Below are 55,053 nucleotides of genomic sequence, written 5' to 3'. Positions count from 1 at the left end.
AGTCCGAGCATAGCGGATCGGGCAGGCAGGAAAAAGGTTGGAGCATCCTTGTCAGCGGGCGCAACTGTCCTGCTCAAAATCTGAAGGCCAGCCCGACTCCTGTGGGAGCGGGCTTGCCCCGCGATCGGGCGCCAAGCGCCCGCTCCTGCGAAGTCGGGCCCAGCGCCAGATCCCGGGAAGTCGTTACTTGCGCTTGTCCTTGCGCTTCTTCTCGGCCTTCTTGTGGTGCGACATCAAGCGGCGCTTCTTGTTGACCTGGCGATCGGTGAGGGTGTTCTTGTTGCCCTCGAACGGGTTCTCGCCGCCCTTGTACTCGATGCGGATCGGCGTACCGACCAGCTTCAGCACGCGGCGATAGGTGTTTTCCAGGTAACGCGAGTAGGAACGCGGGATCTTGTCGGTCTGGTTGCCGTGGATCACGATCAGCGGCGGGTTGGCACCGCCGAGGTGGGCATAGCGCAGCTTGATCCGGCGACCGTTGACCAGCGGCGGCTGGTGCTCGCTGATGGCGTCTTCGAGAATCTGCGTCAGGCGGCTGGTCGGCCAGCGGGTGACCGCCGACATGAACGCGGCCTGCACCGACTTGTACAGGTGGCCCACGCCAGTGCCATGCAAAGCGGAGATGAAGTGGATGTCGGCGAAGTCGACGAAGAACAGCCGGCGCTCCAGTTCGGTCTTCACGTAGTCGCGCTCGCCCGACTCCATGCCATCCCACTTGTTCAGGGCGATGACGATGGCACGGCCGGCTTCCAGGGCGAAGCCCAGCAGGTTCAGGTCATGGTCGACCACGCCTTCGCGGGCGTCCATGACGAAGATCACCACGTTGGCGTCCTTGATCGCCTGCAGCGTCTTGACCACCGAGAACTTCTCGACTTCCTCGTGGATCTTGCCGCGCTTGCGCACCCCGGCAGTGTCGATGAAGGTGTACTTCTCGCCATCACGCTCGAACGGGATGTAGATACTGTCGCGGGTGGTGCCCGGCTGGTCGTAGACCACCACGCGCTCTTCACCGAGCATGCGGTTGACCAGCGTCGACTTGCCGACGTTGGGGCGACCGATGATGGCGATCTTGATGCCATCCTTCTCGCTCGGGCCCGGAATACGCACCGCTTCCTCGCCTTCGGCGACTTCGGCGTCCAGCGCTTCCTCGACCTGGTCGCGCGGGATATGGCCGAGCACGGCCTCCATCAGCGCGTTGATGCCGCGGCCCTGGGAGCCAGCCACCGGGATGGCGTTGCCCATGCCCAGCGGCGAGAACTCGGCGCGGGCGACGTCGGCATCGATGTTGTCGATCTTGTTGGCGACCAGGATCGCTTCCTTGTTCCGCTTGCGCAGATGCTCGGCGATCATCTGGTCGGCGGCGGTCATGCCGGCGCGGGCATCGACCAGGAACAGCACATAGTCGGCTTCCTCGATGGCCATCAGCGATTGCTCGGCCATCTTCTCGTCCATGCCCACTTCGTCGCCGGTGATACCGCCGGTGTCGATGAGGATGAACGAACGACCCTGCCAGCTGGCATCGCCGTACTGGCGATCACGGGTCAGGCCCGACAGGTCACCGACGATGGCATCGCGGGTCTTGGTCAGGCGGTTGAACATGGTGGATTTGCCGACGTTCGGCCGTCCCACCAGGGCGATTACGGGAACCATGCGGCTCTCCACTCTTGAATTCTTGAAAATGCAAAGGCCGCTGCAAGGCAGCGGCCGGAGTTCGGGCGGCGCTTCCTGCGCCGCAGCCTGAAACCGATGACGGTCTCAAGCATAGCTTCAGCGGATGGTCAGTGCCTCGAGCTTGCCGCTGTTGCCATAGACGTAAATGGTGTCGCCGACCACCAGGGGCCGGGCGCGCAGGCCATCGCTGTCGATACGCTCACGGCCGACGAAGCGACCATCGACCTGGCTGAGCAGGTGCAGGTAACCCTCGAAGTCACCCACCGCGACGTAGCTGGAGAACACTTCCGGCGCCGACAACTGGCGACGCGCCATCGAGTCGTTGGTCCACAGCGCGGACGAGGAGCGCTCGTCGACGCTCTCGACCGTGCCCGACGCTTCGCTGACGTAGACGTTGCCAAAGCCCTGGGCGACACCGACGTAGCTGGAGGCATCACGCTGCCACAGCACCCGGCCGCTTTCCAGGTCAAGGCCTGCGACACGGCCCTGGTAGCTGCTGACGTACAGGGTGCCACCGGACAGCAGCAGGCCGCCGTCGATGTCCACCACGCGGTCCAGTTCGGAACGGCCCTGCGGGATGGCCACGCGAGCCTCCCACACCGGCACGCCGTTCTGGGTGTCGACAGCGACTACCTTGCCGGTAGACAGGCCGGCCACCGCCAGACGGTTGGTGACGATCGGCGCACCCGTACCACGCAGGGTCAGGACCGCCGGCGAGTTCTCGTAGATCCAGCGGCGATCACCGGTGCTGAAATCCAGGCCGACCAGACGGTCGTCCTGGGTCTGCACCACGACCACATCACCGTTGGTGGCAGGCGGGGCCAGCACTTCGCTGGTCACGCGCGAGCGCCAGCGCTCTTCGCCGGTGCTGGAGTCCAGGGCGATGACCTCACCCTTGAGGGTGCCCATCATCACCAGGCCGTAGCCCACGCCGACAGCGCCGGACACCGGCACTTCCAGGTCCTTCTTCCACACCACGTCACCGTTGAGGCGGTTCAGTGCGAAGACCTTGCCGTTGACGTCGGCAGCGTAGATGCGGTCGTTCTCGATGGCCGGAACCAGGGTGTTGTACTTGTCACCCTGGCCGTCACCGATCGAACGGCTCCACTCTTTCTTGAGCACCACCTCTTCGGTGAACTTGGTCAGTTCGGCCGGGGGCAGTTCCTTCTTGCTGTTGCTGCTGCAACCCGCGGCCAGGACGGCCAGGGCGAGCACTGCTGCTTGTTTCCAACCGGTCACTTCACGCGTCCCCTTTGGCCAGGTCATCCAGCTTCAGTTGCAGGCCACCGATCGCGGCGTCGTCGGACAGCGCGGCCTTGGCTTTTTCATACGCACCATGGGCATCGTCGGCGCGGCCCAGCTGGACCAGCAGGTCGCCCTTGAGCTCCTCGCGGCTGGCCAGGAAAGCCTTGTCGGCGTCACCGTCGAGCAGCTTGAGAGCGTCTTCGGCCTTGTCCTGGGCCGCGAGCACGCGGGCCAGGCGCTGACGCGCGATTTCGCCCAGGGTGGCATCGGCCGGCTTGTCCATCACACCCTTGAGTTCGGCGGCGGCGTCATCGAGCTTGCCGCTGTCGACCGCGACCTTGGCCACGAACAGGCTGCCGTACTGGGCATAGGCCGAACCGCCGAACTCGCTCTTGAGCTTGCCGGACAACTCGGCGACCCTGGTCGCATCCGGCTTGCCGTCAGGCGTGAGGGTGGTTTCCACCAGCGCCTGGTACAGCGCCGAGGCGCCCTGCGACTGGTTGCTCTGGTACTTGTGCCAGGCCTGCCAGCCCATCACCACTGCGGCGGCGAGCAGGGCACCGGTCAGCAGCGGCTTGCCGTTGCGGTTCCACCAGTCCTTGGCTGCGGCCAGGCCATCATCATCGGTACTCGACACCCCAATACTCCTTTTCAGCAATTCGGCTGTTTGACCGCTTCACGCCTGCGCGAGAGCAGCTTGCAGGTGCTCGGCCAGAGCATCCCAGGCAATGTTCTGTTGTTCGCCCTGGCCACGCAGGGGCTTGAAACCTACCACTTGTTGCGCCAGCTCGTCGTCCCCCAGGATCAGGGCGAACAGTGCCCCGCTCTTGTCGGCCTTCTTGAACTGGTTCTTGAAATTGCCACCACCGGCGTTCACCGCCAGGCGCAGGCCCGGCAGGCGATCACGCAGTTGTTCGCTGAGCTTCAGGCCAGCGAGCTCGGCCTGCTCGCCGAAGGCGCACAGGTAGACGTCCAGGGTGCGGCTGATCGACTCGGGCACCTTGCCCAGGGTTTCGATCAGCAGCAGCAGGCGCTCGATGCCCATGGCGAAACCCACGCCGGCAGTGGGCTTGCCGCCCATCTGCTCGACCAGGCCGTCGTAGCGACCACCCGCGCACACCGTGCCCTGGGCGCCGAGCTTGTCGGTGACCCACTCGAACACGGTCTTGCTGTAGTAGTCCAGGCCGCGCACCAGCTTGGTGTTGATCACGAACGGAATGCCGGCGGCGTCCAGGCGGGCCTTCACGCCCTCGAAGTGCACGCGGGACTCTTCGTCCAGGTACTCTTCGAGCTTCGGCGCGCCGACCAGCGCGGCCTGGGTACCTTCGTTCTTGCTGTCGAGGATGCGCAGCGGGTTGCTCTTGAGGCGGCGCTGGCTGTCTTCGTCGAGTTGGTCGAGACGCTCGGAGAGGAACTCGACCAGCGCATCGCGGTAGCGCGCACGGGCTTCGCTGGTGCCCAGGCTGTTGAGTTCCAGGGTGACGGCGTCCTGGATGCCCAGCAGCGCCCACAGGCGCCAGGTGAGCATGATCAGCTCGGCGTCGATATCGGGACCGGCCAGGTTGAACACCTCGACACCGATCTGGTGGAACTGGCGATAGCGCCCCAGCTGCGGACGTTCGTGACGGAACATCGGGCCGACGTACCAGAGCTTCTGCACCTGGCCATTGCCGATGATGCCGTGCTCGAGCACGGCGCGCACGCAGGCGGCGGTGCCTTCAGGGCGCAAGGTCAGCGAGTCCTTGTTGTCCTGGAAGGTGTACATCTCTTTTTCGACGATATCGGTGACTTCACCGATCGAGCGCTTGAACAGCTCGGTGAACTCGACGATCGGCGTGCGGATCTGGCTGTAGCCATAGGTGTCCAGCAGGCCGGCCACGGTGCCTTCGAAGTAGCGCCACAGCGGCGATTGCTCCGGCAGGATGTCGTTCATGCCACGGATGGCTTGCAGCGATTTGCTCACGAAAAGTCCTTACGAATCTGTGTATCAGCCGCGGGCGATCAGCGCCGCGTCGGCCTCGACCTTCTCGGCCGCTTTCTGGCGAATGAGCTTTTCCAGCTCGTCGACCAGGTTGTCGTTGGTCAGCTTCTGCGCCGGCTTGCCATCGATGTACACCAGGTTGGGGGTGCCACCGGTCAGGCCGACGTGGGATTCCTTGGCTTCGCCCGGGCCGTTGACCACGCAGCCGATCACGGCGACGTCCAGCGGTACCAGCAGGTCTTCCAGGCGCCCTTCCAGCTCGTTCATGGTCTTGACCACATCGAAGTTCTGCCGCGAGCAGCTCGGGCAGGCGATGAAGTTGATGCCACGCGAACGCAGGTGCAGCGACTTGAGGATGTCGTAGCCGACCTTCACTTCCTCGACCGGGTCGGCCGCGAGGGAAATGCGAATGGTATCGCCAATGCCTTCGGCGAGCAGCATACCGAGGCCGACGGCGGATTTCACCGTTCCCGAACGCAGGCCACCGGCTTCGGTGATGCCCAGGTGCAGGGGCTGGACGATCTGCCTGGCCAGCAGGCGGTAGGCTTCGACGGCCATGAACACGTCGGAGGCCTTGACGCTGACCTTGAAGTCCTGGAAGTCGAGACGGTCGAGGTGCTCGACATGGCGCAGTGCCGACTCCACCAGCGCAGCCGGGGTCGGTTCGCCGTACTTCTTCTGCAGGTCCTTTTCCAGCGAGCCCGCGTTGACGCCGATGCGAATCGGGATGCCACGGTCGCGGGCGGCATCGACCACCGCACGCACACGGTCTTCGCGACCGATGTTGCCCGGGTTGATGCGCAGGCAGTCGACACCCAGTTCGGCAACGCGCAGGGCGATCTTGTAGTCGAAGTGGATGTCGGCAACCAATGGCACGCTGACCAGTTGCTTGATCTTGCCGAAGGCTTCGGCGGCGTCCATGTCCGGCACCGAGACGCGGACGATGTCGACCCCGGCATCCACCAGGCGCTGGATCTGCCCGACGGTGGCGGCGACATCGTTGGTGTCGGTGTTGGTCATGCTCTGCACCGCGATGGGGGCATCACCCCCCACCGGCACATTGCCGACCCAGATTTTGCGGGATTCGCGACGTTTGATCGGAGATTCGCCGTGCATGACTTACTGTCCCAACTTCAGGCGAGCGGTTTCGCCACTGGTGAACGGGGCGACATCGACGGCCTGACCGTTATAGCTGACCTGCGCGCCACGGGCGAAGCCCAGGCGTACCGCGAACGGCGGCTTGCCGGTCAGTTCCAGGCTGTCACCCTTGCGCTTGATCGCGCTGAACAGCACCTTGCCGTTGCCATCGGTGACCTGGGTCCAGCAATCGGCGGTGAATTGAATGGAAACCTTGCCATCGCCGGCGGCGACCACCGCAGGCGGCGCGGCATGCGTGGCCGGTGTTGCAGGAGCGGGCGTGGTGGCCGGCACCTGCGCCTGGACCGGCGCCTGGGCGACCGGTGCGACCGGAGCAGGCGCGGCAGCGGCTGCAGCGTTCGCTGCCGGGGCCTCGGCGGCCGGCTCGGTCGCGGCCTGCTCGGCAGGCGCCTGCTCGAGCGGCAGCGGCGCGCTTTCAGGTTGCTGACCGGCGGTCACCGCCTGGTCTTCCGGCTCGTCGAGCGGATGGATCTGGGTGGTGCCGTCGGCGCTCTCGACCTCGACATGCTCCAGGGCGATCTTGGCCAGGTCCTTGCCGCGCAGGCTGCTCTGGTCCTGCCACCAGAAGAAGCCGCCACCGACCACCGCCACCAGCAGCAGCAGGCTGACGACACGCAGGATGTTGTGCGACAGGCGCACCGGCTCCTCGATTCGCCCCAGGGCATGCACTTCGCTGCCCTTGGCATGGGTGCCGGTGATCTGGTCGAAGGACTCGACCAGCGGGGCCTGGTCCATGTCCATCAGCTTGGCGTAGGCACGGATGTAGCCGCGCGCGAAGGTATGCCCGGGAAGCTTGTCGAAGGCGCCGGTTTCCAGGTTGTTCAGCGAAGTGACCGTGAGGTTCAGCTTACGGGCGACCTCGGCCTGCGACCAGTTCCGGTTCTCGCGGGCCTGGCGCAAGACTTCACCGGGATTCTGCTGAATCGCTGCTGCTGCTTCGGGGTGCGCGGCTTTCATCGTTGCTCCGACAGGTATTGCTGATATTCCGGCGTACCGGGATAAAGTCGTTGTAATTTCTCGCCCAGCTCGGCCGCGGTGCCGTGTTCTTCGAAGACTCGGGCAAGGCGGCTGCCCAGCAACAGGCTGCGGGCGTCATGGTCGCCATGCTGGCTGAAACGGTCGTAGTAGTCACGGGCCGGCACATAATGCCTGTTTTCGTAGGACAACTCAGCCATTTCCAGCAACGCCCTCGGTTGCCGCCGGTCGAGCTGCAGGGCCTTGCCCAGGTAGTCGTGCGCCTGTTCGCGGCGCCCTTGCCTGAGCGCGGTCAGGCCAAGGTTCTCATAGACCCGGGAACGCTCAGGATACAGGGTATCGTCGGCGGCTTGGCGAAACATCTGCTCTGCCTGGCGAAAATGCCCTTGAGCATATAGGAAACTGCCGTAGTTGTTGCGAATCCGCGTGTCATTCTCACGTAGCGACAGGGCCTCGCGGAAATGGCCATCGGCCAGATCAGGCTCGCCCTGGGCCTGGAAAACCAGGGCCAGGGCGGCATGGGCGTCGGCATCGCGGGGGTTCAGCTCGAGTGCCCTGGCCAGCGGCGCCTTGGCTTGCTCGGTCATGTCCTGTTGCAAATAGCCCAGGCCCAACTGCACGTAGGCGCGCCCTGCATCTGCCCTGCCCTGGCGCGTGGACAGCGGATCGCCGGCGCCGCCGGACACGCAGCCGGCCAGCAGCACGAGCGACAGGATCGACAGCGCGGCGCGCAGGGTCATCGGCGGGGTCCGTCAGTGACGCGCGGCGTCTTGCAGCTCGCTGCCATCGGCGTTGAGCTGGCGAACGGCGATGTAACGCTCGCTGCGGCGGGTACGGTCGTTGACCTGGCCGACCAGCTGGCCGCAGGCCGCGTCGATGTCGTCACCGCGGGTGGTGCGGGTGGTGACGTTGAAGCCGCCGTGGTGCAGCAGGTCCTGGAAGCGACGGATGGCATTGTTGCTCGGCCGCTCGTAACCGGAGTGCGGGAACGGGTTGAACGGGATCAGGTTGATCTTGCACGGCACGTCACGCAGCAGCTCGATCATCTGCGCGGCGTGCTCGGGCTGGTCGTTGACGTCCTTGAGCAGGGTGTACTCGATGGTCAGCACGCGCTTGCCGCCGAGGGTGGACATATAGCCCATGCACGACTCGAGCAGCATCTTCAGCGGGTACTTCTTGTTGATCGGTACCAGCTTGTTGCGCAGCTCGTCGTTCGGCGCGTGCAGCGACAGGGCCAGCGAGACGTCGATGTGCTTGGCCAGCTCGTCGATCATCGGCACCACGCCCGAGGTGGACAGGGTGACGCGACGCTTGGAAATGCCATAGCCCAGATCTTCCATCATGATCTTCATGGCGGCGATGACATTGTCGAAATTCAGCAGGGGTTCGCCCATGCCCATCATGACCACGTTGGTGATGGCGCGGTCGATCTTGGCCGGGACGGTCCCGAAGGATTTGTTCGCAAGCCACACCTGGCCGATCACTTCGGCGGCGGTGAGGTTGCTGTTGAAGCCTTGCTTGCCGGTGGAGCAGAAACTGCAGTCCAGGGCGCAGCCGGCTTGCGACGAAACGCAGAGCGTGCCGCGGTCGTCGGTGGGAATGTAGACGGTCTCGACGCAGCTGCCGGAGGCAACGCGGACCACCCATTTACGGGTACCGTCGGCGGAAATGTCTTCGCTGACCACTTCCGGGGGGCGTATCTCGGCAACAGCCTCGAGCTTTTCGCGCAAGACCTTGCCTACGTTGGTCATGTCTGCAAAGTCGGACACGCCAAAATGGTGAATCCATTTCATCACCTGACCGGCACGGAAGCGCTTCTCCCCGATCGAGTCGAAGAACTGTTCCATTTCCGGCAGGGTCAGCCCCAACAGGTTGATTTTGCCAGTAGATGTCGTCATGGATTCACCCTCACTCGTCAGCTTTCGCTTAGCGAGTGGTTACCTCGGTAGCTGCGAAGAAGTAAGCGATTTCGCGAGCGGCAGCGGCTTCGGAGTCCGAACCGTGGACGGCGTTGGCGTCGATCGACTCGGCGAAGTCGGCACGGATGGTGCCGGCAGCGGCTTCTTTAGGGTTGGTGGCGCCCATCAGCTCACGGTTCAGAGCGATGGCGTTCTCGCCTTCCAGCACCTGAACGACGACCGGACCGGAAGTCATGAAGGCAACCAGGTCACCGAAGAAGCCACGAGCGCTGTGCTCGGCGTAGAAGCCTTCGGCTTCGGCCTTGGACAGTTGCTTGATTTTCGAGGCGACGATTTTCAGGCCGGCTTCTTCGAAACGGGTGGTGATCTTGCCGATCACGTTCTTGGCAACGGCGTCAGGCTTGATGATGGAGAAAGTACGTTGAACAGCCATGGAAAACTCCAGAATTTGAGTGTTGCGAAAAATTAAACCCGCGAATTATACGCGGGTTCCAGGGGATTGCCTAACCTGCAGAGACGCTCAGTCGGCTTCTTCGATCCAGGCCGCCTGGATGGCCTCGAGCACTTTCTCACCGCCGCGTGACGGATCGTCGCTGAACTCTGGCAATGCCAGCACCCAGCGGTGCAGATCGACGAAATTCACGTAACGAGGATCGACTTCCGGCTTGCTTTCCGCAAGCTGGATAGCGATCTCAAGTACATCAATCCATTTCAGACTCATGCTGCAAAACCTCAGTGCGGCGCTTCAGCGGCGTGGTTGAGCGAATACTTGGGGATCTCGATGGTCAGGTCCTGATCGCCCACCACCACCTGGCAACCCAGGCGCGACTGGGCCTCCAGGCCCCAGGCCTTGTCCAGCATGTCCTCTTCCAGCTCGTCGGCTTCTTCCAGCGAGTCGAAACCTTTGCGAACAATGCAGTGGCAGGTGGTGCAGGCCTTGACGCCACCGCAGGCACTTTCCATCTCGATGTGATGGTCATGGGCCAGCTCCAGGATGTTGGTCCCGGTCGGCACGTCCACGGTCAGCCCCTCGGGACAGAACTTCTCATGCGGCAGGAATGTCACCAGCGGCATCGGTTACTCCTCGATCTCATTCAGGTTGCGCCCGGCCAGTGCGGCTTTGACCGTCGAATCAAGGCGACGGGCGGCAAAAGCATCGGTCACCTGCGACAGACGCTTGGTCTGTTGCTCGATGGCCGCGCCATCGGTGCCGGTGAGCAAATCACGCAGTTCTTGCATCTGGAAGGCGATCGCCTCGCGCTCGTCGTCGCTCAGCAGACGTTCGCCGTCGGCGTCCAGGGCACCCTGTACCGCTTCGAGCAGGCGCTCGGCATCGACCTGGTGCTCGCGCAGCTGGCGCGCCTGCTTGTCGGAGCCTGCGTGCTCGAAGGAGTCCTTGAGCATGCGGGCGATCTCGCCGTCGGTCAGACCGTAGGACGGCTTGACCTGAATGCTCGACTCCACGCCCGAACCCAGTTCGCGTGCAGCGACGCTGAGCAGGCCGTCGGCATCGACCTGGAAGGTGACGCGGATCTTCGCCGCACCGGCAACCATGGCCGGAATGCCGCGCAGCTCGAAGCGGGCCAGCGAGCGGCAGTCGCTGATCAGCTCGCGCTCGCCCTGCAGGACATGGATCATCATGGCCGACTGGCCATCCTTGTACGTGGTGAACTCCTGGGCGCGGGCCACGGGAATCGTGGTGTTGCGCGGAATCACCTTCTCCATCAGGCCGCCCATGGTCTCAAGACCGAGCGACAGCGGGATGACGTCCAGCAGCAACAGCTCGCCACCCTCGCGGCGGTTGCCGGCCAGGGTATCGGCCTGGATCGCGGCGCCGATGGCGACCACCTGGTCCGGGTCGATCGAAGTCAGCGGGGCACGGCCAAACAGCGTGCCGACCGCTTCGCGCACGCGAGGCACACGGGTCGAGCCGCCGACCATCACCACCTCACGCACCTCTTCCAGCTCCACGCCGCTGTCGCGCACGGCGCGGCGGCAAGCCTTGAGGCTACGGGCGATCAGCGGCTCGATCATGGCTTCGAAGGCCGCGCGGCTGAGCTCGCCCTGCCAGGCGCCGTGGACGACGCTGACGCTGTCGGCGTCGGTCAGGGCTTCCTTGGCGGCGCAGGCGGCCTGCAGCAACTGGCGCTGGGTCGCCGGGTCGAGGTCGGCAGACAGCCCTGCCTGCTCGATGATCCAGCCGGCAATGGCGTGGTCGAAGTCATCGCCACCCAAGGCCGTGTCGCCACCGGTGGCCAGCACTTCGAAGACCCCGGCGGTCAGGCGCAGGATCGAGATGTCGAAGGTGCCACCGCCCAGGTCGAAGATCGCCACCACGCCTTCGGCGTTCTGGTCCAGGCCATAGGCCACGGCCGCGGCAGTCGGCTCGTTGAGCAGGCGCAGCACGTTCAGGCCAGCCAGGCGCGCAGCGTCCTTGGTGGCCTGGCGCTGGGCATCGTCGAAATAGGCCGGCACGGTGATGACCGCGCCCACCAGCTCACCACCGAGGGTGTCTTCGGCGCGCTGGCGCAGGACCTTGAGAATGTCGGCCGACACTTCCACCGGGCTCTTGGGCCCCTGGACGGTGTCGATGAACGGCATGTGCGACTCGCCGCCGATGAAGCGGTACGGCAGCTGCTCACCGAGCTGCTTGACGTCGGCAAGGCCGCGCCCCATCAGGCGCTTGACCGACAGGATGCTGTTGAGCGGGTCGCTGGAGGCGGCGTCGCGCGCGGCCTGGCCGACTTCGCTGCGGCCTTGCAGGTAGCGCACCGCAGACGGCAGGATGACATTGCCCTGGGCATCGGGCAGCGGCTCGCTGCGACCGCTGCGCACGGCAGCGACGAGAGAATTGGTGGTACCCAGGTCGATACCCACCGCCAGGCGACGCTGGTGCGGCTGGGGGCTCTGACCGGGTTCGGCGATCTGCAGTAGGGCCATGCTTATCTGAATACCTTAGGCGTCATCACGGGCAACGCCGGGGTTAATCGTCGAGGCGCTCTTCGAGTTGGCGCACTTCTTGGGCGAGCTTGTCGAGGAACTGCATGCGGCGCATCAGGCGCTCGGCCCTGTCGCGCTCGGCAGCTTGATCCCAGCAGGCGGCGAAATCCTCGTTGAGCGTGTCCTGGGCGGCCTTCAAGCGCTTCTTGAACACGGCAACGCCGTCGAGGTCGGCCTCGTCCTGCAGCTCTTCGAGCTCTTCGCGCCACTGCATCTGCTGCAGCAGGAAGTCAGGGTCGTGGACCGTGACCTCCTGGGGCACTTCATGGCCGCTGACGGCCAGCAGGTAACGCGCCCGACGCGGCGCACTGCGCAGCGTCTGGTAGGCGTCGTTGAGGGCCGCGGATTTTTCCAGGGCAACACGCTGCTCGCGCTCGGAAGCGTCGGCGAAGCGGTCCGGATGGACCTCACGGGCCAGCTCGCGATAGCGGCTGGCCAGCTTGTCGAGGTCCAGGCGGAAGCCCGGCTGCAGGTCGAACAGGGCGAAATGGCAAGGAGTACCCACGTCAAGCCTCAGACATTGAAGCTTTCGCCGCAGCCACACTCACCGCGCACGTTGGGGTTGTTGAACTTGAAGCCTTCGTTCAACCCTTCCTTGACGAAATCCAGCTCGGTGCCGTCGAGGTAGACCAGGCTTTTCGGGTCGATGATGACCTTCACGCCGTGGTTCTCGAACACCTGGTCCTCTGTGGCCAGCTCGTCGACGAACTCCAGCACGTAGGCCAGGCCCGAGCAGCCGGTGGTGCGCACGCCCAGGCGGATGCCCTCACCCTTGCCGCGCCCGTCGAGGGAGCGGCGAATGTGGTTGGCGGCGGCTTCTGTCATGCTGATAGCCATCGGAACTCCTTACCTTGCAACAGGCGACTTAGAGCAAGCCTTTCTTCTGCTTGTAATCGCGAACGGCTGCCTTGATGGCATCCTCGGCGAGTACCGAGCAGTGGATCTTGACCGGCGGCAACGCCAGTTCTTCGGCGAGCTGGGTGTTCTTGATGGTCTCGGCTTCGTCCAGGGTCTTGCCCTTCATCCACTCGGTGGCGAGGGAGCTGGAAGCGATGGCCGAACCGCAGCCGTAGGTCTTGAACTTGGCGTCTTCGATGATGCCCTGCTCGTTGACCTTGATCTGCAGACGCATCACGTCACCGCAGGCCGGGGCGCCGACCATGCCGGTACCGACATCCGGGTCCTCGGCATTCATCTTGCCGACGTTGCGCGGGTTTTCGTAGTGGTCGATGACCTTTTCACTGTATGCCATGGTGCAATTCCTTCCTCATCAGGGAGCCGCTCTTGCTGGCGACTGCTTAGTGGGCGGCCCACTCGATCTTGGAGATGTCGACGCCGTCTTTGTACATGTCCCACAGCGGCGACAGTTCACGCAGTTTGTTCACGGCCTTGCAGACTTCCTGCGCGGCGTAGTCGACTTCTTCTTCGGTGGTGAAGCGGCCGAAGGAGAAGCGGATCGAGCTGTGCGCCAGCTCGTCGTTGCGGCCCAGGGCGCGCAGAACATAGGACGGCTCGAGCGACGCGGAGGTGCAGGCCGAACCGGACGATACGGCGATGTCCTTGAGCGACATCAGCAGCGACTCGCCTTCCACGTAGTTGAAGCTCAGGTTCAGGTTGTGCGGCACGCGCTGGGTCTGGCTGCCGTTGACGTACAGCTCTTCGAGGTCGGAAACCTGCTTGAAGAAGCGGTCGCTCAGGGCCTTGATGCGCTGGTTTTCCGCAGCCATTTCCTGCTTGGCGATGGCGAAGGCTTCGCCCATGCCGACGATCTGGTGGGTCGGCAGGGTGCCCGAACGCATGCCGCGCTCATGGCCACCACCGTGAATGATGGCTTCCAGGCGCACACGCGGCTTGCGGCTGACGTACAGCGCGCCGATGCCCTTGGGACCGTAGACCTTGTGTGCGGAGAACGACATCAGGTCGACCTTGGTCTTCTGCACATCGATCTCGACCTTGCCGGCCGACTGTGCGGCATCGACATGGAACAGCACGCCGCGCGAGCGGGTCAGTTCACCGATGGCGGCGATGTCGTTGATCGAGCCGACTTCGTTGTTCACGTGCATCAGCGAGACGAGGATGGTGTCGTCGCGCAGCACCGCCTCGACCATCGCCGGGGTGACGATGCCGTCTTCACCGGGTTCGAGGTAGGTGACTTCGAAACCTTCGCGCTCGAGCTGGCGAGCGGTATCCAGGACCGCCTTGTGCTCGATCTTGGAGGTGATGATGTGCTTGCCCTTGGTCTGATAGAAGTGCGCGACGCCCTTGAGTGCCAGGTTGTCGGACTCGGTGGCACCGCTGGTCCAGACGATCTCGCGCGGGTCGGCGTTGATCAGCTCGGCGACCTGGCGACGGCCGTTCTCGACCGCTTCCTCGGCGCGCCAGCCGAACACGTGGGAGCGCGACGCCGGGTTACCGAAGTTCCCGTCGACCAGCAGGCAGTCGGCCATTTTCTGGGCGACGCGGGGATCGACCGGGGTGGTCGCGGAGTAATCGAGGTAGATCGGCAACTTCATTGAGTATCTCCTATCAGGCGTTGGCGTCGCTCGTCGCTGCTATCAGTCGACGGCTGACGTCTCAATCTTGTCCAGCTGGGCAACGCGACCGGCGACTCGACGCAGGTCCTGGCGCTGGGCGACTTCCTGCACCTCTCGGCGCATGACGAGGTCAGCCAGGCTGATGCCGCTGAGGAATTCGTGGATCTGCTGGCTGAGGTCGCACCACAGGTGGTGGGTCAGGCAGGTGTCCCCGGCATGGCAGTCCCCGAGCCCCTGGCAGCGAGTGGCATCGACCGACTCGTTGACCGCATCGATCACCTGGGCGACCTGGATGGTTTCCATGCCCCGCGACAGCTGGTAGCCGCCACCCGGACCGCGCACGCTGGATACCAGGCTGCTGCGGCGCAGCTTGGCGAACAGCTGCTCCAGGTAGGAGAGGGAGATGCCCTGGCGCTCGGAAATATCGGCCAAGGATACCGGCCCATGCTGCGCGTGCAGCGCCAGGTCGAGCATGGCGGTGACGGCGTAACGGCCTTTGGTAGTCAATCGCATGGCTATGGGTACCACGGGAGTTACGGGATGGGTGCGAGTATGCGATTCCCGAGCATTTAAGTCAACTATAAGACCTAGTGCTTTAGTCGGATTTGCGTGCGGGAAGCGGGCGCGATAATAGCAGACACGGGGCGCGAGCACACGCCCCGCGTGTCAGGCCGGCGCAATCAATGCGGCGTAGTGTCGCCCTGCGCGGCCTGCTTGACCTCGGCGAAGTCTTCGTCCGGCAAGGCCGGCAGCGCCTTGGCACAGTAGTCACTGCCCAGGTTGGTCAGTGCCCCGCACATCCCCTCCAGGCGCTCGTCGACGGCCTGCAGATGGTCGAGCATCTGGCCGATGGCACGCGCCACCGGGTCGGGCATGTCGCCACTGACGCCATAGGCATCGAAGCCGATCTTCTCGGCCATCGCCTTGCGCTTGGCCTCGACTTCGCTGTCTTCGCTCTTGACGATGATCCGCCCGGGGATGCCCACCGCGGTGGCACCGGCCGGCACCGCCTTGGTGACCACGGCGTTGGAGCCGATCTTGGCGCCGGCGCCGACGGTGAACGGCCCGAGCACCTTGGCGCCCGCCCCCACCACCACGCCGTTTTCCAGGGTCGGGTGGCGCTTGCCCTTGTTCCAGCTGGTGCCACCCAGGGTAACCCCTTGATAGAGGGTGACATCGTCGCCGATCTCGGCGGTTTCACCGATGACGATGCCCATGCCGTGGTCGATGAAGAACCGCCGGCCGATGGTGGCGCCGGGGTGGATCTCGATGCCGGTCATCCAGCGCCCGAAGTTGGACACCAGGCGCGCCAGCCACTTGAAGTCGCGCTTCCACAGCGCATTGCCCAGGCGGTGCAGCCAGATGGCGTGCATGCCGGGGTAGCAGGTCAGCACCTCGAAGGCGTTGCGCGCTGCCGGGTCGCGATGGAATACGCTCTGGATGTCTTCACGCAGACGTTCGAACATGGTTTCAGTCCTTCCGTTTGTGCGCATCACCCCGGACGACCTTCTGGGTCTCGGTCAGGATGCCGCGCAAAATGCTCATTTCCGAACGATTGACCGAACTGCGCCCATACAACCTGCGCAGACGCGGCATCAGGTGCTTGGGCTTTTCCGGGTCAAGGAAGCCGATATCGACCAGGGTCTTCTCCAGGTGGTCGTAGAACAGCTCCATTTCGTCCATGGTCGCCAGGTCGCTGGCGTCAACCTTCTCGACCTTGCCCGGTGCCTCTGCGCCTGCCAGCCAGGCCATGCGCACCTCGTAGGAGAGCACCTGGACGGCCGCCGCGAGATTCAGCGAGCTGAAGTCGGGGTTCGAGGGAATGTGCACGTGGAAGTGACATCGCTGCAGTTCTTCGTTGGTCAGCCCGGCGTGTTCGCGGCCGAACACCAGGGCGATCTCCTCGCCGCCGGCGGCGTGCTCCACCGACTTGGCGCCGCATTCGCGCGGGCCGATCAGCGGCCAGGGGATGCTGCGCTCGCGCGCGCTGGTGCCCATGACCAGGTTGCAGCCGACCAGCGCGTCTTCAAGGCTTTCGACGACCCGGGCATTGGCCAGGATATCGTCGGCCCCCGAGGCGCGAGCGCTGGCATCGGCGGATGGGAACTCCTTCGGTTGCACCAGCACCAGGCGCGACAAGCCCATGTTTTTCATGGCACGAGCAGCGCCGCCGATGTTGCCGGGGTGGCTGGTATTGACCAGAACAACACGAATATTCTGCAGCAAGGTGTCGAGCTCACGGATACGGTTGAAGGGGGAAACGATCTTACCTAAGCGACGGGCGTAACGCCACGAAAGCGAATGTCACCCTTCTGCCGGAACAGTTTTCTGATAGACTATGCGGCTTTCTTCTTTAACATCCCCAGGTGAAACGCCCATGCAGCCTATGCTGAATATCGCCCTGCGCGCCGCTCGCAGCGCCAGTGAACTGATTTTCCGCTCCATCGAACGCCTGGACAGCATCAAGGTCGACGAGAAAGAGGCCAAGGACTACGTCTCCGAGGTCGATCGCGCCGCCGAGAAAGTCATCGTCGACGCCCTGCGCAAGGCCTACCCGAACCACTCGATCCAGGGTGAAGAAACCGGCCTGCACGCCGGCAGCGGTGAAGAAGGCAAGGACTACCTGTGGATCATCGATCCGCTGGACGGCACCACCAACTTCCTGCGTGGCGTTCCGCACTTCGCGGTCAGCATCGCCTGCAAATACCGCGGCCGCCTCGAGCACGCGGTCATCGTCGACCCTGTCCGCCAGGAAGAATTCACCGCCAGCCGTGGCCGTGGCGCCCAGCTCAATGGCCGTCGCCTGCGCGTCAGCTCGCGCACCAGCCTGGAAGGTGCCCTGCTGGGCACCGGCTTCCCGTTCCGCGACAACCAGATGGCCGACCTGGACAACTACCTCGGCATGTTCCGCGCCCTCACCGGCCAGACCGCCGGCATCCGCCGCGCCGGTTCCGCTGCACTGGACCTGGCCTACGTTGCCGCCGGCCGTTTCGACGCCTTCTGGGAGTCGGGCCTGTCCGAGTGGGACATGGCTGCAGGCGTGCTGCTGATCCAGGAAGCGGGTGGCCTGGTCAGCGACTTCAACGGTGGCCATGACTTCCTCGACAAGGGCCACATCGTGGCTGGCAACATCAAGTGCTTCAAGGCGGTGCTGACGGCGATCCAGCCGCACCTGCCGGAAAACCTGAAGCGCTGAGTCAGGGCTTCGGATGCAAAAAAGCACCCCGCGGGGCCCCCGCGAGGTGCTTTTTTTGTGCCTGTTTTCTGTGGCTCTGCTGGCCCGCGACAAGGCCAGCATTCAGATCACTGCCCGGGCTGTGCCTGGCTCAGCACCAGCTTGCCGTTCTTGTCCAGCGGGATGGTCGAGCCCGGCTCGTGGTCCATCTTCACCACGCCAGCCTGGTCACCGATGGTGTACTTCACGTTGTAGCCGACCACCTTGTCGCTGATGTCGTTGACCGTGTTGCAGCGCGTCTGCGTGGTGGTGTAGGTGTCACGCTGCTGCATGCCTTCCTGGACCTTGTTGCCGGCATAGCCACCACCGACCGCACCGGCGACCGTGGCGATCTTCTTGCCGGTGCCGCCGCCGATCTGGTTGCCCAGCAGGCCACCGGCCAGCGCACCGACCACGGTACCGGCGATCTGGTGCTGGTCCTGCACCGGACGCTGACGGGTCACGGTCACGTCCTTGCACACTTCGCGCGGCGTCTTCACCTGTTGCTTGATCGGCTGTACGTCAGTGACCTGGGCATATTCCGGCCCTTTGTTGACCAAGCTGTAGGTCGCCACAGCACCTCCGGCTGTAACACCGACAGCACCCAGAACCGCACCCACCAGCATTGATTTGTTCACGTGGAATCTCCTGATCATACCTGCGGGACACTGCCCGCCTTCTCCCTGCCTTGGAGCAAAAAAAAAGGCGCGAGTTCAACACTCGCGCCTCTCTTTGCGCCAGACGGCGCAGGACAAGCCCTTACGGACGGTCGTCCACACCCTCGGCCTTGACCGGCGGGATCAGGTCTTCGCTGTTCAGGTTCAGCCAGATCAGCACCACGTTGGCGATGTAGATCGACGAGTAGGTACCCGCCATGACGCCGATGAACAGCGCCAGCGAGAAGCCGAACAGGTTGTCGCCACCGAAGAACAGCAGCGCAGCGATCGCCAGCAGGGTCGACACCGAGGTGGCGATGGTGCGCAGCAGGGTCTGGGTGGTCGAGACGTTGATGTTCTCGATCAGCGAGGCCTTGCGCATCACCCGGAAGTTCTCGCGCACCCGGTCGAACACGACGATGGTGTCGTTGAGCGAGTAACCGATGATCGCCAGCACCGCCGCCAGCACCGTCAGGTCGAAGGTGATCTGGAAGAACGAGAGGATGCCCACGGTCACGATCACGTCGTGGATCAGCGAGATGATCGCACCCACCGCAAACTTCCACTGGAAGCGGAACGCCAGGTAGATCAGTACCCCGCCCAGCGCCAGCAGCATGCCCAGGCCGCCCTGGTCACGCAGCTCTTCACCGACCTGCGGGCCGACGAACTCGACACGCTTGACGGTGGCCGGGTTGTCGCCGCCGAGTTTCTGCAGCGCCTGGGCAACCTGGTTGCCCAGCTGCGGGTCATCGCCCGGCATGCGCACCAGCAGGTCGGTGGTGGCACCGAAGCTCTGCACGATGGCCTCGTGGAAGCCCGACTCGACCAGCTCGGCACGCACGGCCTTGAGGTCGGCCGGACGCTCGTAGGTCAGCTCGATGAGCGTACCGCCGGTGAAGTCCAGGCCGAAGTTCAAGCCCTTGTGCCACCAGCTGAACAGCGCCAGGACGGTCAGAAGGACGGTGACGGCGAACGCAACGTTGCGCACGCCCATGAAGTTGATGGTTTTCATCGCGACTCCCTCAAACCCACAGCTTCTTGATGTCACGCCCGCCACAGGCCAGGTTGACCATTGCGCGGGTCACCATGACGGCGGTGAACATCGAGGTGAAAATCCCGAGGGACATGGTGACCGCGAAGCCCTTGACCGGGCCGGTACCCATGGCGAACAGGATGCCGCCGACCAGCAGGCTGGTCAGGTTGGCGTCGATGATCGCGGTGTAGGCGCGGTTGAAGCCTTCGTGGATGGCGCGCTGCACCGACATGCCGTTTTTCAGTTCCTCGCGAATCCGCGAGAAGATCAGCACGTTGGCGTCGACCGCCATACCCATGGTCAACACGATACCGGCGATACCCGGCAGGGTCAGGGTCGCGCCCAGCAGCGACATCAGCGCCAGCAGCAGCACCATGTTGCCGGTCAGGGCGATGGTGGCGATCACGCCAAAACCACGGTAGATGGCGATGATGAACAGCGAGACGAACAGCATGCCCCACAGCGACGCATCGACACCCTTGGTGATGTTGTCGGCACCCAGGCTTGGACCGATGGTACGTTCTTCGGCGAAGTACATCGGCGCGGCCAGACCACCAGCACGCAGCAGCAGGGCCAGTTCGGACGACTCACCCTGGCCGTTCAGGCCGGTGATGCGGAACTGGCTGCCCAGTGGCGACTGGATGGTCGCCAGGCTGATGATCTTCTTCTCTTCCTTGAAGGTCTGGATCGCGACATCTTTCTCGACACCGTCGACCACCTGCTTCTCGTAGCGGGTCATCGGGCGCTGCTCGATGAAGATCACCGCCATGCTGCGACCGACGTTGCTGCGCGTGGCGCGGCTCATCAGCTCGCCGCCGTGGCCATCGAGACGGATGTTCACCTGCGGACGGCCATGCTCGTCGAAGCTCGCCTGGGCATCGGTGACCTGGTCACCGGTGATGATCAGGCCGCGCTCGACCGCAGCCGAACGGTTGCCGTCACGGAACTCGAAGACTTCGGTGGTGGCCTTGGACGCACCCGGCTCGGCGCCGAAGCGGAACTCCAGGTTGGCGGTCTTGCCGAGAATACGCTTGGCTTCGGCAGTGTCCTGCACGCCCGGCAGCTCGACCACGATGCGGTTGGCGCCCTGGCGCTGAACCAGCGGCTCGGCCACGCCCAGCTCGTTGACACGGTTGCGCACGGTGGTCAGGTTCTGCTTGATCGAGTATTCGCGGATTTCGGCGACCTTGGCCTGGGTCAGCGCCAGGCGCAGCACCGAGAGGTCGTTGCGCTCGGTGGTGGTGATGTCGAAATCATTGAAATTCTTGCGGACCAGGGCTCGTGCCTGTTCGCGGGTGGCGTCGTCGGAGAAGCCCAGCATGATGCTGCCGTCCTGCTGAGGCAGGCTGCGGTAGCGCACGCGCTCTTTGCGCAGCAGGGTCTTCACTTCGCCGTCGTAGACCTTCAGGCGGGCGCTCATGGCCTTGTCCATGTCCACTTCCAGCAGGAAGTGCACACCACCGGAGAGGTCCAGGCCCAGCTTCATCGGGCTGGCACCCAGGTTGCGCAGCCACTGCGGCGTGGTCTGGGCCAGGTTCAGCGCAACGACGTAGTCGTCACCCAGGACCTTGCGCACCACATCCTTGGCCGGCAGTTGGTCTTCCTGGTTGGTCAGGCGCACCAGCGCACTGCCCTTCTCGCCCAGGCTGCCACCCTTGACGGTGATCCCGGCATCGCTCAGCGCCTTGGTGGCGCGGTCGAGGTCGGCCTGGCTCACTTGCAGTGCGGAACTTGCGCCGCTGATCTGCACCGCCGGGTCATCCGGGTAGAGGTTGGGAGCGGAATAAATAAAGCCGACCGCCAGTACCACCAGGATCAGCAGGTATTTCCACAGAGGGTATTTGTTCAGCATCACGCCGCCCGTTCAAGACGCGGGGCGCTTTGCGCGCCCCGACTGGAAAAAATGAAACCGGTAACTCAGATAGCCTTGAGCGTACCTTTTGGCAGGGTCGCGGCGATGGCGCCCTTCTGGAACTTCAGCTCGACGTTGTCGGACACTTCCAGCACCACGAAATCGTCGGAAACCTTGACGATCTTGCCGGCGATACCGCCGTTGGTGACCACTTCGTCACCCTTCTGCAGTGCGCCGAGCAGGTTCTTCTGCTCTTTGGCACGCTTGGCCTGTGGGCGCCAGATCATCAGGTAGAAGATGACCAGGAAGCCGACCAGGAAGATCCACTCGAAACCGGTACCGGCCGGGCCGGCGGCAGGGGCTGCAGCGTCCGCGTAAGCGGCGGGAATCAGAAAGCTCATGTAGCACTCCAGTTGCTGAATTTAGTTATGTGTGCGAACAGTCAGTCCAAAGGCGGAACGGGAAGTCCGCGCTTGGCGTAGAAGGCGTCGACAAAGGCGGCCAATTTACCCTGTTGAATAGCCTCGCGTAAACCGGCCATCAAGCGCTGGTAATGGCGCAAGTTGTGGATGGTATTCAGCATGCTGCTCAGCATTTCGCCGCACTTGTCCAGATGATGCAGGTAGGCGCGGGAGAAGTTGGTGCAGGTATAGCAGTCACAGGTCGGATCCAGCGGCGAATCATCGTGGCGATGGAACGCGTTGCGGATCTTGATCACCCCTGTATCGACGAACAGATGGCCGTTGCGCGCGTTGCGTGTGGGCATCACGCAGTCGAACATGTCGACGCCGCGGCGCACACCCTCAACCAGATCTTCGGGTTTGCCTACCCCCATAAGGTAACGAGGTTTGTCAGCAGGCATCTGTGCCGGCAGGTAATCCAGCACCTTGATCATTTCGTGCTTGGGTTCGCCCACCGACAGGCCGCCGATGGCCAGGCCGTCGAAGTCGATGTTGACCAGCGCTTCCAGCGAGCGCATGCGCAGGTCCTGGTACATGCCGCCCTGGACGATGCCGAACAGCGCCGCGGTGTTGTCGCCGTGGGCGTTCTTCGAGCGCTGGGCCCAGCGCAGCGACAGCTCCATGGAAGTGCGCGCCACATCGTGCTCGGCCGGGTACGGCGTGCACTCGTCGAAGATCATCACGATGTCCGACCCCAGGTCGCGCTGCACCTGCATCGACTCTTCCGGGCCCATGAACACCTTGGAGCCGTCGACCGGCGAGGCGAAGGTCACGCCCTCTTCCTTGATCTTGCGCATCGCGCCCAGGCTGAACACCTGGAAGCCGCCGGAGTCGGTGAGGATCGGGCCTTTCCACTGCATGAAGTCGTGCAGGCCGTTGTGCTTCTTGATCACCTCGGTGCCCGGGCGCAGCCACAGGTGGAAGGTGTTGCCCAGGATGATCTCGGCGCCGATGGCCTCGATGTCCCGCGGCAGCATGCCCTTGACCGTGCCATAGGTGCCCACCGGCATGAACGCCGGGGTTTCCACGGTGCCACGGGGGAAGGTCAGCCGACCGCGACGGGCCTTGCCGTCGGTGGCCAGCAGTTCGAAGGACATTCGACAGGTGCGACTCATGCTTGATCCTCGGGGCCGCGTGGCGCCGGATTGCGGGTGATGAACATGGCATCACCGTAACTGAAGAAGCGGTACCCCTGCTCGACCGCCGCCGCGTAGGCGGCCATGGTCTCGGGATACCCCGCAAAGGCCGAGACCAGCATCAGCAGCGTGGACTCAGGCAAATGGAAGTTGGTCACCAGCGCATCGACCACATGGAACGGCCGGCCCGGGTAGATGAAGATGTCGGTGTCGCCACTGAAGGGCTTGAGCACGCCATCGCGCGCCGCGCTCTCCAGCGAACGCACGCTGGTGGTGCCCACCGCGATCACCCGCCCGCCACGGGCACGGCACGCCTCGATGGCATCGACCACGTCCTGGCTCACTTCGAGCCACTCCTTATGCATGTGGTGGTCTTCGATCTTGTCGACCCGCACCGGCTGGAAGGTTCCAGCCCCCACGTGCAGGGTGACGAAGGCGCGCTCGACGCCCTTGGCGGCGATCTGTTCCAGCAGCGCCTCGTCGAAGTGCAGGCCGGCGGTGGGCGCCGCGACAGCCCCGGCACGCTCGGCGTACACGGTCTGATAGCGCTCACGGTCGGCGCCCTCGTCCGGGCGGTCGATGTATGGCGGCAGCGGCATGTGGCCGACGCGCTCGAGCAGCGGCAGCACTTCTTCGGTGAAGCGCAGCTCGAACAGCGTCTCGTGGCGCGCGACCATCTCGGCCTCGCCACCGCCGTCGACCAGCACCGTGGCGCCGACTTTCAACGCCTTGCTGGCGCGCACATGGGCGAGCACGCGGTGGCTGTCGAGCACGCGTTCGATCAGCACTTCCAGCTTGCCGCCGGAAGCTTTCTGGCCGAACAGCCGCGCCGGGATGACCCGAGTGTTGTTGAACACCATCAGGTCGCCCGGGCGCAGGTACTCGAGCAAATCGGTGAAGCGCCGGTGCGCCAGCTCCCCGCTCGGCCCGTCGAGGACCAGCAGACGGCTGCCATGGCGCTCGGCCAGGGGATGACGGGCGATGAGGGAATCGGGAAGTTCGAAGGAAAAATCGGCGACGCGCATGATCGTGTTCGGTTTGGCAGGGCCGGGAAGTTTAGCCCAATGCATGAAAATTGACCATGAAAGCCGATTGACCGGCTCGGGGAGCCTCTCTATACTGCGGCGCCACAAGCCCTGATGGCGGAATTGGTAGACGCGGCGGATTCAAAATCCGTTTTCGAAAGGAGTGGGAGTTCGAGTCTCCCTCGGGGCACCAAGATCCAGAAAAAACCGACCGAATGGTCGGTTTTTTTGTGCCCACGATTTGTGGGCCGTACCGCCCGCCACGTCGCCCCTGTGGGAGCGGCCTCGTGCCGCGAAAGGGCCACAACGCGGCCCCGACAATCTAACTATCACCCAATTCCATCAGCCCCCACTCCGTCGATCAACCGCCCACACTCCTCCGCCACCAACCGCCCGATAATCCGAATGGCCTGATGAATCCCCGCCGCCCCCCGCACACTCAACTGCGGGTTGTGCTCACACTCCAGCAGCTCATCGTGCTGCGCCAGAGCCTCGCCCAGCAGCTCCAGCGTCCAGGCGTAGGACTGAATCGTCGACAGTCGTTCATGGTCAGTCATGGCGCACCTGCCTGTTTTCGCGGGTGGCCTGGGTGTGAATGGGGTAGAAGCGGTGTGGTCGAGGCTTTGGAGAGGCAGACCACAGGTGGAGAGCGGATGCGAGGATCCTGTAGGGGATAGCGGTAAGCATGCATGAAACTCCAAGTTGGGTTGGAGCTGCCACGCATCGTCGCCAAACAAGTGGGTGGCAGCTGTACGCAGGTTGGCGAACCGGGAACTTGGAACCCGGCAGACCCGAAGGTCTCCCACGCACAGCCGCCATGGCACGAGGCTGCGGACGCAAAAAAAGCGCCTGCAATCGTGTGGGGCGCTGTTGCGCCAAGTTTTCCCGGGTCGCCAAACCCGGCCGCGGAGGTTGCCGCGACGGAGGGAATTTATGCTTTACGGGGGATCAGCGCAAGGTTTGGGGCTGGCGGATGGGGAAGTTGACCGACAGTTGGGAATGGTCTGACGGACTTGATGAAGTAACAGGACTACCGTCCGTATACCACTCTGTTAACCCCCAACTAATCCAACTGCCGAACACTGTCTGCAACTCGGCGCCAAAGGTGCCGCGCCCCCCCCCACGACAGACAGGTAATTTCGAGATGAAGGCGATACTGGCATTGGTGCTTGGCGGTCTTTCCAGCGCGGCGATGGCCGATGAAGTCGCACAGGATGTCGTGCAGACTCCGGTCGAGCAGTACACCTACTCGCAGCACCTGGACATTGCCCGGGTGATCTCCGTTAGCGAAGTGCCCAACGTTCGCGAATTGGTGCCCGCGCGGATGGTCTATGAAGACTCCAAGGGCCAACGACATACGCTGGAATACACAGCGATAGGGAAAGACTACTCTGGGGGCTGAAGCGTTCAGGGAGGTGACTGCGGGCAAGGCAGAACTGCATTGTCGAATGGGCCCAGCCCTTAGCGCATGGTCATGGTCACGGCCTATCAAGCGGCTCGGGAATGAACCCCTGTTCCCTCAGCGCCTTGATCACCCCGCGTACCAGGTAATTGCTGGAGAAAGCAAGAGTGTACTGCCTTGCGCCCGGACTAACCGGCAGCAGCGCTATTTATGGCTTTCAGTGGAATCGAATCGGGACTTGCGAAGGATCCAGTGAGAGCTACGACCGCCGTAGCATCAACGTTCACGCCTTGATGAATCCATAGGTCACCCACATCCAAGCGAAGCCAAAGGCCGTCAGCCACGTGGATACCTGTAGAGCCAACTTGAGTTTTGCAGGAAAGTTGTCTAGTTCTTCGATGTCCAGATGCCCTCGGCGCATATGTACGCCAGGCCAAGTGAGTATTCCACAAAGAAACGTTATCAGCAGCCACCGAGCGCCAAAGCGCCGCGTGCCCAAAAACAGTTTCATTTGCTCCAGGCCGGGATGACTTTGGATAGCCGAGGTTGCAACAGTGAAATTTCTTGTACCCGCGATGAATGCACTGACCGCACAACCGGCCAAGGCGATCACGAACGGACACGCCAGCATTATCCACTTCAGCCACACGGGCCAACATTCGAACTCAGTCATAATGTGTTTCGTAGATCAGCTCGCCCATTTGCTCACCGCCCTCCGCACCGGCGATGCTCCCAGCAAAAGCCCCTCCCCCGACCAGCGCAATGCCACATACCGGCGCCCCGAAACCTGCGGTACCAGCAGAGAACACCCCACATACAGCAAGCGCAGTGATCCCAGCAATCTTGCCACCCACGATCCCTCCTGCTAGCCCCCCACCGAAAGCTCCTGCCTCAGACAAACGAATTTTCTTGCAGGCTTCGGTTTCCCCTGCACGGCAGGCCTTCTGAACTTTCAGATAGGACGATGTACCACCTAAGCCAATTCCGACATGCCCACCATACCTAAGGTACTTACTAAGCTTCGCCACTTTGTCCAAGTATGTGGCGTACCCAGGAATCTGCCCTGGCCCACCGGCTTTCGACCAATGATGCACAAGGCTCTTGGTAGAAATATTCAAGCTTTTCTTCAGCTTCTCGTATGCCCCTAGATTCAGATGTTTATTAAGAAAAGTCGCCTTCAGCTGACCATTTAGCTGTTCCAATAACAGTCGTCGCTCGGCGAGGAACGATGGACTATTCAGATGGCCATGGCGCAGAAATTCTTGCTGATGCAAGCGCTCGATGTTGCCAAGTGTGCTGCTAAGCTGCCGGAGGCCATGGTCCATCATGTCCTTACCCACGCCCATGGAGAGACTGGCGTCACTAAGCAGTCCGGCAATTTCAGCCTGATACTCCATCATGAAATCTGAATCGGCAAAATCGAGTACAGCCAAGGAACGTCGCGCGCGCTCGGCGGCCGCCATGAGTTGGCCCTCCTCCTGGGTGCAGGCATAACCGTTATCCGGATCGCCGATGACGAAGATTTCCCCTGCCTTGAACCCCTGCTCGAAAGTCGGGTTCAGGCGTTGCAGGTACGAAATGGGCAAGGTCGAATCATGGCTAGCCAGCTCCAACAGAATCTGCGAGAACGACATGCTCCGGGGCACCACATAGAATCCCGGCTGGATCTGCCCAGGCAACCCGCCAACCATGGCGGGCGAAGCCCCTGCTAAAGCGCTAGAGCTCCCAGGGCCAGCGGATTTGAGGCTAGTGCTTACGGCAACCGGTAATCGCGGCGGGGGCATTTCCCCTAAAGGCGCCACCACCCGGTTGCTACCCTCTGGGCAACCGCAATCAACTAACGCGCCATCCATAGCGACTGGCTGGCCATCCGAGATGAAGTGCCACACCCCTTCGACGACCTTTCCTTCCAGCCCGCAAAGTGGACAAGGTGTGGTGGGATCCCCCATCCTCAGGACCATTCGTCCCTCGTCAAGGTAACCTTCCCCGGTGGCGATGCAAATCGCACCTGTGGTGGTCACGTCACCGTCTACTGCTTGGCCAAGCCCATCCAGACTGACGCGCATTTCAGAGTCCCTTGCGAACTGTAGGAGCGAAAAACCTAACAGCTAAGAAGGGGCAAATGAGGCGTCGAGCAGCTAACGAGACGATTCCTACGAGCAACGCGGATTTAGGACTAGTCACGGCCTAGCGATTTGGGAACTAGAGCCCTCCCCCTTTTTGTTCACTCTCGAAAATAAAAAAAGGGGACAGGCCCAAACTTACTTAATGTGCTTAGGGTGCCCATTTTTCTGACCTCTGCCCTTGCTGACCGACCGAGCGGCATGCGGTATCGGTCAGGGGAGCAGTAGTACGAGCCATAAGGGTCGGCGTTTTTCAAGGTAGTTGTCGCGTCAACCATCCAACTATGCGGCTTGCTTCACGTGCTGTTGTTCCCGATCAGGGTTCAGAAGCACGGTACCAATTGGCTCCCAGTTGCGAGTGCGTCCTGACCATCGCTCCGGATTCCTATTTCGAGCGCGCTCATAGAGTTCGTGGCGCAGGGCAAGGATTTGCCTGTCCTGGCCTCGATGACGCTCTGCTGGCGTGACGAAGCGGATTCGGCTGTGTCGGTGTTCGTGGTTGTACCAACGGATAAAATCACGCACCCAGCATCGTGCAGCATCCAAGGTCTCGAAGCCCTTGGTCGGCCATTGCGGGCAGTACTTCAGTGTTCTGAAAAGTGCCTCCGAGTATGGATTGTCATTACTGACACGCGGCCTGCCGCGGGACGGTGTTATGCCCAGCTCGTACATCTTGCTCAGCAAAGTGGCCGATTTCATCGGCGTGCCGTTGTCCGAGTGCAACACCAACGGCTCTCTCAAGCACTGTTCGCTGATTACACTTCTCTGCAGCAACACTGCAGCTTTGGCGCCGTCTTCGTTCTCGTGTACCTCCCAGCCCACAGTCTTGCGGCTGTAGATGTCTTCGATCAGGTACAGGTAGTAATACTTTCCACGCACCGAAGATGGCAAGTATGTGATGTCCCACGACCACACCCGGTTAGGTGCGCGGGCAGCATGCGTTGTCGGCTCGGCATGACGCCCAGGGCGCTGAGCGCGCCCTCGGCGTTCTCGCTGTCCAGCAGCCCGAAGCACCCGGTAGAAGGTCGACTCCGAGCCTATGTAGAGCTGCTTGTCGGCCAGCCTCGGCACGATCTGGCTAGGTGGCAAGTGAGCATACTCAGCGCTGTTGCACAGGTTGAGAATCGCTTGTCGCTCGTGCTCGCTCAGCGCGTTTGGTGGGGTTGCGCGAACTGTAGTTGTGCGTGCATCAGCCGCCACTTCTTCCGTTTGAGTCCAGCGCTGCAACGTTCGGAGCGTCAAGCCAACTTCCTGACATGCCGTCAATTTCCGAGCTCCGGAATTAATCGCCTCAGTCAACCAAGTCACCAGCAGTTGCCGTTCCGGCAAAGCAGTCAATTGTCCTCGTCGTCTACTCCCCAGTAGTCGTTGAGCTTTTTTCGCAGCACCAGTAACGCGGCTGTTTCAGCCAGCGCCTTATCCTTGCGGCGCAGCTCGCGCTCGAGCTGTTTAATACGTTTCTGATCCTGACGGGCCTGCTCCCGATCAACCTTGGGCTGCGCTTTTGGAGGGGCCATCCCACTCAGGAACGCTTGCCGCCAGGCAGCAATCTGCTCCGGATACAAGCCTTTGCGACGGCAGTATTCACCCACCTCGATCTCGGACAAGCTGGCACATTCAGCCACAGCTGCGAATCTCATTTCTGCCGACCAGCTCTCGGTCGGGTGTTTGGGATCGGTCACCACCACACATCCTTCGGCACTGGCTCGTTTGCGCCAGGTATACAGCGACATTTCAGTAACGCCCTCACGCCTAGCGACTTCGGCCATCGTCAGGTTGAGTGGAGGACCCAGCATCTTGAGCAGTTCGGCTTTGCGCTCAGAGGAATAGTACGGCATAACGGCTCTCTTTCAGCCCCCGGGGTCTGGTTTCAGGTAAATCTGGCGAGGCGACAACTATCCTGACACCGGGGGAGGGCTTGAAAACCTAAGGTCTTCAGCTTTCGAAGGGCGCCGATTTATTTATTCGGAGTTTCCGTGCAGATCCTTGGGCCTTGTGAGAATGCGCATGCTCGTGAACCGCTTTATTGAGGGCGGAAGGCCTCATTAATTACAAGAGTTTTAGAGAATATTGAGTGAGCGACCGATTATCATGCCTTAGCACGAGAGTGAAGTCTTCAGCGTGCACATCGTGGCACTCTGCGCCTGGCTAGCCTATGCTGCTACCTCGCCAACAGAGACGGCCCAAAGCCACTTTGCACTGATAATCAGATCGTGATCACTGAACGACAACCATCACGCCTTACCTGAAGCAAGGCTGGAGTAATGACTAATCGTCTTCTTGCTTATTAGGACCAGCGATCTTCTCCCACTCGATACCCAATCCTTTAAACTTTTGAGCAAAAGGTACAACTATCAACGCTAAAGCCGCGCCAATCAAGCTAATACGTTCCGCAGTTAACATATCTCGATCGTATTCTATTTTAACGTAGAAGTCGCCAATCACTAGCACAAAAAGAACAAATGACACACTCCAACAAACTACGGTGAATTTCTCACTCGCATTGTCCCGCCGAACCCTCAGATCTGCTTTCCTGTCTGCTTGCTCCTTGACCGCCAACGCCTCAAATGTTGGAAAGAGAGTGTGATCGATGACATTTATCTCTCCTTGCTCGTTAAACGAATGAAGCAGAAATGGAGATGAGCCTTTAAAATTAGTAGACACAATGAATACGGGAACTGAGTTAGCACCTAGAGCCTTTCGATAGTCAATCATATTTTCATAAATAAAGCCCCCCGGACCTTCTTCATGTATCTTGGCTTCCTTGACCTCCACAATTGCTAGATACTCATTCGTTTTAGGATCTATGAGTGCAAAGCTTGGCCTGTAACATTGCATGTGCCGCACCGGCTGTATACCCGGCTGATAGGCAATCGACTCCTTAGGATAGCCTATAGACAATAAATATTCGAAAAAAGATTTCTCCAACTTGCGATCGTAGTCAATCACCATTTACTCAAAATCCATTAAAGTTCAACGTACACACTCCAATTAAACCGCACCAGTTAGATAGCCAATCAAAGCTTGCTAGAGTATTCTGGAACCACCTTTAAGTTTGGATATTTTTTCTCAACAATTGAAATGGCATCATTTAGATTATTCGCATCTACCGTTTCAGTAAATCCGACCAAATCCGAATGAAGCACTTCTCCGCTTTCGTTGACACGCTGATTTCTATCCCAAAATTCACGATAATCGCGGTCTCGCCCTTCGCGAATCACTGAAACTGAATAAGTGTATTTTTTCGCCACAATTTCAAACTCCCTTTAATTTTTAACTTAAAAAATCTAAAGCCATAATTAAGCATTTCGTGCACAGCTATCGTTCTTCTATAAAGACATTACACATTCTCTTGGTATTTTACCAGACCTTCCAAGGGAACACTGCCATATCAGCACAGGACAAAAAAGACCAACCGAAGATAGGAGTATAATTTTAAAAATTGCAACCTGGAGTTTATCTAGCCGTTTAAATAAGTTATTTCTCTGCTTAGGTAATTCTCCGCGCGGTTAGGTTTATTGAGTAAAACCTAGGAGATTGCTTTTGCCTTTATTACTATTCGCGAGAGGCATAATCATCTTCCCTAGATATTTTTTCATGTTGATTTCTGCGCTTCTCAAACGACAGCTTCGAGTCGTTTGCAGCCATTCGTGAAAAAGGGTGATAAATCAGCCACTTTTGGCGGCCCCTTTTTGGCTACAACTGGATGATTCGCACTTTTCTCTTCTGTTTTTTTGAGTCCCGCCAAACTTCCACACGAAACTGCTGACCAATAGGTAGCTCAGGCTTAGGTCGTGGCAAGTGCGACTTACGCATCTTATTTTCAACTTGGAGGATGGTGTCTTGCCCAAGACTATTCAGAGGTAATTCCAGTTGCGTAGCTAGCAGAGGCGTGCTTTCAAATGAGTCTTTTAATTCAGCCATGAAGCGCGGCTCAGACCTTACTTCATCACCAAGAATCAGTTCAGCCTTCAGCATTGCTTGCTCAGCGGTAACTTCTCCCCTCTGAACCTTATAAAACAACCGCTGCAACTCACCCAAAGAGCCATTATATTTCTTAGTTTTTGGCTTTATTTTATCATAAGAAAAAGGTATAACGGCCTGAGCAGCTAAAAAACTTCCTACTGCGCTTACCTGAGCTTGTATAGTTTGCAGCCCTGAAATAAACGAACCGTACTGACCTATACCCAAATAAAGTGCGCCAAGGGTAGCGGCAATTTTAGCGCCGCCCTTTATTGACCCTTCTTGAACTTCAAGGGCAAGTGAATAATCTGGAATCTTTAGTGAGCTTTCAACATACACCTCCCACTTATCAAACAATTTAGTAGAGTATTGTTCGAATTCGTGCCGAGGCAGACTCGGTACGTCGATATAAAAATCCGTGCCGCCGAGGTAAATCATACTCAATCCATGTGAATTTTTATACTTATCAATTCTAAGAGCAGGCAGCATAACTGCTCACTCCTAGGCGCAGGCTATCTTTTTGCCATCATGATGTCCACTGATGGATCCCCCCTTTATCCACCAGCTCCTAAGGATCAGCTGTGAGTCGCATTCTGCGAGCCGAAATCCTCCGTTTATCGGTTTGAAGAGTGAACACTATGTGCCACATTTCTAAGGCCTTGCTTGAGATAACCAAACTCGCTAGGCCACTCAACATCTGCAGCCGCAGAATCGTCCCCCACATCATCCCGCCAAGAATGCTGAGTGTTATCAGGGATCAAGGCCCCTGCGACCTGTGGGGTTGTCCTCTAACGCGGGACTGGCGGCTCCTTACGACCGGGAGCAAGGGCATCTCATGATCTGGCCTCCTGAACACCGTTACCGGTGGGCGGGTGGAGGCTGCATTGGCTGACGAGACCAGTGCCTGAAGATCCTGAGCGGGTGAACATAGCGATGCGATGACCGGGGCATACCTGACTGTCAGTCAGGTGCAGTCCAATCCATGGCCTGCGGCACCATCATCTTCAGCGCTATTGCTGGTGACATCGGCGTTTGTCACGCCGATTGTCACGAGTGGAGTAGCCGCAAAGCCAAATGCGATAAGGGCTGCAGCAGTGTTAGAAGCGCCCGTCTCTTTCCAGGAGAAAGAGACGGGCGCAGGTTGGCGCGAGATTCGACCAAGCGGACAGGTTGCTGCAGGGCAGCGAAGTAGAAAGTGTTGTCTGGCGCACGAGGGCCATGATCTGAAGTAGGCATCCATCACCGGGGAGGTGACCGGGCGAACTGCCGGACGCGAATCGCCATTTGGGGGGGAGAACCACCGCAAGAACGGCGTGACCTTGAAGGCTCGGGTCACCTGGGGTGCTGTCAACGACAGCCTTTGCACTATCTTTTCTGCCCCCGCAATTCTAGAGGGTCAAGCGATGTGTCCCGCATGGTTTTGCGATTGAAAATGGTATTGGGCGTGAGCGGATTACCGAGGCAACCAGTGGCCGATGTGATGCTTTTGATCTTTTTAGGTGAGGTCCATCCAAACAGGGCGGCTTTGCAGCCCTGTTTGGATGGACCCGCATGGAAAGCGGATCACCGAAACTTCAAAGCCGTGCGCTCACTCGGCTGCGCCACGCCTTGCTCTTAGGCTAGAAACGTTTGCTCCGGTCTGATTCGCGAACTCATGCGGCGAGATATGCTCGCTCCGATTGGCTTCGAGGTAACGGCTCCACCAACTCATGATCATACGCCGTTCCTCCATGAACTCGGCCTTGTGGATATACGCCGCCCGAACGTTGTTGCGCTCCCTGTGGCTCATCTGCCGTTCGATAGCCGTCTCTGACCAAAGCCCGGACTCGACCAAGGCACTGCACGCCATGGAGCGGAAACCATGCCCGCAGATTTCGGTCTTAGTGTCGTACCCCATGTTCCGCAAAGCGCTGTTGACCGTGTTCTCGGACATAGGCTTCCACGAGCGAGCGTCACTGGTGAACACCAGATCGAAGTACCCCGTGATCGCATGAATCTGTTCGAGCAATGCCACCGCCTGCGGTGACAGGGGAACGAGATGGATGTCGCCCGCCATCTTCGTCCCTCTGGTCGAATACGGCACGCCGTCCAACGCGGGCCGCGTGTCAGGTATCTCCCAAATACCACGCCTCAGGTCGAACTCACTCCAACGTGCGAAGCGCAACTCGCTGGAGCGTACGAACACATGAAGCGACAGCATGACTGTCAGCCGAGTGAGCGTGCGTCCCTTGTAGTTCTCGATGCGATCCATCAACTCAGGCAGACGTGGCAGCGGGAGTGCAGGCCGGTGCGTAACCCGTGGTGCGCTGATGAAGCCCTCAAGGTCATATGCAGGGTTCACCGTGATCAGCCGCTGCCGCTTCGCATCACGCATGATGCTTTGCAGGTAGTTTTGTACCCTCAAGGCCACATCGATCGTGCCGCGTTTCTTGATCTCTTCCAGCGGCTGCATGAGGTCGAAGGTATCCAGATCAACGATGGCGCGTGCGCCGAGCAGCGGGAATACGTGAGTCTTCAAACGACTCAGCACAGTCCTCGAATGGCCAGGCGCCCACTTCACGGACATTTCCTTATGCCAGTCCAAGGCAACGCGTTCGAATGTGTGGCCTCTGACAATCGCCTCGGCCTTGGCCTGCTGCTTGGACGCAATCGGATCAATGCCTTCAGCCAGCATCCGCTTATTCTCCAGACGCTTCTGCCGAGCATCTGCAAGCCCGATGACGGGGTAGTTGCCAAACGAGGTCAGCCCCTCTCGCCCATCCGGTTTCACATACCGGAAGCGCCAGCCCTTGCGGCCATTGGGGTAAACGAGGAGGTAAAGACCGTCACCGTCGAAAAGCTTGTATGGGCGGTCAGTAGCTTTGGCCGAGCGGCATGCGGTGTCGGTCAGGGGAGCAGTAGTACGAGCCATAAGGGTAAAACCCTTTATCGAATCGACTTTATCCCAAACGCTACCCCTAAATCGGCTGGCAGCTGTCGGAATCCGACAGAACGCCATAACGAAAAAACCCGCCAGAAGGCGGATTTTACGGGGGTTCCAGAGATTTTGGTAGCCTTCGCTGGAACCTGAACTGGTGCCGGAGACAGGAATCGAACCTGCGACCTTCGCGTTACGAGTGCGCTGCTCTACCGACTGAGCTACACCGGCGTGAGCGCAACGCTACCACTGCCGCCGCACATCTGCAAACCCCTGTTTCCCTTCACTTATTGCCCTGCTCTGCGCCCTGCCCCGCCAATGCGGTGCAGCCAGTGGGTGCGAGGTCTTCTTCGATGTCGGTGCTGCATGCCCAGCCGGTGGCCGAGCGGGTCAGGGTCATCTGCTTGCCCACTACGTTGGCCGGGGCATCGGCCAGGGTGCAGGCGATGCTGGCGGTGCCGGCGGCGGCGTTGCCGCTGGCGACGATGGCGCAGTGGCTGGTGGTGGGCTGGCCGCCGAGGGCGGCGACGTCGGCGACGTCCTTGCCTTCGTTCAGGCGCAGGTCCATCGGGGTCTTGAGGGCGGAGATCTCAAGCAGGCCGGCGGCGGCTTTGGCGCGGGCCTGGTGGTTGGTGTACATGGGGATGGCGATGGTGGCGAGGATGCCGATGATCGCGACGACGATCATCAGTTCGATCAGGGTGATACCGCGTTGCCCTTTCATAACAGGTTCCTTGTCGATTCGGTCAGGCTGCGAGCCGCTAGGCGGGTCGGGCCGGCTGGGGCGCAGTAGAGCCCAATGGACACCTTTTGTCACCCCTGCGCGGTGGGACGTCGTGTCCGCTGATCTACTCTAGTGAGCGTCTGGAATTTCTGCCCAGGGACGGGCGCGGCAAGCTGTTACCTGGCTTGTCGGGGTGTGGCAAGGAGTGCGGCATGGCTGGTTCGACTCGGTTGTATGCGTGGGAAGGCTCGGATGCGCAGGGCGCGCGGGTGCGTGGGCAGGTGCAGGGGCGCAGCCCGGCGTTGGTGCGGGCGGGGTTGCTGCGCCAGGGGATTCGCGGGGCGCGGGTGTGGCCGGTGGCGGGCGCTGGATGGCGACTACGGGTGCGGCCGGAGAAGGCCGATGCGCCGGGGTTTTCCCGCCAGCTGGCGACCTTGCTCAAGGCGGGGGTGCCGTTGCTGCAGGCCTTCGAGGTGATGGGGCGCAGCGGCGCGGATGCGGGGCTGGTGGGTCTGCTCGAGCGGCTGCAGCAGGATGTGGCGGCGGGGCTGGGCCTGGCCGAGGCGCTGCAGCGGCACCCGCGCTGGTTCGATGCCTTGTACTGCAACCTGGTGCGGGTGGGCGAGCAGTCGGGCACGCTGAACCGACAGCTGGAACAGCTGGCGGACATGCTCGAGCAGCGTCAGGCGCTGCGGCGCAAGGTGCGCAAGGCGATGCTCTATCCGTTGATCCTGCTGCTGACGGGGCTGGGGGTGTCGGCGCTGCTGTTGCTGGAGGTGGTGCCGCGCTTCGAGGGGGTGTTTGCGGGGGTGGGCAAGGAATTGCCGGCGTTCACCCAGTGGGTGATCGACCTCTCCGAGGGGCTGGGCCGGCATCTGCTGGCGGGGCTGGCGGTGGGAGGGCTGGCCGGGCTGGCGCTGCGCAAGCTTTATCGCGAGCATCTGCCGGGGCGCTTGTGGATGTTGCGCCTGGCGCTGCGCCTGCCGGTGTTCGGGCGCCTGCTCAGCCATGCGGCGCTGGCGCGCTTTGCACGCAGCCTGGGCACGGCCTACGGTGCCGGGGTGGCGCTGCTCGATGCGCTGGAGACGGTGGCGGCGGTCAGTGGCGATGCCTTGCACGAGCGGGCGATACGGCAGTTGCGCCAGGGCATGGCCAGTGGCCTGGGGCTGCATCAGGCGATGGCGCTGGAACCGTTGTTCGCGCCGTTGCTGGTGCAGTTGACGGCGATCGGTGAGTCCAGCGGCACGCTGGATACGATGCTGGACAAGGCGGCCTGTCATTACGAGGAACAGGTGGGGCAGGCGCTGGAACAGTTGACCAGCCTGCTGGAGCCCGCCATCGTGCTGGTCCTTGGTGTGCTGGTGGGTGGCCTGGTGGTGGCCATGTACTTGCCGATCTTCCAGTTGGGTAGCTTGATCTGACATGAACCTGTGGACTTTCCTGACCCTCGAGCCGGTGTTTTTCCTGGTGGGCGTGACCGTGCTCGGGCTGCTGGTGGGCAGCTTCCTCAACGTGCTGGTGCACCGTTTGCCGCGGATGCTGGAGCGTCAGTGGCAGGACGAGGCGCGCGAAGTACTGGGGCTGCCGGCGCAGGCGCATGCGCGTTACGACCTGTGCCTGCCGGGCTCGCACTGCCCTGGCTGCGGGCATTCGATTCGTGCGTGGGAAAACATCCCGGTGCTGAGCTACCTGGCGCTGCGCGGGCGGTGCTCGGCGTGCAAGGGGCCGATCAGCCCGCGCTATCCGCTGGTGGAACTGGCCAGTGCCGGGCTGGCGCTGCTGGTGGCGTGGCACTTCGGGGTCAGCGTGCAGGCACTGCTGGCGCTGGTGCTGACCTGGTGCCTGCTGGCCTTGAGCCTGATCGATGCCGACCATCAACTGCTGCCGGACGTGCTGGTGCTGCCGACGCTGTGGCTGGGGTTGGTGGTCAATGCCTTCGGGGTGTTCGTGCCGCTGGCCGATGCGCTGTGGGGCGCGGTGATCGGCTACCTGAGCCTGTGGTCGGTGTACTGGGTGTTCCGCCTGGTTACCGGCAAGGAGGGGCTGGGCTATGGCGACTTCAAGCTGCTGGCACTGCTCGGGGCCTGGGGCGGCTGGCAGCTGTTGCCGCTGACGCTGCTGTTGTCGTCGCTGGTGGGGGCGGTGATCGGCCTGTGCCTGCTGCGCCTGCGCCGGGCTCCGCTGGGCACGACGATGCCTTTCGGACCCTATCTGGCCATTGCGGGCTGGATCGCATGGCTCTGGGGTGATGAAATGTACGCTTCCTACATGCAACTGCTTGGATACTGATGACCACTGCTGCATTTACTCCCTGGATTCTCGGGCTGACCGGCGGCATCGGCAGCGGCAAGAGCGCTGCCGCCGAGCGTTTCGTCGAGCTTGGCGTGCACCTGGTGGACGCCGACCAGGCCGCGCGCTGGGTGGTCGAGCCGGGTCGGCCGGCGCTGGCGCGCATCGTCGAGCGCTTCGGTGCCGGGGTGCTGCTGGACGATGGCACGCTCGATCGCTCGGCCCTGCGCCAGCAGATCTTCGCCGACCCGGCGCAGCGGCGCTGGCTCGAGCAGCTTTTGCACCCGCTGATCGGGCAGGAGATCTTCAGCTACCTGGCCAAGGCCGAGTCGCCCTATGCGGTGTACGTGTCGCCGCTGCTGATCGAGTCGGTCCAGTACCAGAAGACCCAGCGCATCCTGGTGATCGATGTGCCGCAGGACGTGCAGATCGCGCGTACCCTGCTGCGCGACAACACCAGCGAGGAACAGGTGCAGGCGATTCTCAAGGCGCAGTTGGCGCGTGAGGAGCGTCTGCGCCATGCCGACGATGTGGTGGTCAATGACCGTGACCTGCCGTGGCTGCATGCGCAGATCGATCGGTTGCATGCCTTTTACCTGACTTTGCGAGGAGGCCAGCCTTGAGCCAGCCAATGACCGTCGACTGCCCGACCTGTGGCGCACCTGTGGAATGGAGCGAAAAGAGCCCGAACCGGCCATTCTGCTCGGATCGCTGCAAGCTGATCGACCTGGGGGCCTGGGCGTCTGAAGAGCACAAGATTCCGGCGGCGCCGGAGTCGGAGGATGAGCTGTATTCGGGGGATCTTGAGCCTCGGCATTGATTTGACTGGGGGGCGGGTGGTGAATGGCACCGGCTTTGCCGGTGATCGCGGGACAAGCCCGCTCCCACAGGGATTGGGCTGATCTTTGGATTTTGGGCAAGACAGCTGCACCCAAAGGCCTGGACTGGCCTTTGGATTTTGAGCAAGACAGGGGCTCCACAAGGGGGTTCCACGGGGATTTTTACAGGTGATTCAGTCCCTCCCCTGGCCTTCGTCATCCTTCCACGGCGCCTGCAGGTAGCGGGTGCGGTTGAAGGTTTCCAGCCACTCGGGGCGGAACACCACCAGGGCGCTGATGATGGTGCCGTTGATGAACGCCTCGGGGAACATCATCAGCCACAGGTAGCCGACGAAATCGCCGAGCCACTCGGGCATGGCGAACAGGCCGTCCAGCCACAGCAGGCCCAGCGCAGCCATCAGGCACAGCAAGGTCGCCAGGGCGGCGGCGAAGAATCCCGAACAGAAGATATAGACGAACAGGTTACGCGGCTGGGCGCGTTCGACCAGGATCGCGCACAGCTCGGTGACCAGCACCGGCAGGCCGATGATCAACAGGCCGTTGACGCCCAGCGCCGCGAGGTCCTGACGGCCGAGGGCGAGCAGGCCGAGCTGGGCGAGAAAACCACCGAGAATGGCCAGCGGCCAGTCCAGCAGCAGGGTCACGGCGGTCATGCCGAGGAAGTGGTACGACACGCCGGTGTCGAAATCGCGCCGCACCAGCCATAGCGCGAACAGGCCGAACACGGTGCCGAACAGCAGGTGCTGGCGGCGGGTGTCGCTGAACAGCTCGACCCAGCGGGTACGGCTGGCTGCCCAGATCAGCAGGGGAACGTAGGCCAGCCAGCCGAGGGTGAGGCTGGTGGAAGACAGGACCTGTGCGCTGATCACCGCGACCTCGCGTGCATGTCGGACTGTTTCCAGTCTACACCCATTCCCCGGTGGCGATTCCCACGAACAAACAAGCCCTTATCCTTCACAATTGCAGGCTAAGCTTGTTTTCATGGATGACTCAGACTACCTGCGCCTGCTTACCATCCAGGCCGAACAAGCCAATGCGTTCCTGTCCAATGCCCGCAAGTGGGAGCGTGAGCGTTGGGTCTGCCAGCGCCTGCTGCAAGGGCTGAACATTCCCTACCGCAGCGAAGACTTCACCCCCGCCGGGCAGGAACCGCCGGACGTGCTGTTTCGCGATGCGGCGTTCGAGGTGTTCTTCGTGCTCGACGAGGGGCGGCGCCTGAACGACGAATGGCGCGAGGAACTGCAGCGCCGGCGCAGCGCCTTCTCCCTGGCCCAGCTGGTGCGCCGCGAGGCGCGGCCGCGGCGGATCAGCGCCCAGGAACTGCTCGCGCGCCTGGCGCCGACCCTGCGCAAGAAGGCGCACAACTACCGCGAACGCGGGCTGGACCTGAGCGAGCTGGACATCATCGCCTTCGCCAGCCTAAAGCGCGAGGTGCTCGACCTCAACAGCCACTTCCCGCCCCCCACCGAATACCTGCGCCAGGGCTGGCGCTCGCTGTCGCTGGTGGGGCCGACCTTCGCCCGGGTGCTGTTCGCCCACCCCGACGCCCCGGATTTCCTGCGCGGCAACCTGGGGCGCAGCATCCTGTTCGACGTCGGTATCAGTCTTTGATCGCGTGCCGGGTGTGTTTGCGATGGCGTACACTCGGCGGCGGAGATGAAAGGTATTATCATTTGTTTCAAGAGCTTCCGAAAACGCTGCAGGAACGGTTGTAGCGTTCTCGTCGTCCAAAGCGTCTATCAATGAGGCCCACCATGACCAGCCGCCTGAATCCGGAAGATCAGCGTCGCGTGGATGAGTATCTGCGAGCCCCCCAGCATCAAGTCGAGCGCAAGCCTTTCCGGCCCTGGCTGCTCCTTGCCCTGGTGGTGATCGTGACCATCGGTCTGGGCCTGTTGAGCCGCCTGCTGAGTGGACTGGTGCTATGAGCTGCCTTGCGCTCGCCCGCCCCTCTTGCCCGAAGCGGCCGGACCTTGTGTCCACGAATTCCGTAAAACTTGTGAGATATCCCCATGACTCATCGCATCGTGATTGTCGGCGGCGGCGCCGGCGGCGTGGAACTGGCGACCCGCCTGGGTAAAAGCCTGGGCAAGCGCAAGCGCGCCGAGATCACCCTGGTCGACGCCAACCTGACGCACATCTGGAAACCGCTGCTGCACGAAGTGGCCGCCGGCTCGCTCAATTCCTCGGAAGACGAGCTGAACTACGTGGCCCAAGCCAAGTGGAACCACTTCAACTTCCAGCTGGGGCGCATGAGCGGCCTGGACCGTGAAGGCAAGCAGATCCAGCTGGCCGCCACCCTCGACGAAGATGGCCGCGAGCTGCTGCCGGCGCGCACCCTGGGCTACGACACCCTGGTGATCGCCGTGGGCAGCAGCACCAACGACTTCGGCACCCTGGGCGCGGCGCAGCACTGCCTGTTCCTCGACAGCCGCAAGCAGGCCGAGCGCTTCCACCAGCAGTTGCTCAATCACTACCTGCGCGCCCACGCCGGCGATCAGGCCAGCGAGAAGATCAGCGTGGCCATCGTCGGTGCCGGTGCCACCGGCGTGGAGCTGGCCGCCGAGCTGCACAACGCGGCGCACGAGCTGGCCGCCTATGGCCTGGACCGCATCCAGCCCAAGGACATGCACATCACCCTGATCGAGGCCGGCCCGCGCGTGCTGCCGGCGCTGCCGGAGCGCATCAGCGTGCCGGTGCACAAGACCCTGGAGAAGCTCGGGGTGACGGTGATGACCAACGCTGCGGTCAGCGAAGTGACCGAGGAAGGCCTGAAGACCGCCACCGGCGAGGTGATCCAGGCGAGCCTCAAGGTGTGGGCGGCGGGCATCCGTGCCCCGGGCTTCCTCAAGGACATCGACGGGCTGGAGACCAACCGCATCAACCAGCTGGTGGTGCGCCCGACCCTGCAGACCACCCGCGATGACGCTATCTTCGCCTTCGGTGACTGCGCGGCCTGCCCGCAGCCGGGCAGCGACCGCAACGTGCCGCCGCGGGCGCAGGCCGCTCACCAGCAGGCCTCGATGCTGGCCAAGAGCCTGAAGGCGCGGCTGGAGAACAAGCCGCTGCTCAGCTACACGTACAAGGACTACGGCTCGCTGGTGTCGCTGTCGCGCTTCTCGGCGGTGGGCAACCTGATGGGCAACCTGACCGGCAGCGTGATGCTGGAGGGCTGGCTGGCGCGGATGTTCTACGTGTCGCTGTACCGCATGCACCAGATGGCCCTGTACGGGGTGTTCCGCACGGCGATGCTGATGATCGGCAGCAAGATCGGCCGCGGCACCGAGCCGCGGCTGAAGCTGCACTGACCGGCCGCCACCGGCGGGGCCGTACGCCGGCCCCGATCAATGATGCTTGCCGGGCGCCCTGTCCGGCAGCACGATGCGCACGTTCTCCATCATCCCCTGGTCCTCGTGGTCGAGGATGTGGCAGTGCAGCACGAAGTCGCCGATGTAGCGCTGGTAGCGGGTGTTGACGTACACCGTGTAGCGCCCGCCCCCGGCCTGCGACGGCCCTTTGACCATCAGCGTATCCTTCCACGCCCCCTTCAGCCCCGCATACTGGTCATCACCATCCACGTCCACCGCACCGGGCGCACTGAGGTCGGTGCCGTCCGGCGCGATGACCCTGTCGATCTGGAACGGATTGACGTGAATGTGGAACGGGTGGTTGGCCAGCCCCGACTGCAACTCCCATTGCTGGGCCTGGCCGAGCACCAGGGTGCGGTCGATCTTCGCCGGGTCGTAAGGCTTGGTGTCGTCAAGCGTGGTGCCGACCTCGAAGCTCGGCGGCGTGCGGGTGTTGTCGATGAAGAACACCAGTTGCTGCCTTTCGGGCACCAGCTCATCCGCCACGATATCAACGTGCGGGATGAAGCGGGTCAGCTTGAGGTGATCGCGAAGGTCCCTGACGATCTGTGAACGCAGGGGCTCGGTAAAGACGCGCTGCGCCGCGCGCACCAATTGCTCGGTGAGATGGCGATGGATGTCGTCGACCGGGCTGCCCTCCCCCACCTCGACGATGCCGATGACCTGCCGCTCGTTGGCTTCGAGATTGATGCTGCCGGTGCCGACGAAGTCTTCGTCGACCACGCAGTAGGTGCCCGCCTCGGGAAATACCACCAACAGATCGTGGCGGTAGCCCGTCTGCAGTACGCTGTGCTTCTGTTGCCGCGCCTGGGCCAGGGTAAGGCCGTCGTCGGCAACCACATGAAACGGCACCGGCGTGCCGGTACAGCGCTGTTCAAGTGCCGAGATAGCCGCCTCACCCTCGATACCGATGCCCGGCCCGTCCTTCATCCTGTAGAAGCTGAGGTTGATCGTGTCGCGCAGGCCCGCATGAATCAGCCGCCAACGCTCGACCTGGCCTGCACGGGCATCGCCGAAGGTGGGCTGGACTTCGCCATTGATGCTGGTGAAGCGGCCGGAGGCTGCCCAGGCGCCCGCAGCGAATTGCCGGTAGGACTCCACCAGCCCGACCTGCCCCTCCCGGCACTGCCATTGCAGATCGCCCTCGGGCAGCCCGCCAGCCTTGTCGCCACAGGCGTAGGGAATCTGCTGCAGCACCAGCAGGCGCTCGGTGAACGGCTGCTCGGCGCTGGGCCTGAGCAAGGTGTCGAGGTCGCCGTTGCTGTCCTCGGTGGGTACGCGCTCGCCCCGTACGATCAGTGCCCCGGCCATGCCGCTGGCCACCTGCATGGCAGTGGAACCATGGCGGTGCGTGTGGTACCAGAAGGTCCCGGCCGGGTGGTCGGCGGGGATGTTGTACTCGTACTCGAAGCTGACCCCGGGGTTGATCGACAGCAGCACGTTGTCGCTGTTGCCGGCTGGGTTTATCCACAAACCATGGGTGTGCAGGTTGGTGCCATTGAAGCAGTGGGGGGCGTTCGGTGCGTGCCCGTGGTCCAGGCAGCTGTCATCGTCGGGCAGGCGGTTATGCAGGTTCAGGCGCACGGTATCGCCAGGGCTCACCTCCAGGGTCGGCGCCACCAGGGGCTGGCCGGGGCCGATGTTGAGCCCGGTGTAGCTGCGCAGGTAGACCGGCACCCGTTCGCCAGTGACCGGGTCATGCAGGGTGTTCTCGGTGTACTGGATGGCCAGGTCGAACACATGCTCACGCCCGGCGTGGATGTTGTCCAGGGCCGGCCTGGGGGCCAGCTGTGGCGGGTTGGCGAATGGGCGCGGGTCGGGCGCGGCGCGCAGGCCGTCGATGCCTGCGGCCAGGGCGGCGAATGTCAAGGTAGCCTGCAGGACAGGCTTCAGGCGCTGCATGTTCGTCTCTCCATTGGTTGGCGATGCAATGGGAAACGATCAAGACACCTTCAAGCCATCCAGCCCGCGACCACCACAAGTGCTTCCCTGCACACCTGAACCATAGCCCACCTTCGGCCATTCACCCGGCCAGCTATAGCGCCATACCGTCGAAGGCGACCTGCACCCGCGCATCAAGCGCGTCGGGATGGTCGATCAGCCAGGCATCGAGCGTATGCCCGACATGGGTCAGCACCCCGCTGGCCGGTGCCAGGCGCTCGATGATCTGCAGCGCCAGGGTCAGGTCGTTGTGGTTACGCGGCGCAACCGGCTGCGGCGGCATCGAGCAGTCCAGCACCAGTACATCCAGTGCCACGGCCTGCAACGCTTCGAAGGTCGCCTCCGGCAAACCGACGGTGTCGGTCAGGTAGGCGATCCGCCGCCCCTCGCCCTCCAGCAGATAGCCGAAGGTCGGTTTGGAATGCACCAGCGGCAAGGCCGTCACCGTCAACTCGCCCAGTGCCCGTCGCTCGAACGGCGCGAACGGCTGGCTGAAATCGAGAATTCCGGGGTGCTTGTACAAATCCGCCAGGCCCTCCGGGTCGGCCGGCCCGTACACGGGCAGCACCAGCCCCTGCCCCCAGCGCAGGTGCAGCAGGCCCTGGGCGTGATCGGCGTGGTAGTGGGTCTGGAGAATGCCGGCGAAACTGCGCGGCGGGAAACGCTCGGTGAGGTCGGGCAGGCCGCTGTCGAGCAGCCAGCGTTGCCCGCCGCATTCGACCAGCGCGCTGCACGGCAGGCGCCGGTGGCGTGGCTGGTGACGGGCGCGCTCGCAGGCGCGGCAGCTGCAGCCATACACCGGCACCTGGCGCGCATCGCCGGTGCCGAGCAGGGTCAGGCGCATGGCCGCTCCAGGTGCGCGAGCAAGCGCGCAACGGTGTCGGCCAGCGGCCCGGAGTTGTCCAGCACCAGCAGCGTGGGGTCGGCCTGATGCGCTTCGCTGGCAAAGCGGGCATTGCGCGCCAGCCGTGCCTCCACCTCCACCTGCGACTCCCGCCCCCGCGCCAGCAGGCGCTGGCGCAGCACGTCGTGCTCGACGCTGAGCAGCACCACCTGCAAGTGCGGATAGCGTTGCCGGGCCTTGTCCAGGTAACCCCGCGAGCCATTGACCAGCACGTCCTGCCCTTCGGCCAGCCACTGATCGATGACCCGCGGGATGCCGTAGTGCAAGCCGTTGGCCTGCCAGTGCAAGGCGAACGCGCCATCCTCGCGCATCTGCTCGAACTGCGCGGCGCTCACTGCCAGGGCCGCTTCGCCCATCGCCTCGGCGGACCGGGTGATGACCCGCCTGGCAATGCAGCAGTTGCGTGCCGTCAGTTGTTCACGGGCGGCGTCCAGCAGGCTGTCCTTGCCGGATCCGGACGGCCCGATCAGGTAGATCAACCTGCCTGCCATCAGTACACCCTCTTCGCTTCTCGCCATACCTGACGCACCAGTGGCACGCCGTCATACCGCACCTGCAGCAGGTCGGCGCGCAGGCCGACGCGGATATCGCCACGGTCCTGCAGCCCCGCCGCGCGTGCCGGCGCGCCACTGACCATGTGCATCGCGCGCGGCAAGCCGATGCCCCCCTCCCCGGCCATACCGAGGATGAACGCCGCGTGCAGCAGGCTCGCCGGATAGTAGTCGCTGGAGAGGATATCGAGCAGCCCCTCGCGCGCCAAGTCGGCCGCCGCCACGTTGCCCGAGTGCGATCCGCCGCGCACGATGTTCGGCGCGCCCATCAGCACTTTCATGTCCAGCCTCTGGCAGGCCCGCGCCGCTTCCAGGGTGGTGGGGAACTCGGCGATGCTCATGCCGAAGCCCGCCGACTCCTCGACATGCGCGACCGTGGCGTCGTCGTGGCTGGCCACCGACAGGCCACGGGCCAGGCAGTGTTCGACGATGGCCTTGCGGTAACGATCACTGTAGACCTGCGAGTTGGCCACCTGTTCGACGATGAACGCGCTCATCTGCTCTTCGCTCAGGTGGTACTTGCCCATGTAGTACTCGCGGTACTTGGACTCCAGGGCGAACTGGCGCTGGCCCGGCGAGTGGTCCATGGTCGACACCAGTTGCACCAGCGGGTGCTCGACCAGGTCGCGGAACACGCCGAGGGTGTCGGGATGGCAGACTTCGCAGCGCAGGTGCAGGCGGTGCTCGGCGCGGGTCTGCCCGGCTGCGCTGGCGGCGGCGATGGCCGCGACCATGCCCGGCAACTGCTGCATGCGCTTGCCCTTGGGGTTCACGTCACCGATCGACAGGGCATCGAACACCGTGGTGATGCCCGAGGCGATGATCTGCGCATCGTGCGCCAGCACCGCCGGGGCCGAGGGCCAGTCCACGCCGGGGCGTGGGCCGAGGTACTTTTCCAGGTTGTCGGTGTGCAGCTCGACCAGCCCGGGCAACAGGTAGTCGCCGCCCAGGTCGAGAGCTTGTGGCAGCTGGCTGGCGCCTTCGTCGAGCGCGGCGATGAAGCCGTCGCGCAGCATCACGCTGCCGTGGAATTCGCCTTCGGCGGTGACTACCCGGGCATTACTCAGAATCGTTTCGTTGCTCATGCACAGTACTCCTGTTCGCCCGGCCCCTGCAGGGCCGTGACCTGTTCGCTCATGTCCAGCCAGCGGTCGGCCACGGCCTCGCGCGCCAGCCGGTCGTGGAAAATGCCGATGACGGCGGTGCCGGCGGCCTTGGCCTCACCGATCAGTTCCAGCACCACCTGGCGGTTGGTGTCGTCCAGCGAGGCAGTGGGCTCGTCGAGCAGCAGCAGCGGCCACTCGACCATGAAGCCGCGGGCGATGTTGACCCGCTGCTGCTCGCCACCGGAGAAGGTGCCCGGCGCCAGTGGCCACAGGCGCTGGGGAATGTTCAGCCGCGTCAGCAGGCTTTCGGCGCGCTGGCGGGCCTGGGCCTTGCTCCAGCCGCGGGCCAGGGCCGGCTCCATCACCACGTCGAGCGTGGCCACGCGCGGAATGACCCGCAGGAACTGGCTGACATAGCCCAGGCTGCGCTGGCGCACGCCGAGGATCTGCCGTGGCTCGGCACCGACCAGCTCGAGCCAGCCGCCGTCGTGCCGCACGCGGATGCTGCCACCCGCCGCCAGGTAGTTGCCGTACAAGGTGCGCAGCAAGGTGCTCTTGCCCGCCCCGGAAGGGCCGTGCAGCACCAGGCATTGCCCGGCCTCGACGCTGAACGACAGCCCGCGCAGCACATCGAGCACCACGCCGTGGTGCTGGTGCAGGGTGAAGGTCTTGGAGAGGCCGCTGACCTCGATCACGCAGTTCATCTTCTCGACTCCGTCACAGGTCATGGTTGCAGTACCGAAGACACCAGCAGTTGCGAATAGGGGTGCTGCGGGTCGTCCAGCACCTGGTCGGTGAGGCCGGTCTCGACCACCCGCGAGCGGCGCATCACCATCAACCGGTCGGCCAGCAGGCGTGCCACGGCCAGGTCGTGGGTGACGATCACCACCGCCAGGTCCAGCTCGCGGACCAGGCCGCGCATCAGGTCGAGCAGACGGGCCTGCACCGACACATCGAGCCCACCGGTGGGCTCGTCCATGAACACCAGGCGCGGTGACGACACCAGGTTGCGGGCGATCTGCAGACGCTGCTGCATGCCGCCGGAGAAGGTGCGCGGCAGGTCGTCGATGCGCGCCGGGTCGATCTCCACCTGGCCCAGCCAGTCGATGCCGGCCTGGCGCAGTTGCTGGTAGTGCCGCGCGCCCTGGGCCATCAGGCGTTCGCCGATGTTGGCGCCGGCCGACACGGCCATGCGCAGGCCGTCACGCGGGTTCTGCTCGACGAAGCCCCATTCGGTGCGCAGCAGGGTGCGGCGCTCGGCTTCGCTGGCCTGGTAGAGGTCGAGCCACTGGTCGTCGCGGCCGCGGTACAGCACGCTGCCCTGGTCGGGCGGACAGCGGCCGCTGAGCAGCGACAGCAAGGTCGACTTGCCCGAACCGGACTCCCCGACGATGCCCAGCACCTCGCCCGGATACAGGCGAAAGCTCACGTCCTGGCAGCCCTTCTCCGGGCCATAGAGCTTGCCCAGGCCTTGCACGTCGAGCAGCGGCCGGTCGGCGCTGGCCGGTACGCGGCGGGGCTGTTCGATGGCGGTGTACGCCGGTACTGCGGTCATGTCGGTTCTCCCTGCTGGGCCACGCGCTGGGCGCAGTAATCGGTGTCGGAGCAGACGAAGCGCTGGGTGCCGGCGTCGTCGACGATCAGCTCGTCGAGGAACGAGTTGCGGCTGCCGCAGATGGCGCAGGCCTCGGTCCAGCGCTGGGCCTCGAAGGGGTGGTCCTCGAAGTCCAGGCTCACCACGCGGGTGTAGGGCGGCACGGCGTACAGACGCTTCTCGCGGCCGGCGCCGAACAGCATCAGCGCCGGGCTCATGTCCAGCTTGGGGTTGTCGAACTTGGGAATCGGCGAGGGATCCATCACGTAGCGCTCGTCCACCGTGACCGGGTAGGCGTAGGCGGTGGCGATGTGGCCGAAGGTGGCGATGTCTTCGTAGAGCTTGACGTGCATCACGCCGTAGTCGCCCAGGGCGTGCATGGTGCGGGTCTCGCTTTCCGAGGGCTCGATGAAGCGCAGCGGCTCGGGGATCGGCACCTGGAACACCATGATCTGGTCTTCGTGCAGGGCGGTTTCCGGGATGCGGTGGCGGGTCTGGATGATGCTCGCCTCGGGCGTGCGCTCGGTGGTGGCCACACCTGCCGTGCGGGCGAAGAAGCGGCGGATCGACACCGCGTTGGTGGTGTCGTCGGCGCCCTGGTCAATGACCTTGAGGGTGTCGTCGGCGCCGAGGATCGCGGCGGTCAGTTGCATGCCACCGGTGCCCCAGCCGTAGGGCAGCGGCATCTCGCGACCACCGAAGGGGGCCTGGTAACCGGGGATGGCGACGGCCTTGAGCAGCGCGCGGCGGATCATGCGCTTGGTCTGCTCGTCGAGGTAGGCGAAGTTGTACGCCTCGTCAGGCGCGGTAAGCGCATTCATCAGCGGGTCTCCTGGGCGGTGTGCGGGGCGCGCAGCTTGCGGATCAGTTCCAGTTCGGCCTGGAAGTCGACGTAGTGCGGCAGCTTGAGGTGCGAGACGAAGCCTGCGGCCTCGACGTTGTCGCAATGGGCGAGGACGAATTCCTCCTGCTGCGCGGGCGAGACCAGCTCTTCGGCGTACTCGCCGGCGCGTAGCGAGCGGTCCACCAGGGCCATGGCCATGGCCTTGCGCTCGGCATGCCCGAAGGTCAGGCCGTAGCCACGGGTGAACTGCGCCGGCTCCTGGGCCGAGCCGACGAACTGGTTGACCATCTCGCACTCGGTCACTTCGATCTCCCCCAGGGCGATGGCGAAGCCCAGTTCCTCGGGCTCGATCCACACCTCGACTTCACCGATGCGGATCTCCCCGGCGAAGGGGTGGTTGCGGCCATAACCGCGCTGGGTCGAATAACCCAGTGCCAGAAGAAAGCCTTCGTCGCCACGGGCCAGGGCCTGCAGGCGCTCGGCGCGGTTGGCGGGGTATTCCAGCGGCTCGCGGGTGATGTCCGGCACCGGTGCGCCGTCGTCGTGCTCCTGCTTGATCAGGCCTTCGCGGGCCAGCAGGTCGAGCACGTGGGGGCAGGCTTCGGACGGCTTGACCTCGCGAGTGTCGGGGCCGGGGAACTCGCCTTCGGCGAGCAGGGTGAAGTCGAGCAGGCGGTGGGTGTAGTCGAAGGTCGGACCGAGGCGCTGGCCGCCGGGCAAGTCCTTGAAAGTCGCCGAGATGCGCCGCGACAGGTGCATCCGTGCGGTATCGATCGGCAGGCTGGCGCCAAAGCGCGGCAGCGTGGTGCGGTAGGCGCGCAGCAGGAAGATCGCCTCGACCAGATCGCCGGCCGACTGCTTGATCGCCAGCGCGGCGAGCTGTTCGTCGTACAGCGAGCCTTCGGTCATCACCCGCGCCACGGCCAGCGGCAGTTGCTGGCGGATCTGCTCGACGTCCAGCTCGGCGATGTCGGTGTCGCCACGGCGCTGCTTGGCCAGCAGGCGGTGGGCGTTGTCGATGGCCTGTTCGCCACCTTTGACGGCTACGTACATCAGGCGTGCTCCTCGAATGCGATGCGGGTGCTGCGCGGCAGGCCGAGCAGGTGCGGGCCGGCGATGAACAAGAGGTCCAGGCCGCGCGGGAAGGCCTGGCGCGCGTCGCGTTGCTGCCAGAAGCGTGCAGTCAGCGGCAGGGCGACGGGCTGGCGGTCGCGGATGCCGGGGCCGTGCCAGGCGGTTCGTGCACCGCCATCCAGCTGCGGCAACTGCACCAGCAGGGTGCAGGACTGGTCGGGGTAGCGGTCGTTGCCGCTGTCAAAATCGCTGAGGTCGTCCAGGTCGTGGGCGTCGAGCAAAGCGAAGCGGGCCTGCTGGCGCTCGCTCACGAACGGGCAGCCGCAATGGAAGGCCAGGTTGGCGCGGATGATCGCGGTGTCGAAGGCCGGGGCCAGCCACACTGGCGTGTCGACATCCAGCAAGGCCAGGCACAGGGCATGGGTGGCAGCGTCCAGGCCGGCCAGTGCCGGCGGCAGGTGGGCGGCGGACATGGTCTGGACCTGGCCGGGATTGGCCAGGGCCTTGAGGGCCACGCGGAAGCTGCGCTGGGCATCGAGCACCGGGTCATTGAAGGCCGGTTGCAACAGGGCGCTGTTCATTGGTTGTCTCCTCGGACCAGGGTGAAGAACTCCACCCGGGTGGCGGCGGTGTCGGCTTGCTGGTCGGCGCGGCGGCGCGCCTGGGCCTTGGCCAGGGGCTCGACCAGTGCGGCCAGCCATTGCTCCTGGTGCGGGCCCTGCAGGTGCGCGTCGGCCAGTGCGGCCAGCTCGGCGCCGCGTTTGTCGCGCCCGGCCAGGTAGCTGTAGCCGGTGCGGCCGTCGGCCAGGCGCACCACGCAGCGGGTCACGGTCATCTCGCCGAGGTTGAAGGGCGCGCCGCTGGCGCCCATGCGGCCACGGACCAGGGTCATGCCGATTTCCGGGGCGCGGATCAGTTGGTAGTCGGCGTCGCGCAGCGCGGCTTCATGGGCGAGCAGTTCACTGCCCTGGGCACGGCTGAGCACGCCCATCCAGCGCTGGCGCGTAGCGTGTTCGGGGGAGAGCTGGGTTGGCGAAGGGGCCATGGGTGATTCCTCTTCTGGAAAACGGTGTGGTTCAAGGTGTCGCTGCCCGCTCCTGCTGGGCCGGGCATTCATGTCGTGACCTGATACTGAAAGCGGTCGGAACGGCTGATGGAGTGGGCGATCTCCACCGGTCGGCCATGTACATCGCGCGACAGGGTGAGCACAGTGAGCACCGGCAGGTGCCGGGGCATCAGCAGCTCGCTGGCCTCCTCGCGGCTGGGCAGGCGCGCGCCGATCACGCTGAAGGCCCGCGACAGCGGCCACTGGCGCTCGGCGAAGTAACCGCGCACCGAGCCGCCCTGGTAGTCGGCGAGAAATGCCGTGTGCCCGGCGCAGTAGCGGTGACGAATCAGGCTGATCGGCTGGCCGTCGAGGCGGCGCAGGGTGTACAGCTCCACCAGCGGCGCCAGCTCGGCCAGCCCCAGGTGCGCGGCTTCGTCAGCGGTGGCGCGGCAGGCGCGGCGGTGCAGCAGATGCGCCTGCACCCCATGGCCCTGCGCCGACAGCGACTGGCTGAAGGCACTTTCGGCTGCCACCGGGTACACCAGTGGTCGCGATAGCACCTGGGTGCCCTTGCCCTGGCGGCGCAGCAGGCAGCCTTCCTGCACCAGTTCATCGATCGCGCGGCGCACGGTGTGGCGATTGACCTTGAAGCGTGCCGCCAACTGCACCTCGGCCGGCAGGAAATCCCCGGCGCGGTAGTCGGCCAGTTCCCGACGCAAGGTGGCGGCCAGTTCCAGGTAGATCGGTTCGGCTTGTCTAGACAATTGCATCGCTTAAAAAAGGGCCGATGCCCTCTCCTGTGGTTCGATTCAGATGAACTGCTTGCGCAGGCGCTGCGAGGCCACGTCGATCAGGCTGACCACCAGGATGATCACCAGCAGTACCGAGCAGGTCTGGGTGAACTGGAAGGCGCGGATGTTCTCCCAGAGAATCACGCCGATGCCCCCTGCCCCGACCATCCCGACCACGGTGGCCGAGCGCACGTTGGACTCGAAGCGGTACAGCGCGTAGGAGATCCACAACGGCAGCACCTGCGGGATCACCGCGAACACCACCTCCTGCACGGCACTGGCGCCGGTGGCCCGCACGCCTTCCACAGGCCCCGGATCAATGGCCTCGACGGCTTCGGCGAACAGCTTGGCGAGCACGCCCGTGGTACTTATCCACAGCGCCAGCACCCCGGCGAACGGCCCCAGGCCGACGGCGACGACGAACAACATGGCGAACACCATCTCGTTGATCGACCGGCACGCGTCCATGCAGCGGCGCAGTGGCTGGTGCACCCACCAAGGGGTGATGTTGTCGGCACAGAGAATGCCCAGCGGGATGGCGCAGACGATGGCCAGCAAGGTGCCCCACAGGGCGATGTGCACGGTGACGATCATCTCCTTGAGGTAGCTGCGCCATTCGGTGAAGTCGGGCGGGAAGAAGTCGGCGGCGAAGGTCGCCATGTTGCCGCCGTCGCGCAGCAGCGCCTGGGGGTTCATTTCGGCGCCCTTCCAGGCCCAGGCCATGACCAGGGCGAACAGGCCCCAGCCCAGGTAGCGGCCCCAGCCGCGCCGCTCGGCGGCATTGAGCGCAAGTGCGGGTGAACTCATGTCGATGTCCTCTGCAGGCGGCGCGGCGGGTATTCGCCGCGCCGCGATGGGTCAGCCGGCGCTGGCGGTGGCTTTGTGTTCAAGGTCCGAGATGCGCTGCTGCAGCTTGGCCAGGCCGTCGTCCAGTTCCTTCACGCGCTTGGCCTTCTCGTCGGCGGAAAGCCCGGTGCTGGCCAGTACTTCGGTGCGCTGCTTGTAGAGCTCGAGCTGGCGGATGGTCAGCAGCTGGTCGTCGCTGGAGGTGCGGAACTTGCCCATCTGCATGTTGGCCAGCACCTGCTTTTCTTCGTCGCTGTCGCCGTAGCTGGCGAAGAATTCGCGGACCTTGGCCTTGGTGGCGTCCGACAGGTTCTTGCGCCAGACCATCGGGTCGGCCGGGATCAGCGGCGATTTCCAGATCACCTTGAGCTGCGCGGCCTTGTCCGGCTGGGTCACTTCCAGGCGGCCCCAGCTTTCGGTGTTGAAGGTGGCGACATCGACCTGGCCCTTGGCCACGCTCAGGGCGTTGACCTCGTGGCTGGAGTTGAGGGTGCGCTTGAAGATCTTGGTCGGGTCGACGTTGTTCTTGGCGAACACGTAGTAGCCCGGCACCAGGTAACCGGAGGTGGAGTTCGGGTCGCCGTTGCCGAAAGTCAGTTCCTTGGCGTGCTTGAGCATGTCGTCGACCGAGTTGATCGGGCTGTCCTTGCGCGCGATCAGCACGCTCCAGTAGCCGGGTGCGCCATCGGCGGCGGCGGTCTGGGCGAAGATCTCGCCGCCGGCACGGTCCACCGATTCCATCGCCGCCTTGTTGCCCAGCCAGGCCACGTCGACCTTGTCGAAACGCATGCCCTGGATCAGCCCGGCGTAGTCGGAGGCGAAGGTGGCGTTGACCTTCAGGCCGGTCTTTTTGCTCATGTCGTCGAGGAAGGGCTGCCAGATCGACTTGAGGTTCTGCGACGACTCGGTGGACATGATGCCGAAGTTGATCGCGGCTTCATCGGCGTGGGCGTTGCCCAGCAGGCTGGCGGCGAGCAAGGCGGCGGACGCGAGGACGCGGCCGAAGGGGTTGAACATGATGGGCTCCTGGAAGCGGGATGGCGGCGGTTGTGAGGGCGGGCAGTCGGATCAGGCGCGGGCCAGGGTCAGCGGCAGTGCCCGCTCCTGGCTCGGCGGGGCACCGAACATCAGGCTTGCGCCTTCGTCGGCGCCGTACAGGTCGTTGAGGAACTCGGGCTTGAGCTGCGTGGCGGAGCCGTCGAAATGGATGCGCCCGGCCTTGAGCGCGACGCTGCGCGGGCAATAGCGCACGGCGTAGTCCACCTGATGCAGGGTGACGACCACGGTCTTGCCGTCGCGGCGGTTGATGTCGGCCAGGATTTCCATGACCTTGCGCGCCGACTCCGGGTCGAGCGAGGCGATCGGTTCGTCGGCGAGGATCACCTCGGCGCGCTGGGTCAGGGCACGGGCGATGGCCACGCGCTGCTGCTGGCCGCCAGACAGGGTCGAGGCGCGCTGCAGGGCACGGTCGGCCAGGCCGACGCGCTCCAGGGCGTGCATGGCGCGCTGTTTTTCCTCGGCATTGAACAGCCCGAGGGTGCCGCGCCAGCGCGGCATGCGCCCGAGGCCGCCGAGCAGCACGTTCTGCAGCACGCTCAGGCGCGCCACCAGGTTGAACTGCTGGAAGATGTAGCCGATGTCGGCACGCTGCCTGCGCATGCTGCGGCTCAGGCGCCCGGCGCACTGCACTTCGCGGCCGAGCACCTGGATGCTGCCGCCGTTGTGCTTGTCGCAACTGGCCAGGCCTGCCAGGTGACGCAGGAGGGTCGACTTGCCGGAGCCTGAAGCGCCGATCAACGCGACCATTTCACCCGGTTGTATGGACAACGATACGTCCGTCAGCGCGGACTTGTGGGCGAATGACTTGTACAGATGGTCGATCTGGATGGCTGCGTTCATGGGCGGTCTCTGTCTTGTCGGATGAACAGGCCGGCCAGCCATGGGCCGGGTTCGTGTGTCCAAGAACCTAGGCCTGATGTGTGGCAGTTGGGTGAATCGAGGGTGACTGCAGGGCTACAGCCCGATTACGGTTTGATGGACGCGGGAAAGAGGGTGGCAAGAGGTTCGGGTGGATGAGTTGCAACGAGGGGGGCTGGCGCGTGGGGTGGCGGGTAGACAACCTTTTGGGTTGTCTAGACATCGAGGGGCTGGCGAGGATGAATGACCGTTCGTCGGATCCAGCTAAAATAATCCACGGGGTTGCTGTAGGAGCGGGTTTACCCGCGAAGAAAGCACCGCGCTGCCTGGCACGGGCTATGCCCGTGTTCGCGGGTAAACCCGCTCCTACAGGGATTGGGCTGGCCCTTGGATTTTGAGCAAGACAGTTGTCTCCCACAGGTCCATCAGCGACCTGAGCGTTTTTTCGAGGCAAAAGAAAAAGGGCATCTCATTCGAGATGCCCTTTTTACATGGTGGGTCGTGTAGGATTCGAACCTACGACCAATTGGTTAAAAGCCAACTGCTCTACCAACTGAGCTAACGACCCGGAAAATGGTCGGGGTGAGGGGATTCGAACTCCTGACATCCTGCTCCCAAAGCAGGCGCGCTACCGGACTGCGCTACACCCCGAAATTGGCTCCGCGACCTGGACTCGAACCAGGGACCCAATGATTAACAGTCATTTGCTCTACCGACTGAGCTATCGCGGAACTGAACTTCGTACAACCCTTACAGCTTCGAAGCTTGTGTTAGCTTCAATCTCTTCAGCGTTGTCGCTGTTGAGGTCGGCTATTCTACATTCTTCGTTTTGCTTGTCAACCACTTTTTTTCATCCAACTTACTGATTTGTAAGTTGTTTTCAGATCCCCTGTACCGCCGTTGATCTGAGTAGTGCCTGACAGCGGGGCGAATATTAGGGGCACTCGATTTT

At 63.1% G+C, this 55,053-nt stretch carries 58 protein-coding genes, 5 tRNA genes and 1 pseudogene; 10 read left to right on the top strand and 54 right to left on the bottom strand.

Features of this window, described 5'->3' with window-relative positions; all coding sequences use genetic code 11:
• Positions 1-183: 183 nt before the first annotated feature.
• The 19 genes from der to trmJ form a co-directional block, all read right to left on the bottom strand.
• The gene (gene der, locus AC1TXO_RS04770) at positions 184-1,650 is read right to left on the bottom strand and encodes a ribosome biogenesis GTPase Der (protein WP_486405254.1); all 1,467 of its coding nucleotides are present in this window, start codon (positions 1,648-1,650) and stop codon (positions 184-186) included.
• A 117-nt stretch (positions 1,651-1,767) separates the two neighbouring features.
• On the bottom strand, positions 1,768-2,910 hold the full coding sequence (gene bamB, locus AC1TXO_RS04765; protein ID WP_486406787.1) for an outer membrane protein assembly factor BamB: 1,143 nt from the start codon (positions 2,908-2,910) through the stop codon (positions 1,768-1,770).
• Between the two features lies 1 nt (position 2,911).
• On the bottom strand, positions 2,912-3,553 hold the full coding sequence (locus tag AC1TXO_RS04760; RefSeq protein ID WP_486405253.1) for a tetratricopeptide repeat protein: 642 nt from the start codon (positions 3,551-3,553) through the stop codon (positions 2,912-2,914).
• Positions 3,554-3,592: 39 nt separating this feature from the next.
• A complete protein-coding gene (gene hisS / locus AC1TXO_RS04755; protein WP_486405252.1) occupies positions 3,593-4,879 on the bottom strand; it encodes a histidine--tRNA ligase in 1,287 nt (428 codons plus the stop codon).
• A gap of 24 nt (positions 4,880-4,903) precedes the next feature.
• The gene (gene ispG, locus AC1TXO_RS04750; protein ID WP_054892556.1) at positions 4,904-6,013 is read right to left on the bottom strand and encodes a flavodoxin-dependent (E)-4-hydroxy-3-methylbut-2-enyl-diphosphate synthase; all 1,110 of its coding nucleotides are present in this window, start codon (positions 6,011-6,013) and stop codon (positions 4,904-4,906) included.
• A 3-nt stretch (positions 6,014-6,016) separates the two neighbouring features.
• The gene (locus AC1TXO_RS04745; RefSeq protein WP_486405251.1) at positions 6,017-7,012 is read right to left on the bottom strand and encodes a RodZ domain-containing protein; all 996 of its coding nucleotides are present in this window, start codon (positions 7,010-7,012) and stop codon (positions 6,017-6,019) included.
• On the bottom strand, positions 7,009-7,770 hold the full coding sequence (gene pilW, locus AC1TXO_RS04740; protein WP_486405250.1) for a type IV pilus biogenesis/stability protein PilW: 762 nt from the start codon (positions 7,768-7,770) through the stop codon (positions 7,009-7,011). The genes AC1TXO_RS04745 and pilW overlap by 4 nt, the downstream gene beginning before the upstream one ends.
• A 12-nt stretch (positions 7,771-7,782) precedes the next feature.
• Positions 7,783-8,928 carry a dual-specificity RNA methyltransferase RlmN gene (rlmN, locus tag AC1TXO_RS04735; RefSeq protein ID WP_486405249.1) on the bottom strand — a complete coding sequence of 382 codons (1,146 nt, stop codon included), beginning with the start codon at positions 8,926-8,928 and terminating at the stop codon, positions 7,783-7,785.
• A gap of 28 nt (positions 8,929-8,956) precedes the next feature.
• Entirely contained in the window at positions 8,957-9,382 is a 426-nt protein-coding gene (gene ndk / locus AC1TXO_RS04730; protein WP_008092560.1) for a nucleoside-diphosphate kinase, read from the bottom strand.
• Between the two features lie 87 nt (positions 9,383-9,469).
• Positions 9,470-9,670 carry a Fe-S cluster assembly protein IscX gene (gene iscX, locus AC1TXO_RS04725; protein ID WP_003257859.1) on the bottom strand — a complete coding sequence of 67 codons (201 nt, stop codon included), beginning with the start codon at positions 9,668-9,670 and terminating at the stop codon, positions 9,470-9,472.
• 11 nt (positions 9,671-9,681) lie between these two features.
• On the bottom strand, positions 9,682-10,023 hold the full coding sequence (gene fdx, locus AC1TXO_RS04720) for an ISC system 2Fe-2S type ferredoxin (protein WP_486405248.1): 342 nt from the start codon (positions 10,021-10,023) through the stop codon (positions 9,682-9,684).
• Between the two features lie 3 nt (positions 10,024-10,026).
• Positions 10,027-11,889 carry a Fe-S protein assembly chaperone HscA gene (gene hscA / locus AC1TXO_RS04715; RefSeq protein WP_486405247.1) on the bottom strand — a complete coding sequence of 621 codons (1,863 nt, stop codon included), beginning with the start codon at positions 11,887-11,889 and terminating at the stop codon, positions 10,027-10,029.
• 43 nt (positions 11,890-11,932) lie between these two features.
• The gene (gene hscB, locus AC1TXO_RS04710; protein ID WP_486405246.1) at positions 11,933-12,454 is read right to left on the bottom strand and encodes a co-chaperone HscB; all 522 of its coding nucleotides are present in this window, start codon (positions 12,452-12,454) and stop codon (positions 11,933-11,935) included.
• An 8-nt stretch (positions 12,455-12,462) separates the two neighbouring features.
• Positions 12,463-12,786, bottom strand: a complete 324-nt coding sequence (iscA, locus tag AC1TXO_RS04705; RefSeq protein WP_486405245.1) for an iron-sulfur cluster assembly protein IscA — start codon at positions 12,784-12,786, stop codon at positions 12,463-12,465.
• 28 nt (positions 12,787-12,814) lie between these two features.
• Positions 12,815-13,201 carry a Fe-S cluster assembly scaffold IscU gene (iscU, locus tag AC1TXO_RS04700; protein WP_062383507.1) on the bottom strand — a complete coding sequence of 129 codons (387 nt, stop codon included), beginning with the start codon at positions 13,199-13,201 and terminating at the stop codon, positions 12,815-12,817.
• Between the two features lie 46 nt (positions 13,202-13,247).
• Positions 13,248-14,462, bottom strand: a complete 1,215-nt coding sequence (locus AC1TXO_RS04695; protein ID WP_486405244.1) for an IscS subfamily cysteine desulfurase — start codon at positions 14,460-14,462, stop codon at positions 13,248-13,250.
• Positions 14,463-14,504: 42 nt separating this feature from the next.
• Entirely contained in the window at positions 14,505-14,996 is a 492-nt protein-coding gene (iscR, locus tag AC1TXO_RS04690) for a Fe-S cluster assembly transcriptional regulator IscR (protein WP_050704358.1), read from the bottom strand.
• 167 nt (positions 14,997-15,163) lie between these two features.
• A complete protein-coding gene (cysE, locus tag AC1TXO_RS04685) occupies positions 15,164-15,949 on the bottom strand; it encodes a serine O-acetyltransferase (RefSeq protein ID WP_486405243.1) in 786 nt (261 codons plus the stop codon).
• A 4-nt stretch (positions 15,950-15,953) separates the two neighbouring features.
• Positions 15,954-16,709: a tRNA (cytosine(32)/uridine(32)-2'-O)-methyltransferase TrmJ gene (trmJ, locus tag AC1TXO_RS04680; protein WP_486405242.1), complete on the bottom strand. Its 756-nt coding sequence runs from the start codon at positions 16,707-16,709 to the stop codon at positions 15,954-15,956.
• Positions 16,710-16,860: 151 nt separating this feature from the next.
• On the opposite strand from trmJ, the gene suhB reads away from it, so the two are divergent.
• A complete protein-coding gene (gene suhB, locus AC1TXO_RS04675) occupies positions 16,861-17,679 on the top strand; it encodes a type III secretion system regulator SuhB (RefSeq protein WP_486405241.1) in 819 nt (272 codons plus the stop codon).
• Positions 17,680-17,786: 107 nt separating this feature from the next.
• On the opposite strand, the gene AC1TXO_RS04670 is transcribed toward suhB, so the two are convergent.
• The 6 genes from AC1TXO_RS04670 to queA all read right to left on the bottom strand — a co-directional run bounded on the left by AC1TXO_RS04670 (position 17,787) and on the right by queA (position 23,860).
• Positions 17,787-18,335 (bottom strand): glycine zipper 2TM domain-containing protein, encoded by a 549-nt coding sequence (locus tag AC1TXO_RS04670; protein ID WP_486405240.1) that lies wholly within the window; start codon positions 18,333-18,335, stop codon positions 17,787-17,789.
• Between the two features lie 121 nt (positions 18,336-18,456).
• Positions 18,457-19,365, bottom strand: coding sequence for a protein translocase subunit SecF (gene secF / locus AC1TXO_RS04665; RefSeq protein ID WP_486405239.1), 909 nt, complete (start codon positions 19,363-19,365; stop codon positions 18,457-18,459).
• Between the two features lie 10 nt (positions 19,366-19,375).
• Positions 19,376-21,238 (bottom strand): protein translocase subunit SecD, encoded by a 1,863-nt coding sequence (secD, locus tag AC1TXO_RS04660; protein ID WP_486405238.1) that lies wholly within the window; start codon positions 21,236-21,238, stop codon positions 19,376-19,378.
• A 65-nt stretch (positions 21,239-21,303) separates the two neighbouring features.
• On the bottom strand, positions 21,304-21,639 hold the full coding sequence (gene yajC, locus AC1TXO_RS04655; RefSeq protein ID WP_054892542.1) for a preprotein translocase subunit YajC: 336 nt from the start codon (positions 21,637-21,639) through the stop codon (positions 21,304-21,306).
• A 41-nt stretch (positions 21,640-21,680) separates the two neighbouring features.
• Positions 21,681-22,796 carry a tRNA guanosine(34) transglycosylase Tgt gene (gene tgt / locus AC1TXO_RS04650; protein WP_162144435.1) on the bottom strand — a complete coding sequence of 372 codons (1,116 nt, stop codon included), beginning with the start codon at positions 22,794-22,796 and terminating at the stop codon, positions 21,681-21,683.
• 14 nt (positions 22,797-22,810) lie between these two features.
• Positions 22,811-23,860 (bottom strand): tRNA preQ1(34) S-adenosylmethionine ribosyltransferase-isomerase QueA, encoded by a 1,050-nt coding sequence (queA, locus tag AC1TXO_RS04645; RefSeq protein WP_486405237.1) that lies wholly within the window; start codon positions 23,858-23,860, stop codon positions 22,811-22,813.
• Positions 23,861-23,968: 108 nt separating this feature from the next.
• Here queA and AC1TXO_RS04640 point away from each other — a divergent pair.
• Positions 23,969-24,053, top strand: a tRNA-Leu gene (locus AC1TXO_RS04640).
• Positions 24,054-24,189: 136 nt separating this feature from the next.
• On the opposite strand, the gene AC1TXO_RS04635 is transcribed toward AC1TXO_RS04640, so the two are convergent.
• Positions 24,190-24,417 (bottom strand): hypothetical protein, encoded by a 228-nt coding sequence (locus AC1TXO_RS04635; protein ID WP_486405236.1) that lies wholly within the window; start codon positions 24,415-24,417, stop codon positions 24,190-24,192.
• 587 nt (positions 24,418-25,004) lie between these two features.
• On the opposite strand from AC1TXO_RS04635, the gene AC1TXO_RS04630 reads away from it, so the two are divergent.
• A complete protein-coding gene (locus AC1TXO_RS04630) occupies positions 25,005-25,262 on the top strand; it encodes a DUF2790 domain-containing protein (protein WP_486405235.1) in 258 nt (85 codons plus the stop codon).
• A gap of 76 nt (positions 25,263-25,338) precedes the next feature.
• On the opposite strand, the pseudogene AC1TXO_RS04625 reads toward AC1TXO_RS04630, so the two are convergent.
• The 10 genes and pseudogenes from AC1TXO_RS04625 to AC1TXO_RS04580 form a co-directional block, all read right to left on the bottom strand.
• Positions 25,339-25,464, bottom strand: a pseudogene (locus AC1TXO_RS04625) (Fic family protein); the annotation flags it as partial.
• Positions 25,465-25,545: 81 nt separating this feature from the next.
• On the bottom strand, positions 25,546-25,935 hold the full coding sequence (locus tag AC1TXO_RS04620; protein ID WP_486405234.1) for a hypothetical protein: 390 nt from the start codon (positions 25,933-25,935) through the stop codon (positions 25,546-25,548).
• Complete coding sequence (locus AC1TXO_RS04615) at positions 25,928-27,328, bottom strand: PAAR domain-containing protein (RefSeq protein ID WP_486405233.1); 1,401 nt, start codon at positions 27,326-27,328, stop codon at positions 25,928-25,930. Before AC1TXO_RS04615 ends, AC1TXO_RS04620 begins: the two co-directional genes overlap by 8 nt.
• A 339-nt stretch (positions 27,329-27,667) precedes the next feature.
• Positions 27,668-29,223 (bottom strand): IS3 family transposase gene (locus AC1TXO_RS04610; RefSeq protein ID WP_486402409.1). Its coding sequence is split into 2 segments (ribosomal slippage): positions 27,668-28,758 and positions 28,758-29,223, totalling 1,557 coding nucleotides; the frame shifts between segments, so codons are not numbered across the junction.
• 430 nt (positions 29,224-29,653) lie between these two features.
• Positions 29,654-30,337, bottom strand: a complete 684-nt coding sequence (locus AC1TXO_RS04605) for a hypothetical protein (RefSeq protein ID WP_486405232.1) — start codon at positions 30,335-30,337, stop codon at positions 29,654-29,656.
• Between the two features lie 65 nt (positions 30,338-30,402).
• The gene (locus AC1TXO_RS04600) at positions 30,403-30,636 is read right to left on the bottom strand and encodes a hypothetical protein (RefSeq protein ID WP_486405231.1); all 234 of its coding nucleotides are present in this window, start codon (positions 30,634-30,636) and stop codon (positions 30,403-30,405) included.
• 445 nt (positions 30,637-31,081) lie between these two features.
• The gene (locus AC1TXO_RS04595; protein ID WP_486405230.1) at positions 31,082-31,837 is read right to left on the bottom strand and encodes a hypothetical protein; all 756 of its coding nucleotides are present in this window, start codon (positions 31,835-31,837) and stop codon (positions 31,082-31,084) included.
• A 1,099-nt stretch (positions 31,838-32,936) separates the two neighbouring features.
• Positions 32,937-34,259, bottom strand: a complete 1,323-nt coding sequence (locus tag AC1TXO_RS04590; RefSeq protein ID WP_486405229.1) for a tyrosine-type recombinase/integrase — start codon at positions 34,257-34,259, stop codon at positions 32,937-32,939.
• A gap of 161 nt (positions 34,260-34,420) precedes the next feature.
• Positions 34,421-34,496, bottom strand: a tRNA-Thr gene (locus tag AC1TXO_RS04585).
• A gap of 52 nt (positions 34,497-34,548) precedes the next feature.
• Positions 34,549-34,989, bottom strand: coding sequence for a pilin (locus tag AC1TXO_RS04580; RefSeq protein WP_486405228.1), 441 nt, complete (start codon positions 34,987-34,989; stop codon positions 34,549-34,551).
• A gap of 212 nt (positions 34,990-35,201) precedes the next feature.
• Here AC1TXO_RS04580 and AC1TXO_RS04575 point away from each other — a divergent pair, with 212 nt between their 5' ends.
• From AC1TXO_RS04575 to yacG, 4 genes are read left to right on the top strand one after another with little or no spacing between them, the layout of a single operon-like run.
• Positions 35,202-36,410 carry a type II secretion system F family protein gene (locus AC1TXO_RS04575; protein ID WP_486405227.1) on the top strand — a complete coding sequence of 403 codons (1,209 nt, stop codon included), beginning with the start codon at positions 35,202-35,204 and terminating at the stop codon, positions 36,408-36,410.
• A 1-nt stretch (position 36,411) separates the two neighbouring features.
• Positions 36,412-37,278, top strand: coding sequence for a prepilin peptidase (locus tag AC1TXO_RS04570; RefSeq protein ID WP_486405226.1), 867 nt, complete (start codon positions 36,412-36,414; stop codon positions 37,276-37,278).
• Positions 37,278-37,901 carry a dephospho-CoA kinase gene (gene coaE / locus AC1TXO_RS04565; RefSeq protein WP_486405225.1) on the top strand — a complete coding sequence of 208 codons (624 nt, stop codon included), beginning with the start codon at positions 37,278-37,280 and terminating at the stop codon, positions 37,899-37,901. Before AC1TXO_RS04570 ends, coaE begins: the two co-directional genes overlap by 1 nt.
• Positions 37,898-38,098 (top strand): DNA gyrase inhibitor YacG, encoded by a 201-nt coding sequence (gene yacG / locus AC1TXO_RS04560; protein ID WP_486405224.1) that lies wholly within the window; start codon positions 37,898-37,900, stop codon positions 38,096-38,098. The genes coaE and yacG overlap by 4 nt, the downstream gene beginning before the upstream one ends.
• A 192-nt stretch (positions 38,099-38,290) precedes the next feature.
• On the opposite strand, the gene AC1TXO_RS04555 is transcribed toward yacG, so the two are convergent.
• The gene (locus AC1TXO_RS04555; protein WP_486405223.1) at positions 38,291-38,986 is read right to left on the bottom strand and encodes an energy-coupling factor ABC transporter permease; all 696 of its coding nucleotides are present in this window, start codon (positions 38,984-38,986) and stop codon (positions 38,291-38,293) included.
• A 112-nt stretch (positions 38,987-39,098) separates the two neighbouring features.
• Here AC1TXO_RS04555 and AC1TXO_RS04550 point away from each other — a divergent pair, with 112 nt between their 5' ends.
• The 3 genes from AC1TXO_RS04550 to AC1TXO_RS04540 all read left to right on the top strand — a co-directional run bounded on the left by AC1TXO_RS04550 (position 39,099) and on the right by AC1TXO_RS04540 (position 41,425).
• Positions 39,099-39,728, top strand: a complete 630-nt coding sequence (locus AC1TXO_RS04550; RefSeq protein WP_065863331.1) for a DUF1780 domain-containing protein — start codon at positions 39,099-39,101, stop codon at positions 39,726-39,728.
• A 143-nt stretch (positions 39,729-39,871) separates the two neighbouring features.
• Positions 39,872-40,045: a DUF3094 family protein gene (locus tag AC1TXO_RS04545; RefSeq protein ID WP_054895237.1), complete on the top strand. Its 174-nt coding sequence runs from the start codon at positions 39,872-39,874 to the stop codon at positions 40,043-40,045.
• An 84-nt stretch (positions 40,046-40,129) separates the two neighbouring features.
• Positions 40,130-41,425 (top strand): NAD(P)/FAD-dependent oxidoreductase, encoded by a 1,296-nt coding sequence (locus AC1TXO_RS04540; protein WP_486405222.1) that lies wholly within the window; start codon positions 40,130-40,132, stop codon positions 41,423-41,425.
• Positions 41,426-41,461: 36 nt separating this feature from the next.
• Here AC1TXO_RS04540 and AC1TXO_RS04535 read toward each other — a convergent pair whose 3' ends face one another.
• The 17 genes from AC1TXO_RS04535 to AC1TXO_RS04455 all read right to left on the bottom strand — a co-directional run bounded on the left by AC1TXO_RS04535 (position 41,462) and on the right by AC1TXO_RS04455 (position 54,832).
• The gene (locus AC1TXO_RS04535; protein WP_486405221.1) at positions 41,462-43,387 is read right to left on the bottom strand and encodes a multicopper oxidase family protein; all 1,926 of its coding nucleotides are present in this window, start codon (positions 43,385-43,387) and stop codon (positions 41,462-41,464) included.
• A 133-nt stretch (positions 43,388-43,520) separates the two neighbouring features.
• Entirely contained in the window at positions 43,521-44,270 is a 750-nt protein-coding gene (gene phnP, locus AC1TXO_RS04530) for a phosphonate metabolism protein PhnP (protein ID WP_486405220.1), read from the bottom strand.
• Entirely contained in the window at positions 44,261-44,821 is a 561-nt protein-coding gene (gene phnN, locus AC1TXO_RS04525; protein WP_486405219.1) for a phosphonate metabolism protein/1,5-bisphosphokinase (PRPP-forming) PhnN, read from the bottom strand. Before phnN ends, phnP begins: the two co-directional genes overlap by 10 nt.
• Entirely contained in the window at positions 44,821-45,966 is a 1,146-nt protein-coding gene (locus AC1TXO_RS04520) for an alpha-D-ribose 1-methylphosphonate 5-triphosphate diphosphatase (RefSeq protein ID WP_486405218.1), read from the bottom strand. The genes phnN and AC1TXO_RS04520 overlap by 1 nt, the downstream gene beginning before the upstream one ends.
• Complete coding sequence (gene phnL, locus AC1TXO_RS04515; protein ID WP_486406786.1) at positions 45,963-46,691, bottom strand: phosphonate C-P lyase system protein PhnL; 729 nt, start codon at positions 46,689-46,691, stop codon at positions 45,963-45,965. The genes AC1TXO_RS04520 and phnL overlap by 4 nt, the downstream gene beginning before the upstream one ends.
• 20 nt (positions 46,692-46,711) lie before the next feature.
• The gene (gene phnK / locus AC1TXO_RS04510; protein ID WP_486405217.1) at positions 46,712-47,542 is read right to left on the bottom strand and encodes a phosphonate C-P lyase system protein PhnK; all 831 of its coding nucleotides are present in this window, start codon (positions 47,540-47,542) and stop codon (positions 46,712-46,714) included.
• Positions 47,539-48,402 (bottom strand): alpha-D-ribose 1-methylphosphonate 5-phosphate C-P-lyase PhnJ, encoded by an 864-nt coding sequence (locus AC1TXO_RS04505; protein ID WP_486405216.1) that lies wholly within the window; start codon positions 48,400-48,402, stop codon positions 47,539-47,541. Before AC1TXO_RS04505 ends, phnK begins: the two co-directional genes overlap by 4 nt.
• Positions 48,402-49,478: a carbon-phosphorus lyase complex subunit gene (locus AC1TXO_RS04500; RefSeq protein ID WP_486405215.1), complete on the bottom strand. Its 1,077-nt coding sequence runs from the start codon at positions 49,476-49,478 to the stop codon at positions 48,402-48,404. The genes AC1TXO_RS04505 and AC1TXO_RS04500 overlap by 1 nt, the downstream gene beginning before the upstream one ends.
• The gene (phnH, locus tag AC1TXO_RS04495; RefSeq protein WP_486405214.1) at positions 49,478-50,080 is read right to left on the bottom strand and encodes a phosphonate C-P lyase system protein PhnH; all 603 of its coding nucleotides are present in this window, start codon (positions 50,078-50,080) and stop codon (positions 49,478-49,480) included. The genes AC1TXO_RS04500 and phnH overlap by 1 nt, the downstream gene beginning before the upstream one ends.
• Complete coding sequence (gene phnG / locus AC1TXO_RS04490; RefSeq protein ID WP_486405213.1) at positions 50,077-50,544, bottom strand: phosphonate C-P lyase system protein PhnG; 468 nt, start codon at positions 50,542-50,544, stop codon at positions 50,077-50,079. Before phnG ends, phnH begins: the two co-directional genes overlap by 4 nt.
• 68 nt (positions 50,545-50,612) lie before the next feature.
• Positions 50,613-51,317 (bottom strand): phosphonate metabolism transcriptional regulator PhnF, encoded by a 705-nt coding sequence (gene phnF, locus AC1TXO_RS04485; protein WP_486405212.1) that lies wholly within the window; start codon positions 51,315-51,317, stop codon positions 50,613-50,615.
• Positions 51,318-51,356: 39 nt separating this feature from the next.
• The gene (gene phnE, locus AC1TXO_RS04480) at positions 51,357-52,145 is read right to left on the bottom strand and encodes a phosphonate ABC transporter, permease protein PhnE (RefSeq protein WP_486405211.1); all 789 of its coding nucleotides are present in this window, start codon (positions 52,143-52,145) and stop codon (positions 51,357-51,359) included.
• A 51-nt stretch (positions 52,146-52,196) separates the two neighbouring features.
• Positions 52,197-53,201: a phosphonate ABC transporter substrate-binding protein gene (gene phnD / locus AC1TXO_RS04475; protein ID WP_486405210.1), complete on the bottom strand. Its 1,005-nt coding sequence runs from the start codon at positions 53,199-53,201 to the stop codon at positions 52,197-52,199.
• Positions 53,202-53,252: 51 nt separating this feature from the next.
• Complete coding sequence (phnC, locus tag AC1TXO_RS04470) at positions 53,253-54,083, bottom strand: phosphonate ABC transporter ATP-binding protein (RefSeq protein WP_486405209.1); 831 nt, start codon at positions 54,081-54,083, stop codon at positions 53,253-53,255.
• Between the two features lie 510 nt (positions 54,084-54,593).
• Positions 54,594-54,669 (bottom strand) — tRNA-Lys (locus tag AC1TXO_RS04465).
• 6 nt (positions 54,670-54,675) lie between these two features.
• Positions 54,676-54,752 (bottom strand) — tRNA-Pro (locus tag AC1TXO_RS04460).
• A 4-nt stretch (positions 54,753-54,756) separates the two neighbouring features.
• Positions 54,757-54,832 (bottom strand) — tRNA-Asn (locus AC1TXO_RS04455).
• Positions 54,833-55,053 lie beyond the last annotated feature (221 nt).

This window comes from Pseudomonas sp. FA117 (assembly GCF_057370475.1).
Note: the sequence above shows the minus strand (reverse complement) of the source record. Positions and strands in the feature narration are given on the sequence as shown.

Coding starts and splice junctions, on each gene's coding strand:
- phnL (WP_486406786.1), bottom strand. CDS start 46,691: ATGAACTGCGTGATCGAGGTCAGCGGCCTCTCCAAGACCTTCACCCTG.
- iscR (WP_050704358.1), bottom strand. CDS start 14,996: ATGCGATTGACTACCAAAGGCCGTTACGCCGTCACCGCCATGCTCGAC.
- AC1TXO_RS04500 (WP_486405215.1), bottom strand. CDS start 49,478: ATGTACGTAGCCGTCAAAGGTGGCGAACAGGCCATCGACAACGCCCAC.
- AC1TXO_RS04615 (WP_486405233.1), bottom strand. CDS start 27,328: ATGCGCGTCAGTCTGGATGGGCTTGGCCAAGCAGTAGACGGTGACGTG.
- fdx (WP_486405248.1), bottom strand. CDS start 10,023: ATGCCGCTGGTGACATTCCTGCCGCATGAGAAGTTCTGTCCCGAGGGG.
- AC1TXO_RS04545 (WP_054895237.1), top strand. CDS start 39,872: ATGACCAGCCGCCTGAATCCGGAAGATCAGCGTCGCGTGGATGAGTAT.
- AC1TXO_RS04535 (WP_486405221.1), bottom strand. CDS start 43,387: ATGCAGCGCCTGAAGCCTGTCCTGCAGGCTACCTTGACATTCGCCGCC.
- phnC (WP_486405209.1), bottom strand. CDS start 54,083: ATGAACGCAGCCATCCAGATCGACCATCTGTACAAGTCATTCGCCCAC.
- AC1TXO_RS04505 (WP_486405216.1), bottom strand. CDS start 48,402: ATGAATGCGCTTACCGCGCCTGACGAGGCGTACAACTTCGCCTACCTC.
- secD (WP_486405238.1), bottom strand. CDS start 21,238: ATGCTGAACAAATACCCTCTGTGGAAATACCTGCTGATCCTGGTGGTA.
- AC1TXO_RS04520 (WP_486405218.1), bottom strand. CDS start 45,966: ATGAGCAACGAAACGATTCTGAGTAATGCCCGGGTAGTCACCGCCGAA.
- AC1TXO_RS04570 (WP_486405226.1), top strand. CDS start 36,412: ATGAACCTGTGGACTTTCCTGACCCTCGAGCCGGTGTTTTTCCTGGTG.
- ispG (WP_054892556.1), bottom strand. CDS start 6,013: ATGCACGGCGAATCTCCGATCAAACGTCGCGAATCCCGCAAAATCTGG.
- AC1TXO_RS04595 (WP_486405230.1), bottom strand. CDS start 31,837: ATGCTGCCTGCTCTTAGAATTGATAAGTATAAAAATTCACATGGATTG.
- tgt (WP_162144435.1), bottom strand. CDS start 22,796: ATGTCCTTCGAACTGCTGGCCACCGACGGCAAGGCCCGTCGCGGTCGG.
- AC1TXO_RS04635 (WP_486405236.1), bottom strand. CDS start 24,417: ATGACTGACCATGAACGACTGTCGACGATTCAGTCCTACGCCTGGACG.
- coaE (WP_486405225.1), top strand. CDS start 37,278: ATGACCACTGCTGCATTTACTCCCTGGATTCTCGGGCTGACCGGCGGC.
- AC1TXO_RS04590 (WP_486405229.1), bottom strand. CDS start 34,259: ATGGCTCGTACTACTGCTCCCCTGACCGACACCGCATGCCGCTCGGCC.
- queA (WP_486405237.1), bottom strand. CDS start 23,860: ATGCGCGTCGCCGATTTTTCCTTCGAACTTCCCGATTCCCTCATCGCC.
- AC1TXO_RS04605 (WP_486405232.1), bottom strand. CDS start 30,337: ATGGTGATTGACTACGATCGCAAGTTGGAGAAATCTTTTTTCGAATAT.
- phnD (WP_486405210.1), bottom strand. CDS start 53,201: ATGTTCAACCCCTTCGGCCGCGTCCTCGCGTCCGCCGCCTTGCTCGCC.
- iscX (WP_003257859.1), bottom strand. CDS start 9,670: ATGAGTCTGAAATGGATTGATGTACTTGAGATCGCTATCCAGCTTGCG.
- suhB (WP_486405241.1), top strand. CDS start 16,861: ATGCAGCCTATGCTGAATATCGCCCTGCGCGCCGCTCGCAGCGCCAGT.
- der (WP_486405254.1), bottom strand. CDS start 1,650: ATGGTTCCCGTAATCGCCCTGGTGGGACGGCCGAACGTCGGCAAATCC.
- phnG (WP_486405213.1), bottom strand. CDS start 50,544: ATGGCCCCTTCGCCAACCCAGCTCTCCCCCGAACACGCTACGCGCCAG.
- phnE (WP_486405211.1), bottom strand. CDS start 52,145: ATGAGTTCACCCGCACTTGCGCTCAATGCCGCCGAGCGGCGCGGCTGG.
- AC1TXO_RS04745 (WP_486405251.1), bottom strand. CDS start 7,012: ATGAAAGCCGCGCACCCCGAAGCAGCAGCAGCGATTCAGCAGAATCCC.
- AC1TXO_RS04630 (WP_486405235.1), top strand. CDS start 25,005: ATGAAGGCGATACTGGCATTGGTGCTTGGCGGTCTTTCCAGCGCGGCG.
- rlmN (WP_486405249.1), bottom strand. CDS start 8,928: ATGACGACATCTACTGGCAAAATCAACCTGTTGGGGCTGACCCTGCCG.
- yajC (WP_054892542.1), bottom strand. CDS start 21,639: ATGAGCTTTCTGATTCCCGCCGCTTACGCGGACGCTGCAGCCCCTGCC.
- hscA (WP_486405247.1), bottom strand. CDS start 11,889: ATGGCCCTACTGCAGATCGCCGAACCCGGTCAGAGCCCCCAGCCGCAC.
- iscU (WP_062383507.1), bottom strand. CDS start 13,201: ATGGCATACAGTGAAAAGGTCATCGACCACTACGAAAACCCGCGCAAC.
- ndk (WP_008092560.1), bottom strand. CDS start 9,382: ATGGCTGTTCAACGTACTTTCTCCATCATCAAGCCTGACGCCGTTGCC.
- secF (WP_486405239.1), bottom strand. CDS start 19,365: ATGAAAACCATCAACTTCATGGGCGTGCGCAACGTTGCGTTCGCCGTC.
- phnP (WP_486405220.1), bottom strand. CDS start 44,270: ATGCGCCTGACCCTGCTCGGCACCGGCGATGCGCGCCAGGTGCCGGTG.
- AC1TXO_RS04695 (WP_486405244.1), bottom strand. CDS start 14,462: ATGAAGTTGCCGATCTACCTCGATTACTCCGCGACCACCCCGGTCGAT.
- phnH (WP_486405214.1), bottom strand. CDS start 50,080: ATGAACAGCGCCCTGTTGCAACCGGCCTTCAATGACCCGGTGCTCGAT.
- AC1TXO_RS04580 (WP_486405228.1), bottom strand. CDS start 34,989: ATGAAAGGGCAACGCGGTATCACCCTGATCGAACTGATGATCGTCGTC.
- pilW (WP_486405250.1), bottom strand. CDS start 7,770: ATGACCCTGCGCGCCGCGCTGTCGATCCTGTCGCTCGTGCTGCTGGCC.
- AC1TXO_RS04575 (WP_486405227.1), top strand. CDS start 35,202: ATGGCTGGTTCGACTCGGTTGTATGCGTGGGAAGGCTCGGATGCGCAG.
- phnF (WP_486405212.1), bottom strand. CDS start 51,317: ATGCAATTGTCTAGACAAGCCGAACCGATCTACCTGGAACTGGCCGCC.
- AC1TXO_RS04540 (WP_486405222.1), top strand. CDS start 40,130: ATGACTCATCGCATCGTGATTGTCGGCGGCGGCGCCGGCGGCGTGGAA.
- AC1TXO_RS04550 (WP_065863331.1), top strand. CDS start 39,099: ATGGATGACTCAGACTACCTGCGCCTGCTTACCATCCAGGCCGAACAA.
- AC1TXO_RS04620 (WP_486405234.1), bottom strand. CDS start 25,935: ATGACTGAGTTCGAATGTTGGCCCGTGTGGCTGAAGTGGATAATGCTG.
- iscA (WP_486405245.1), bottom strand. CDS start 12,786: ATGGCTATCAGCATGACAGAAGCCGCCGCCAACCACATTCGCCGCTCC.
- cysE (WP_486405243.1), bottom strand. CDS start 15,949: ATGTTCGAACGTCTGCGTGAAGACATCCAGAGCGTATTCCATCGCGAC.
- phnK (WP_486405217.1), bottom strand. CDS start 47,542: ATGACCGCAGTACCGGCGTACACCGCCATCGAACAGCCCCGCCGCGTA.
- phnN (WP_486405219.1), bottom strand. CDS start 44,821: ATGGCAGGCAGGTTGATCTACCTGATCGGGCCGTCCGGATCCGGCAAG.